Raw genomic sequence first — 44,789 nt, forward strand, 5'->3', positions numbered from 1 at the left:
CCGAGGAGTACGCCGACCTGGTGGATCTCGCGCATCAGCAGGGTGCGGTCTCACGCGCCGAACGCGACATCATCCACCGCATCCTCGCCCTCAACCGCAGGACCGCCCGGGATGCCATGCGCCCACGGGCGCAGATGGTGCTACTGCCCGACGATCTGCCGGTCGCGGACCTGGCGCGGTCCGCACGCGAACTCCGGCACCACCGGATTCCCCTCTTTGACGAGACCCCGGAAAACATCGTGGCGGTGCTGAACACCCGAACCCTGCTGCTGGCGCCGGGTGCCGACCTGGACGAGGCGCTGGAGTTCCCCTCGTTCGTCCCGGAAAGCATGAACCTGATGGCGCTGTTCCAAGCCCTGCAGCGGCAGCGCCGCGGCCTCGCGATTGTTCTCGACGAGTTCGGGGGTCCCTCGGGGCTGGTGACGCTTGAAGACGTGCTCGAAACCGTCGTGGGACCGATCCGGGGTGAAGGGGAGGCGGAAGGCTTTGTGATGGAGCGCATGGCTCCGGGGCGATGGCGCGTCAACGGGGCCATGCGGCTGGATGATTTTGCCCGGGAGTTCCCCGGGCTGGGGAGTGATCCCGACGTGGACACCCTCGGCGGCCTTGTGGTGAAGCTGGCCGAAGTCGTGCCGGCTCCAGGGGAGGTGTTCCTCCACCGCGGCGTGCGCTTCACGGTGCGGGCATCGGACGAACGACGGGTTCGAGAACTGATGGTCGAGGCCGTCGGAGGGGGGACATGAATCTCGAATTGCTCCAGGCGCCGGTGCTCGCCGCAGCCTTGGTGCTGTCGGCATTCCTCTCCGGGATGGAGGCCGCCGTCATGGCCGTGAGCCGTCTCCGCATCCGGCAATGGGTGCGCGAGGGGCGTCCGGGCGCCCGCGCCCTCCAGAGCTACCTCGCCAATCCGGAGAATTTTCTCTGGACCGTGCTGGTCGGGAACACCCTGGCGAACTTCTTCATCGTGGTCATCACCGTGTTCTGGCTGAACGAACGGGTGGGCCAATGGCCTTGGGTGCTCTGGGGGCTCATCGGGATCATCGCCTTCTGCCTGTACGTCGTGAACGACCTGCTGCCCAAGGCCCTCTTCCGCCAGTTTCCCGACCGCCTCGCGCTGTGGCTCGTCTGGCCATTCCGGCTGGTCCACGCGCTCCTCTGGCCCTTCGTCACGCTGATCGAGAGCTTCACCTCCCAGCTGCTGCGCTGGACCGGCGGACGCTCCCTCAACAGCCAGTTTTTCGCCAGCCGCGACGAAGTGCGCGACGTGGTCCTGGATCCCGCCAGCCGCCTGCATCCCACGGAACGTCAACTGATCCACCGGGTCCTCGACCTGAAGTACCGGACGGTCGGGCAAATCGCCCGTCCGCTCACCCTCGCGGACTCGGTCAACATCCGAACCCCGATTCCCGAGGTGCTGGAGCTCTACAGCCGTCGGGGGCACACCCGCTTGCCGGTCTGGGATTCGGGGCTGACCTCGGCGCGCATCGCGGGGGTGGTCAGCCTGAAGAACATCCTGTACAGCCCGGGCGCGCCGGAACGGAAGGTGGCGGGGGACTACCTGCGTCCGGCGCTCTTTCTCAGCGAGTCGTTGCCGCTGGAGGAGGCGCTGCGCCGTCTCCAGCGGAGCGGGCAGCCGCTGGCCATCGTGGTGGACAACAGCCGGCGGGAGCGGGGGTTCCTGACGCTGTCGGACGTCCTCAAGGCGGTCTTCGGGGAGGTGACGCTGTGAACCTGGAGATGCTGTGGACCCTGGCAGGGCGTCTGACAGTGGCGCTGCTGCTGGTATTGGTGAACGGGTTCTTCGTCGCCTCGGAGCTGGCGCTCGTGAAGATCCGGGAGACACAGCTCGACACCCTGGTGGCGCGGCGGCGCCGCGGCGCCCGGGACGCGCTCCGGCTCAAGCGGAACCTCAATGCCGCGATTACCGCAACCCAACTTGGGGTCACGCTCGCCGGCATGGCGCTTGGCCGGTATGTCGAGCCCATGGTGGAGGTGGTCGCAGAACCGTTGCTGCATGCCCTTGGGCTACCACCCCGACACTGGGCCTACGGGGTCCTCATCGGTGCGGGCTTCGTGATCATGTCGTTTGTCCTGATGATCCTCGGGGAGGCCCTGCCCAAGGCATTGGCGATCAACAAGACCGAGCCGGTCACGCTGATGATTGCCACACCGCTCAGCTGGTTTTTCCAGATCGCAAGACCGCTGATCCGGGTGATCAGTGGCACCGCGCTGTGGTTGGCGCAGCGCCTGGGCGTCGAGCCGCTCGACGAACATGAACGGCACAGTCCTGAAGAACTGCGGCTGATGATCCTCTCGGGGGCCAAGGACGGCGCGGGAACCGAGCTCGGACACGATATCGTGCTCAATTCCCTCGACCTGCGTCGCCGGGTGGTGCGCGAAGTGATGCGCCCGCGGCGGGAGATCACGGCGCTCAACACCGCCGCAACGCTGGAAGCCTGTCTGGAGGTCGCAGAACGCAGCCGGTACTCCCGCTTCCCGCTGTGTGAGCGCGGCGATCTGGACCGGACACCCGGGGTGGTCCATTTCAAGGACCTGGTCGCCCTTCGGAACCGCGCGTTGACCGGGGCCGACCTGCTCCCGGCCGCCCGCCCGGTCATCTACGTGCCCGAGACGGCGCGATTGGAGCGGGTCCTCCAGCTCTTCCTGGAGCGGAAACTCCACCTCGCCCTCGTGGTGGACGAATACGGCGGCACCACCGGCATGCTCACGCTGGAGAACATTCTGGAGGAACTGGTCGGGCAGATTCAGGACGAATTCGACCACGAGGGCCCCCGGATGTCCCGGAGGGGTGAGGACGGCTGGGAGCTCGCGGGCTCGCTGCCCCTCTTCGAGCTGTCGGAGCTGACGGGTACGGCGTTGGAGACCGACGGGGTGACCACCCTCAACGGCTGGGTGACCCAGCGGCTCGGACGCTTCCCCCGCCGTGGGGATCGCATTGCGATCGGCGGCTTCGATCTGATGGTGGAGGATCTCGAGGGATTGCGGGTGGGGCGGGTGTTGCTGAAGCGCCTCTCAGCCGCCGAGTCTTCCGAAACGACCGACGTGGAGGAGCAGGCGGGAACCGGCGGGGAATCGCCCGGATAGGGCCTGCACTCACTGTGGCGGCAGCAGGGGCTGCACGACGTTGGAGATCTCCCGTTCGGTGAGGGTTCCGAGATAGCGGGCCACAACCTGGCCGTTGGTTGCGATGACGAGGGTCGTGGGCAACGAGGCGATGGCGAGGGACTCCAGGAGGTTGGTGTCGGCAATCAGGACCGGGTATTGAATTCGATGGCGCCTGGCAAATGGGCCCACCACGGCGGCCCCCCGTTCATCCGTGGCGGCTCCGAGCACCGCGACCCCTCTCTCGGACCAGGCCCGGTGAACGGCATTGAGCTCGGGGATCTCGCGGCGACAGGGAGGACACCAGGTCGCCCAGAAATTGAGCACCACCACCCGTCCGGCAAACTGCGCTGAATCCACGGGTTCCCCGGTCAGGCTGTCCATCTGCCACTCCGGCATCATCACACCCGACCCGGGAAGGCGCACAAACGACGGCCCCGTCGGCCGGCTGACCCACCAGCCTAGCAATGCGGCCAGGGCAAAGGGCACGAGCCATCGGGGGCGCTTCATGGGCGGTCCCCTCCGGTGCGTGCCCTGCGAATCGCGCGCTCAATCACCGGCGTCCAGGCCGCGTAGCCGGCAGCGTTCAGATGGAGCGCATCCGGCTCGAAATACGCCGGATCCGGCTCCCCATCCGGGTCGAGGACTACGGCAAACGTGTCCGCGAATTCAATATTCGGATGCTGCCGCGCGAAACCCGCCATCCGGGCATTGAGATCCCGCTGGGCCTCCATCAATGACCGCCGGCTGGGACTTGCCTTGACCCCAAGCAGGATGACCGGAGTCCCGGGCAATTGGCGCTCCACCCGATTGAGAAACTCCAGCACATCCGACGCCACGGCGTCGGCCGGCGCGCCCCGCGCCAGGTCGTTGTCCCCCTCGTACACCACAATCATCCGCGGGCGATACGGCGTCACCACCCGATCAAAGTGCAGCAGCAGGTCCCGCATCGTGGAGCCGCCAAACCCGCGGTTGAGAACGGGTTCCCCCGGGAATACCGCAGGCAGATTGGTCCAAAGCCGGATGCTGGAACTGCCGACAAAAAGGACCGGACCACGCGGCGGCGGGGTTTGGCGGTCCGCCAGCTCGAACTGCCGGATTTCCGGCTCGAAGGGGACGGCCTCCGAATCCCGAGCGACAGCATGCGCCTGAACGCCAGCCCCGGCCAAAAGCACGGCCCAGCCGGTTCGAATCCAATGCATGGATTCGGATCATGAACCTCGAACGGAAATGTGGCCAGCCTCAACGGAGCCCCTGCTGCACCGCCTCACCGCCTCGCCGCAGGGCATTTCATCTGATTTGACCGGGCTGGGGCATGGCCGTGGGTCTCGGCCGATCAGGCCTGCTGGAAGGCGCGGCGGACGTCCACCGGCTCGAAGTGCCACCTCCCGCATAGGGACGGGTCATTGCCGGGTCGCCCCTCCGGGATCCCGACAGAGGGACAGGCGAAGGGTCCCGAACTCCCCTCGCGGTGGGGCGAGAGTCCTCGCGAGCCGTCCGCGCGTGGAGTCCCCACAGCCCAGGTACCAAGGTTGCCCGCGCGGTTCGCGGGAGCCTCACCCATCCAGCCGAAAACCTCCCCCGATCAAGACAGTCACCGGCAACGGGGCCGGCGGTCCAGACATAGGGACAGGTCAATGCTGGGTGGCCTCCCCGGGCTGGGAACGCGCGACGTTCCACCATCCAAGCACCATAACCCCGATCCCCGCTGTCACTCCACACGCTGTGCGGAAGAAATTACGGACGTGCGGGAGCGTGTCCCTACCAGCAATTGGCAGCGGCGTGTTCCATCCGCGACCCAGATTTACTCCGCCACGCCCACGGTCAAAACCGCAGGGAACGCGGGAAGACCTACCGCCCAAGAGCTACCAGCACGGGAAGGGCGCATTCATCGCCCGACTCCGGACCTCATCTCCGCGGCAGCCTCTCCGCATCGAGAACACCGCGTGTCGCATCGTCATGCGACATGACGCCGTAAGTGTTTGGGCGGCTTGGTGGGCGATGTTGACTCCGGGACCGGATCCGTCTGGCCCTCGACGCCTCACGTCGCCCCGGTAGCCTTTCTACGTGGCTCAGACATCCGTCACGCCCGCCGCGGCCCCGATCCAGGTGATCCTGGTCGAGGACGACCGCGCACTCGCGTCGGAACTCGCCGCACTGCTGCGAAACGAGGCCGATCTCAACGTCGCCGGCACCTTCGGCACGGCCGAGGCGGCCGAACGGGACCTGATCGCCGGCATGGCCGACGTGGTGGTCACCGACATCCAGCTTCCCGGCCGCAGCGGGATTGACCTGATTCGGGCTCACAAACCGAACCTGCCGTCCACCCAGTTCCTGGTGCTCAGCATGTTTGACGACGACGACGTCGTCTTCGCAGCACTCCGCGCCGGCGCCAGCGGGTACATCCTCAAACGGAATCTCCGGGGCCAGCTCGCCGGAATGATCCGAGACCTGCATTCGGGCGGGGCCCCGATGAGCAGCAGCATCGCGCGCAAGCTGGTCCACGAATTCCAGGGACGGAGCCCCGATGCCGAGGCCGTGGCCGTGGCCGGGCTGGCGCCCCGCGAATCGGAGCTTCTCGACCTGCTCGCCCGCGGACGCAGCTACAAGGAATGCGCCGAGGCCATGTCACTGAAGCTGGACACCGTCCGCACCTACATCCGGCGCCTGTACGAAAAGCTGCACGTCCACAGCCGCCACGAGGCCGTGGCCAAGGCCAGGAAAGGAGGCGACCCCCAGTCGTGATCCCGGCCTCCGTTGTTGCATTGCATCATTCGAGTGCGGGTCGCCGGAAACCCACAGATTCCGTCTCAAGGCAGTGGCGCTACCATCCGTACACAGGTCCCCTGCCCCGGCGCGCTGGTAATGTCCATCCGCCCCCCGAGCTGACGGGCGCGGTCCCGCAGACTGCCGAGACCGTTGCCACCGCGGCCGTTGGCGGGCTCCGCCGCCGCCACAGCTCCGGCTCCCACTTCTGGAGGGATGGCCGGCATCCGAAACCCGCAGCCATTGTCCTGGATCACGACCTCCACCGCCCGCCCGCCAGCATCAATGCGGAAGGTGAAGTGAACGTGCGTGGCCCGGGAATGCCGCAGCACGTTGCAGCAGGATTCCTTGACCCACCGCAGCAGGTGATGCCGCCAGTCGCCCGGAACGAGGATTTTGGGGATTTCCGAGGGAAGGTCGAAGACCGCCGTCATCGGGGAGCCGGTGAAGAAATCCTCCATCCAGGCCTCCAGGTAGCCGACCACGCTCTCGAGGGAATCCTTGGATGGATTCACCACCCAGACCGTTTCGTCCAGGGCCCGCAGAACGCTTCGGGGATCGGCCCCGGGTCCCAAGGCCCCCGGGGACACGCCGGACGACACCCCTCCATTTCCTCCCAGGCGGAGCGTCATCCGGGTGAGCTCGGCCCCCAGCTCGTCGTGCATGTCCTGTGCGATCTTGCGCCGCTGGTCGGTCAACCGGAGTTCCTGCTCAATCCGGGAGGCGCGGCGGGCGCTGCGCAACCGCAGGGACACCAACCCGACCACCGCACCGGCCACCGAAGCCATCGAGAGCCCCCGAAACCAGACCGTTTCAAAATACCGCGGCAGAATTTCGAATTCCAGCCGGGCCGGTGGGTTGCTGACGAGGCCGCTTCCGCCGCGGGCCCGCACCGCCACGCGATAGGTTCCGGGCCGGAGATGGGTCAGGACCGCGTGGGGCTGGGAGGTTTCGCGATGGATCTGTGTGTTTGGCCCAATGATTTCATAACTGTAGGTCACCCGCTCCGGGGTGGTGAAGCTCACGCTGTCGAACAGGACCTCCACGCCCCGGCCTCCGCCCGGCGGCAGGACCATTCGTTCGGCAACGGCAGGAAAGGGTCGCTCGTTCGAGAGGATCGCCGCAATCGCCACGGGAGGAGGCCGAAGCGTCTCCAACACCTCGCGCGGATCGAAGCCGGCGAGTCCTCCCGAGGTCGCCACCCAGATGCTGCCATCGGCACAGCGAGCCATGGCCGGCTGGAAATTAAGGCGGGCTTCCCCCGGGGGAAACCCGTCGGATCGTGCGAGACTCAGCGGGTTTACCCGCGGGATCCGGCCTGCGAAGAAATCCTCCAATTCCTGACGCCGCACCGCATGGACGCCCCGTTTTCCGGCGAACCAGACGTGACCCTCCGCCTCTTCCATATCGCACACGACGGACTCCGAAAGTCCGTCGGCAGGTCGAATCCATCGAAAGGCCCCATCCCTCCAGATGCCGAGGCCATTTTCACTGCCCAGCCACAGGGTGCCATCCGGCGAAAATCCCAAGGGAACGCACATGCTTTCGGGAGGAGAATGGGTATCCGGGAACCAGGCCACCTGCTCGCCTTCAATACGGAACAGGCCGTGATTGCCGGTACCCACCCAAAGTCGGCCCGAAGCATCCTCCGCGATTCCGATCAGATGGACCCGCGGGTCCGGATGGAGCGTCCACACCCGGAAGTCGGGCCCTTCATTACAAAATATTAGTCCAGATGGTTGCCCATCGGGAAGCCTCCGGATCTGAACCAACTCACGTTCACGAACGAGCCAGGGGGTGCCATCCCGGGCCACGTGGACTTGGGAAACTTCGGCAAGATTCGGGCTTGACCCATTCGAACGGATCAAATGGAGGTGCCAACTGGCTCGTTCGCGGGTCACCTCGGGACCACCCTCAAGATTTGGAGCAGCGGAGATCAGGCGTCCATCCTGGAAAAGCGCGCAGAGTCCCAATCCGGGTCGAAATGATGGCAGCGGCGCCGCCTTCATCGTCCCGGGATCGAGGATTGCGATGCCAGACCCGTGGACACCCACAAGGAGTCGTCCGTCAGGAGAGGCCGTGACCGAATGAGTATTCTTTCCCGCCAACCCATCAGGCGCCCCCGGAACGCGGATCAGGGGCGCTTGAACCAGGGCAACCCCTTGGGTCCTTGTTCCCACCCAAACGCCTCCCTCGTGATTCGGGATGACCGCAGTGATGCTGGAGTCCTCAATGCCGGCGCCGATCGGCACATGGGTCCAAGCGCTGCCGTCATACTCAAGAAGGCCGCGAGAGGTCGCGAACCAACCCTTCATTCCGCGACCCGAAACCTCTGCGACCGGAGTGGCAGTAGCCCCTGCGAACTCCCAAGTGCCGCCGGCGTGACGCCGCCAATGGAAGCCCTGCTTTCCCGAGTCAACGCGCACCTCCGACCACTGGGCTCCGTCGAGTGATTCCATCCAGAGTCGCGCGTGGACGCCGCCATCCGGCCTGGAATCGGCCACTCTCACGCATGGCGGTACCCAATCCGGCCGGGAGTCCGGATCTCCATCGTCGTCCTCAAACTGGGCCATCATCACCAGGGCACCGGTCGCGAGGTCCCGTCGCCAAAGCGCGTCCGGTTCCTCGGTGGCGATCCAGAGGGCATCCCTTCCCTGCCACAATTGCTGCACCTGCCCGGGAAGCGCAGTCACCCACTCGACTCGTTCCTCGATCCCGTGAATGCGCCAAAGTTGGGCCAGACCCCGGGGCTCCTCATCCCGATAACTGGCCACCCAAAGGTCGTGATCGCCCGACGGGGCCATGGCGCGCACGTACGAGGCCGGGCTCAACTGGCTGAAGACCTTCGGCGGCACCCCGGGCTTCAGGCGCAACAGTCCGCGAAACAGGCCGAGCCAGACCGTCCCGGTTGGATGCTCCGTCATGCAGATCACGTCGGGGGATGTCCGGGCAAGTTCGTTTTCCACGCCGTCCAAAAGCTCGAAGCGCCGCCCGTTGAATTGGAACGGCCCGTGTTCCAATCCAAGCCATAGCGCTCCGTTGCCCCGCTGAAGCAGGGTTTGGACATGTGCGGTGGGCAGCCCGTGATCGGTGGTCCAGTGGGCAACCCGATAGGCCATCGGACCCGCGACATGGACCGCCACGTGTTCCGGAACGATCGCAGGTCCGCCGGTCGGCAGGGCCCGAGGCTCGGGCCGCGGTTGCCCGCTCAGTTCACGGATCGCGACGTCGGTGAGGGCGCGGCCATAGATGCGGAGATCCCTGATGTCCCCATCCCAAGGGTCATTTCCCAGAGCTCTGTTTCCCACACAAAGCGTGGTTGCAGGACCTACGGCTGGAATTGGCACAACACCCCTGACGGACCAGCGGTCATCCAGCAGAATCTCCACCCCGGATGAAGCCACCCGAATTGCCAGAAAATGCCAATCGTCACCCAAGACCACCCAAGGCGTCTGGCCGGCCGGGGCGCCGGCGGACCAACTGGCAACTGCACAACAGTTCGAACACCCATAGCCTTGGAGGCCCCACCAGTCCTGGAGTCCCGAATCCAGCACAAGGATCCCACCGTTCGCCCCGCCGCCATCGGGCAAGACCCGCCGGATCCAGCATGTGATCGTGAACGTGGTGTTGGTGATGCCCGGCCCCAACTCCATCCAGCCGGCCAAACCCCCAAATCGCGCCCGAGGATCCGAGGCCTGGGGGCCGAGACCCCGGCGAACGCCTTTGCGTCCGGTGACCTCATCCATGCCCTCGGCAGGATCAGGCCACCAGTGGAGCAGGCCTTCGGCGGGAATCACCGGTGGCGTCTGTGCGGCCGCACTCGCGTCCGGAACCATCAGGCACCATAACAAGGCCAACATCCGAACGGACCGCCCGATCCCGCACGAAATCCGGTCGGCATGCCCCCGCCATTCCTCCCTGCTTCCCTGTGCCGGCCTGCACCGATAGGCTCCGCCCCCTGAGCCCGTCCTGCAGCGCTCCCAAAACGCATGACTTTCCGCCGTCCACTGCGCACCGCCCGCCGTTTTTCCGCGTTCCTCTGGTTTCACGTGACCAGCGTCCGGGATTTCCGCCGGCAGGTGGCACCCCGGGAGCATGACGGTCGGGACTTCAAGGTGCGGGCCGCCTGGACCCAACGGCACGCCCGGCGGCTGTGCCGGATCCTGGACTGGAGCTTTGAAACCGCGGGCACGCCGCCCGACGCCACGCTCTACGGGGCCAATCATCTCGGGTATGCGGACATCGTCATGCTGGCCGCCGCCACCCCGGTGGTGTTTGTCTCCAAGTCGGAGGTCCGAAGCTGGCCGATCCTGGGCACCCTGGCCTCGTGCGCGGGAACCCTCTTCCTGAACCGCCAGCGCAAGGAGGACCTGGTGACAGTGGCCCGCCAGTTCGAGCCCGTGACGGCCGCGGGCATTCCCGTCGTGGTGTTCCTCGAGGGGACCAGCAGCGACGGCAGCCAGGTGCTGCCGTTCCGCGCGTCCCTGCTGGCGCCGGCCGTCGCCGCGGGCTGGAACGTGGCACCCGTCGCGCTCGACTACAGTGTCCGCCCGGGATCGGTCGCCCGGGACGTCGCCTGGTGGGGGGACCAGGGATTCATGCCCCATTTTCTCAACCTGCTCGCGCGCGACGCCGTGCATGCCCGCATTGCCTTTGGCGGGGCGCTGCCCGCCGGACCCGACCGCAAGGCACTGGCCCGGACGCTGCATGCGGCAGTGGTCGGGTTGCGGGTCCACGGCGGGACGATTCCGGAGAGCCCGGCAAAATTCGAGCCCGAACTGGCCTCGAAAAACTCCCGCGGATAGGATGCCCCCGGTGCCCGCGCAGATCACCATCGTCGTTCCGTTGTTCGAGGAGGCCGCGAATGTCGCCCCGCTGGTGACCGAGCTCATCCGGGTCTTCGCCGGGGAATCACGGCCATGGGAACTGGTGCTGGTGGACGACGGGAGCCGCGACGGCACCTGGACCGAGGTGCTGGCGGCGCAGGCGACGGATCCCCGGGTTCGCGGCATCCGCCACCGGGAGAACCGCGGGCAAAGTGCCGCCGTATGGACCGGGATCATCCGCTCCGATGCGCCCCTGCTCTGCACCCTGGACGGCGACCTTCAAAACGACCCCTCCGAGCTGCCGCGGATGTTGTCGCTCCTCGATTCGGTGGATTTTGTCTGCGGCCATCGGGTTCACCGGAGAGACTCGCGGGTGCGGCGGGTGTCCTCGCGGGTGGCGCGGGTCGCCCGAAGACTGGCGCTGGGGGCCGATTTCGCCGACACCGGCTGTGCGCTTCGTGCCTTCCGCCGGGAATGCCTTGCCGGGGTGTTCCTCTTCAACGGACTGCACCGGTTCCTTCCGATCCTCGTGGCCGGCGGCGGCTTTCGATGCCGGGAGGTCCCGGTGATGCACCGGGCCCGGACGGCCGGCGTCTCCAAGTACGGTGTCTGGAACCGCCTTGGCCGGGGGCTGTTCGATCTGCTCGGCGTGGCCTGGTATCAACGCCGTCGGGTGGCTCCGGTGGTTCTTGAAGATTCGCGGCGACCGACGGATGCTGCCGGAGCAACGATTCCCGTTTCCCGGTGTTGACCTCCGTCACCGAAATCAGATTTTCCATCCATGAAGCTTGAATCCATCCCCCCCCGCCGCCGGCGCTCACTGGCGCGCGCCGGGTTCACCCTGATCGAGATCATGATCGTGGTGATGATCATCGGTCTGCTGGCAATGATCGCGATTCCCAACATCAACGGCTCGCTCGCCACCAGCCGCTACAACGCGATCATCAACAACCTCAGGGTCATTGATAATCAGAAACAGCTCTGGGCCGCCGAGCAGAAGAAGGGCGACAACGACACGCCCAGCGAAGCGGATCTCGCCCCCTATTTCGGCAGCGGACGCTTCCCGACCTCGGTGATGGGCGAGACCTACAACATCAACAACGTGGGCACCCAGCCCACCGCCACCGTTCCCTCACGCCTCAAGATGCCCCGGCAGACCATCGAGGCGGGTGGCATGGTGGCCCTGCCCGATCGCTGATCCCGCGGTGTCCGCCTCCGTCGTCGAGCGTCCGACCCGTTGGGTGACGCGGGTGCCGCTCCTGGAACGCGCACTGCTCGTCGCCCTTGCCGGCGCCGCCTTGATGGCTCCACCGGCCGGCTCGCGACTGGCCGCGGCCGATGCCAAGGCGGCCACGGTCCGCCCCGCCGCGAAGGCATCCCGGGACCATCCGTTCACCAACACGCTCGGCATGCGGTTCGTCCCGGTGCCGGGCGTCGCCGTGCTGTTCAGCGTGTGGGAGACGCGCGTCCGGGATTTCCGGGCCTTTGTGGACGCCACCGGATACGACGCGACGGGGAAGATGTACGCGATCGGTCCCGAAGGCTGGCGCATCCGCGACCGGACCTGGATGGAGCCCGGCTTCCCGCAGACCGCGAATCACCCGGTCTGCGGCGTGAGCTTTGTGGACGCCACCCGCTTCTGCGAATGGCTCACCGCCCGGGAACGGGCGGCGGGATCGGTGGGCCCCAACGATCGCTTCCGCCTGCCCACGGACGCCGAATGGTCCGCCGCCGTCGGGGAAACGCGCTATCCTTGGGGCGACGACTGGCCGCCGCCGCCCATGGCGGGAAACTATGGCGACGCCGAATCCGACCTGAGCCCGAAGATCCTGACCTATCGGGACGGCTACAGCCGCACCGCACCGGTCGGCGTGTTCAGCGCCAATCGCCATGGCATCCATGACCTGGGCGGCAATGTCTGGGAATGGTGCGACACGTTCTACCGCCGGGAGATGAATTCCACGGAGACGCTCCAACAGTTTCCCGGGCTGGAGGAGGACGGCGGCGGCACGCGCTACCGCGTGCTTCGGGGGGGTTCGTGGGACCGGGTCACTCCCGCATTTCTCGAATCCGCGTGCCGCAACAACGATGAGCCCGACGGGCGCGGCGACTTTCTGGGCTTCCGCGTGGTTTTCGAGCCTGCAGGCAAAACCGGCGGCCGCTGATCCGGGACGCCACCGTCGGTCGTTGCGCCGCACAGCGGGCTGTTGGCCAACCCGCCCCCCGGAGAGGCCGGGGTCCTCCGCGTAAGGTTTTCGGGAATGCCGCGACTCCATCGGCATCTGTTCAGGATGAACAATTTCCCGAAGCGGTGCGCCGGAGTTCTCGCAGTCGTTGCCGTCCCGCTGGCGGGCTGTGCCGGACCGGGCATTGCCGCCCAGCGCCTGGTGAGCCAGCCGGACATGACATTCTCCACGTCCGCGATCTGGAATTTTGACCAACCCCTTGCCCTTCAGACCGAGACCGGCCGGGCTTTCGCCGGCGCCGGTTCCGCCGCCGGTTGCACCAGCTGCAAATGAGCTTCCGGGGCCATCCACTTCCGGTGCTCGCAGCGGCCGCGACGCTCACCCTGCGGGCCGCCACAATTCCGGCCGTCGAGGTGGGCACCGAAGTCCAGTTCTCCCCGGATATCACCCTCACGCAGACCACGGCGTCCTGGTTCGAGCAGGCGGGACCCCTCCAATCCCCGTGAACTCCCCTCGCACACCGACCCTGCTTCTCGCCCTCGCGATGGCGTCCGCATTGAACGCCGCGTCCGTTCTCCGCCCCGGCGACATCGTCACCGAAATCACAAATCTTGTGGACCGCGCGACCGGTCAGGTGGTCTCCCCGGAACAACTGCAGGGCAAGGTGCTGTTCCTCGATTTCTTCGCCCACTGGTGCCCGGTCTGCCGGGCGGCGGCGCCTCAGATTCAGCAGGGCATCGGCGACCGGTACTCCCAACAGGACGGAAATGCCGAGGGGCTCCCGGTGCTGCACATCGGCGTCAACCTCCAGGCCGACAACAACGACGCCAACCGCAACGCGACAACCACCTTTGCGCAGATCTATCGGATCCCCCTGGTGGTCCAGGATTCCTCACGCCGGTTTCAGGGCCTGTTCGGCCCGACCTCCGGACAGCCAACGTTCGCCATCATCAACGGAGTCACGAACTCGCCCTCCCACCGGCTTTGGGAGCTGATTTATGCCCGGTTCAGTTATCAGGACAGCACCGCGACGCGCCCCATCGAGGCGTTTCAGACCGCGATTGATTCCGTGCAGGCCCCGCCACCGCAACTGGAGGCGTTCCGCATCCGGCCCGATGGCCACTGGGAATTCTCGATCACCGGCCCCGGCCGGGCGCCGGTCCTTCTGGAATGGAGCGAGGACCTCGGCGGCTGGCAGTCCACGGGAATGAACTTTCCAACCGCCGAACCGGCCCCGTATCACCTGCCGGCACCCACGACCACCCCCGGGGGATACCTGCGCCTTCGCCGCCTGCGATGACAACTTTCTTCATGGCCGGGCACCGCCAGCCGCCGATGAAGACCGTGAGCAACCGGAGAGCTGCCGTGCCCTTGAATGACGTCACTGGCCTGCAGCCATGCAGGACAACAGCGAACCCGTTTGCCTCGGTGAATTCGCGCCGTCGGGCCGTTGGTCCCCACCTTCGGGTCAACGCCCTAATGATTTCGCTCCTGCTGACCCTGGCCGGTCCGCTTTGGGCCCACGGTTTCGACGCCGACCACGAACGGTTCGCGCGCGTGCTGGCCGCAACCGTGACCACCCATGGAGTCAACTACGCGGCGCTCAAGGCCTCACCCGCGGCACTGGATGCCTATCTTGACGAACTCGCCGCGCTGCCCGCCGCGGAGTTTGCCGGGTGGCCGCGGATGGAGCGCCTCGCGCTCCTTATCAATCTCTACAATGCCACCACGCTGCGGGTCATCCGCGACCGGTATCCCATCCGGAGCATCCGCAGCATCGGCCTCCTGCCCGGCGCCGCATGGCGGGAGCTCGACGTCCGTTTCGGCGGCCAGATGATGTCGCTCAGTCATCTCGAAAACCGGGTTCTGCGCCCTGAGTACGGGGAGCCGCGCATCCATTTCGCCCTGGTCTGCGCGGCGCGCGGCTGCCCGCCGCTGCGGACTGAACCTTTCCGAGGGAACGATCTGGAGGATCAACTCGACGACCAGGCCCGGACCTTCCTGGCGATCCCGTTCAAGAACCGCTTCGACGCCCGGGACAACACCCTCTGGCTGTCACCCATCTTCAAGTGGTACAAGACCGACTTCACGGCGGAGGGCGGATCCCTCGCGGACTACGTCCGTCGTTACCTTCCGGCAGATCAGGCGGAGGCCCTGGGACGGGCCTCCAAGGTCCGCGTGCGCCATACCGACTATGACTGGACGCTCAATGATGCGGGACACTGAGCGGACGGAGTGAACCGCCCATCCGCCGCGGAGCGGAAAACGCCGGCCTCGGAACGCTCACGATCCCGGGGGGTCGCCCATGCTGCGGCGCCCACGGGGAGATGGGACACCGGGGCATGACCCCGGCGGTTGCGCGGCGCCGTCGGGCGTTGGGAGCCCATTGAAGTCCGGAAAAGGATTGTCCCGACCTGCCGACCGCGGCAGCGTTGCCGACTTCGTATGCAGCGGGTCCAGGTGGGTCTGATCGGGGCGGGAACCGTGGGTGGGGGGGTGTGGAATGCCCTCGCACGCAACGGCCCCCTCATGGCGTCGCGCCTCGGCATCCGGCTCGACGTCGCCGCGGTCGCCGTGCGGGATCCCGCGCGCTCCCGTGCGGCCCGCATTCCCGGCAAACTGTTCAGGATCGACTGGCGTCAGGTGGTCCTCCATCCGGATGTCCAGGTGGTCGTCGAGTTGATGGGCGGCACAACGACGGCACGCGACGCCGTGGTCACGGCCCTGCGGGCGGGCAAACCTGTGGTGACCGCCAACAAGGCCCTTGTCTCCGCTCACGGGGAGGAACTGTTCACTGAAGCGGCACGGCACGGTGTCAACCTGTACTACGAAGCCTCCGTGGCCGGCGGCATCCCCATCATCAAGATGCTGCGGGAATCGCTCGTCGGTAACCGCGTGACCCGCATCGCCGGCATCGTCAACGGCACCTGCAACTACATCCTGACCCGCATGCAGCGCGAGGGTGTGGCGTTTGCCGACGTGCTCGTGGACGCCCAGCGTCTGGGATATGCGGAGGCGGAGCCGTCCCTGGATGTGGACGGCCATGATGCGGCGCACAAGACCGCCATCCTCGCCTCACTCGCACATGGCTTCTGGGTGAACCCGGCCTCCGTCCATACCGAGGGCATCCAGGATTTGTCCCCGCTGGACATCGAATTTGCGGGGCGCCTCGGCTACACCATCAAGCTGCTGGGAATCGTGAAGTGCCTCACGCAGGACCGGCGCCCCCGGTCGCGCCGGTCCGGTCCGCCTCCGTCCTGCGCCATCCAGGCGTCGGTGTACCCGGCGCTCGTCCCCAAGACCCACGTGCTGGCCTCCGTGGGGGACGCCTTCAACGCGGTGGCGGTGCGGGGGGACATCGTGGGCGATGCCCTTTTCTACGGTCGCGGGGCGGGCGCCGAGGCCACGGCGAGCTCGGTGCTGAGCGACCTGGCCGACGCGGTGCTCGACTTGAAGCACGGTTCGCATCGCCGGGTGCCGCCATTTGTGGCCCATGAGGTTCACGGCCGCGTGATACCCCTCGCCGAGGTCGTGTCCCGCTACTACGTGCGTCTGGCCGTTGTGGACCGCCCCGGGGTCTTCGCGAGGATTTCCGGCGTCCTGGCCCGCGCCCGCGTCGGAATCTCCTCGATCATCCAACCCGAAGGCCACGCCGGCGACACCGTGCCGGTGATCCTCATGATCCACGACGCCCCCAATGCCACCCTCCAGCGGGTGCTCCGACAGATTGCGGCGCTCCCGGTGGTGCGCACCGCGCCGGTCATGATCCGCGTCGAAGACCTCGAATAGCCACTGCCATGAATCCCGTCCTCTCCTGGCCCGGTGTGATCCGCCGCTATGCGGAGTTCCTTCCCGTCACCGAGGACACCCCCGTGGTCACACTGCTGGAGGGCAACACCCCCCTGATTCCGGTGCCTGCATTCGTGGCGGCAATCGGTGGGCAGTTTGACCTTCGCCTGAAATACGAGGCCATGAACCCGACCTGTTCCTTCAAGGACCGGGGCATGACCATGGCCATCACCCGGGCGAAGGAGCGGGGTGCGCGGGTCGTCGTGTGCGCCAGCACCGGCAACACCAGCGCCAGCGCCGCCGCCTATGCCGCGCGCGCCGGAATGCGCTGCGTGGTGGTCCTGCCCCGGGGCAAGATCGCCATGGGCAAGCTCTCACAGGCCCTGCTCTACGGCGCAACCACCGTCAGCATCGAGGGCAACTTCGACGACGCCCTCCGCATCGTCCGCGAACTGGGTGAGACGGGGGCCGTGGAAGTCGTGAACTCGGTCAATCCGGTGCGCATCGAAGGGCAAAAGACCGCCGCCTTCGAGATCTGCGATGCCCTGGGGGACGCCCCCGACTTTCACTTCCTGCCCGTGGGCAACGCCGGCAACATCACGGCGTACTGGAAGGGGTTCCAGGAGTATGCGGCCGCGGGAAGGACCGTCACGCGGCCGCGCATGATGGGCTGGCAGGCCGACGGGGCCGCCCCGATTGTCCTCGGCCATCCAGTGGCCAACCCGGAGACGGTGGCCACCGCGATCCGCATCGGCAACCCCGCGAGCTGGCAGGGCGCGGTCGCCGCCGCGCGGGAGTCGGGCGGGGCCATCCGCAGCGTCTCCGACGACGAAATCCTCCACGCCTACCGGCTTCTCGCGCGCACCGAGGGCATCATGGTGGAGCCCGCATGTGCCGCACCGCTCGCCGGACTCATCCGGTGCATTGCCACCGGCGGGATTCCGAAGGATGCCCGGGTGACGGCCACGATGACCGGCCACGGCCTGAAGGATCCCGACACCGCCATCCGCGTGGCCGGCGGCGAACCCGTCGTCGCCGCCGCCACGGCCGAAGCCGTCCGCGCCGTGATCGGGCTGTGATTCCGGCCCGGCTCAGCGCTGCTTGAAGACAAACAGGCCCCGCTTGTTGCCCACGATCAGGTCCGGACGCCCGTCCCCGTTGAGATCCCGCGCCACCACCTGGGTCCCCACCCCGGAGTTGTCGTCCACCAGGTGCGGCACCCAGTCCACCGACCGGTCCGGACGCCGCACAAGCTTCCACCAGTAAAGCACCGGCGGCGCCCCCGGCTCGGGATCCCCTGCGGGGCCGTGAGCCCAGAATCGCTTCCCGGTGATGATGTCCTTCAGCCCGTCCCCATCCACGTCCACCAGATCCACGGCATGCAGCTGCGAAAACCGGACCCCGTGGGGATTCTCGGAGGACTCCTTGTTCATGAGGACGTGCTCTCGGAACGTGATCTTGCCGCCCTCCCGCACCTGCTCAAACCAGGCGAGGCCGTAACCGTGTGCCGCAAGGCTGGTGATGATGTCGTTCAGTCCGTCGCCATTGACGTCATAGGCATACATCTGTGCACCGCCAACCCCAAAGGTCCACGGGTGGAACGTCCAGACAGGATCCCCGGCCAGCGAGGCCGGCTGTTCCCACCAGCCGTCCTTCTCCAGCAGGTCGCCACGCCCGTCGCCGTTCACATCGCCGACCCCGAGGCCGTGGGTGAACCGATGATAGTTGTTGTTCGGGGAGATCGCATGCCACGTCCAAGGGCGGGTGGGATCCTTCGGGTCGGGCACCGCATAGCCGTAGGTGCCGCGGGAGGCGCACACGATTTCAGGCCGTCCGTCGCCGGTGAGATCCACAAACGTTGGGGACTCATTGTCCGTGACCTCCAGCGCGGTGTGCTCCTTCCAATGGCCGGGCTGGCCCTTTGGATTCTCGAACCATGAGGATTTTTCCCCGGGGAATCCCAGAATGAGAATATCGTCCCAGCCATCCCCGTTCACGTCGTGCGCATAGGCCACGAAGTTCTTCGAATAGGTGTTGTTCTTTCCCAGCGCCCCTTCGAATCCTGGAATCACCTCCTCGGTGCCGTCAGCCCGCTTCAGCACGAACGTCTCATTGGCGGGGGCATAGACGTGACGACGGGTAAATTCCGGACCCTCCCACCAAAACGGGCCATAAACGATGTCGAGGACACCGTCCTTGTTGAAGTCCCCGGCGTTCGCCCCCTCCGCCCAGAACTGGTCGGACAACTGCTGGCGATCAAAGGCCGGCGGTGCTGCAAAAACCAGGTGAAGGGAGGCACAACCCAGCACCCACGCCGTGGCGGCGCCGCGTCCGCAAATGGAGTTCATGCACCCAGCTTCGCGGACGCCCTCCAATCGGGTCAAGGGATGGATGCCCTTGATGCGCTCCCAATGGCGGGGATCCGCCCACTCCCAGTGGTGGGGCGAAGGTCCTCCTGAGCCGCGTGCGGAGTCCCCACAAGCCTGCCTTGCCGTTGCACGCGCAGCTCGGGGAGCCTCACTCCACCAGGCGGGAGCCTCAGCCCACCCGTATCCCCACCGGCCCCACGCTGCGTCCTGCGTCTTGTCGCCGACACCTGACCGGGGCTAGCCTGCGGCATGCCGTCGGGATCGCCCCGCCCTCAACGTCTCCTCCGTGGCCTTGGAATGCTCCTGCTGTGTCTCGGCAACCTCCGCGCCGACGACGGCGCGAGGCTCCGGATCCTTGCCCCCCTCGTTCAGGATCCCTCCCCCAAGGTGCGCGTGGAGGCTCTGCGGGCGCTGGCGCGGATTCAGTCCCCGGAGGCAGCGGCCCTGGCCCTGACGGTGCTCGACCAGCCCATGGACCCCACGCTCGACTACGCGCTATGGCTCACGATCAACGATCTGGCGGGGCCGTGGATCCGATCGGTGCAGGACGAATCTTGGAAGCCGGAAGGCCGCGAACGCCAGCTCGAGTTCGCACTCAGGGCGCTCCCGCCGGCGCAGACCAGTCGCGTGCTCGGACAACTCCTCGGGGACCCGCCGCTGCCCGCCGAGGGTTCCGGTCCGTGGATCGAACTCCTGGGGGCCGCGGGGACACCGGCGGAGTTGCGCCGCCTCTTTGATCAGGTGGTTTCCGGAGGGTTCTCCGACCCGGCCGCCGCCCGGGCACTGGACGCTCTCGCCGCCGCCCAGCGGCAGCGCAAGGCGCGCCCGGATGGGGACCTCATGCCGCTGGTCCGGCTGTTCGACGCACCGTCGCCAGCGGTGCGCATCGCCGCACTCGGGCTCGCCGGTGACTGGAAGCTCTCCGAAAACCTGGGGCCCCGCATTGCCGGACTGGCCGGCGAGGCCTCCACCCCGCCCGAAGTCCGGGCCGCCGCCATCGCCGCCCTGCGTGCGATCGGGGGTTCCGGCGCCATCGAGGCACTGGGCGGCCTGTCCGCCGCGCCCGACCCGGCGCTCCGTCGGCAGGCGGCTGTCGCGAGGGTGGCGCTCGACCCATCCGGAGCCGCGCCGGAGATCACGAAGTTGATTCGCGAGCCGATGGATGAGGCGGACGCCGTCGCGTTCTGGCGCGGAGTGCTGGCCTCGAAGGGGGCGGCCCGCGCGCTGGCTGAAACGCTTCCCGACGCGGGACTCGACCCGGGCGTGGCCCGTGCCGGCATGCGGGTGGCCCGCGAGGGTGGGCGGACCGAACTGGATCTCGTCGTGGCCCTGGCCCGCGGAGCCGGCCTTTCGGCGGATCCTTCGACGGTCAGCAATGAGTTGATCCGCGAATTGGCGGCCCGGGCGCTCGCCGAGGGCGATCCGGCCCGTGGCGAATGGATTTACCGGCGGAACGACCAGGCCTGCGTCAGCTGCCACGGCATCGGAGGCGCCGGGGGCCAGGTGGGGCCCGACCTCACCAGCATCGGGGCCAGCGCGCCGGCCGATTACCTCGTCGAGTCCCTGCTCCTGCCCAATGCGAAAATCAAGGAGGGCTATCACAGCCTCGTGGTCGCCACATCCGATGGCACCGAGTACACCGGCACCCTGGCCCGGGAAAGCCCCGACACCCTCGTTCTGCGAAACGCGGCGGGCGCCGAAGTCCCGCTGCCCAAAAACGACATCGTCCGCCGCGAACAGGGCACTCTCTCCCTGATGCCCTCCGGCCTGCTCGATCCGCTCGACGAACAGCAGCAGCTCGACCTGATCGCCTTCCTCACCCGGCTCGGGAAGCCCGGCGATTTCGACGCCGCCCGCGGCGGAGTCGCCCGCCGCTGGCGCATCGCCCAGACGGTCCACACCGATGCGCAGGCCGGACAGGAACTGTGGCCGCTGACCGCGGCGTGGGAGGACCGGCGATGGAACCCCACCTACGCCCTCGCCAACGGCACGATGCCGCGTCCGTTGATTGAGGAGCTCACCGCCGCCCAGTCCTGGACGGCACGGCTCGGGGTCTTCGCCGCCACGGAGGTCCGGACCGCATCCGCAGGCCCGGTGCGGTTCGATCTGACGGCAACCGACGGTGCCGAACTGTGGGTGGACGGCCGGAAGGTGGGGGGCAACGGCACCTCCGAGGTGCGTCTGGACCCCGGAATTCATCGCGTGCTGGTGCGGTTGGACCCGCGACGTCTTCCCCAGACGCTCCGGCTGGAATCGCCCGATGCCGCGTTTGTGCTGAACTGAAACCGGCACCCCGACGGCCCAAGCCCGGGAACCTGTATGCCCACCGCCGCCCCATCGCTGGGACACACCTTGAACGCCGTTGAGGGCTGGTTGGGGCTGGGACTCCCCCGGGAGGCACGGTCCGAACTGGATGCACTCCCCCACGACGTTCAGGAACGTTCCGATTGCCTCGATGCCCGATTCGCCATCGAGGCGCATTGCCGCGACTGGCAGGCGGCATTCGAGGTGGCGTCGCGGCATGTGGAACGGTTTCCGGGCCATGCCGGCGCGTGGATCCACCGGGCCTACGCCGCTCGACGCCGCGTCGGCGGCGGCGGCATCCCGGAGGCGCTGGCGCTGCTGCGCCCGGCCGTGGAACGATTTCCCGCGGAACCGCTCATCCCCTACAACCTGTCCTGCTACCACGCCCAACAGGCCGACCTCGACCAGGCCTGGCGCTGGCTGATGGCGGCCATGGCGGTCGCCGGTCGGGAACCCATCCGACGCCTGGCCCTGGCCGATGACGACCTGCGTCCCCTCTGGACGCGGATCGCCGCGTTGACCTGAGCCCTCGATTTCCGGACCCGGCCGGGACCCCACTACCCTCACGCCTCACGCCGCCCGGGACGTCCGGACGCCAGGCGAAGCGGATCCGCCGCGGGTGTCGGACGGCAGCAACGCCACCACGGCCCGCTGCAGCACCACCGCCTCGTCCAGTCCCGAAGCCACCAGCGCTATGTTGGCCTCGAGCAGCACATCCATCGCGCCCACCAGTTCCGGAAGCTCCCACTTCTCACACTGCCGGAGCGCCTGAAACGCCGGGTACGGGGAGCCCGCAATCGGATTGTAACGGCGGTCCTGGGGAAGGCGCGAATCCGAAAGCGCCGCCACCTGGGCCCGGAAGGCGCGGAAATCCCGCGAGGGCCGCACGACGCCCAGCCGGCGCAGTTCTTTCATGAGCAACAGCAGGCGCACCTTGCTGATCAACCCGTACACCAGTCCGATCTCGCTCTTCCGCTTGTCGAGTCCGGACCGCAGCGTCCACAACTCCTCATCCAGCATCCGCAATGCCCGCGGGAGGTCTCGATCGCCGACGGCATCCGCAAGCGCAAACCCGGCCGCCAGTTTCTGCACAGGCACCAGCAACTCCACATCCGCAAGACTCACCGACGCGCGATCCCCGGCATGCAAGGCAAGCTTCTCCACCTCGTTGGCCAGCGCCCGGAGATTGGGGCCGACCCGGCCCACCAGCGCCGTCAGGGCGTCGTCCGCCACAGTCTTTCCGGCAGCCTTGAACTGGCGCAATGCCTCGGCCTCGACGCGGTCCGCCCAATCCCGATCGTCGGACAGCGCCGCGAACTCCTCAACGGTGCCCAGCTTGGCGAGGGTCTTGAAGAAGCTCCGGCGCTTGTCGGCCTTCCCTGCCGAGATCAGCAAGCGCACTCCGTCCCAGGAAAAGGCCTTCAATTCCTCCGCAAGATCGCCGAGGGCCGCCGTGACCGCCGCGGCCTGGCTGGTGCGATCCTCGCCCAGAAAGGTGCAGTCGCGGAACCAGACGAGCTTGGGGCCACCAAAAAACGGAAGAGTCTGCAGCGCCTCGCGGAGCTTGCCGAGTCGCTTGAGGGCCTCGTCCACGGTGCCCGCCGACGCGTCCAAAATCTCCTGGTCCATGCCGCTGGCACCGGCACACCAGCAGTCCCAAACGGCGCGAGCCCGCTGCCGCACCGGGAACTCATCCTCCCCGCAGACCAGCACCAGCGGGCCCGCATCGCCGGATGCCCTCGCCATCAGTCCGGGTCCTCGGAGGCGCCATCCTCACCAATGCGCGTCAACACCTCGCTCATGTCCTCCGCCTCCTCGAAGAGCTGGGAGGTCACGTAGATCGGACGCTTCTGGGCGGCGGCCAGTGCCAGGCAGTCGCTCGGGCGCGCATCCAACTCCACCAGTTTGGTGCCCAGTTCGTTGTCCTGACGGAGGATGATGCGGGCGAAATAGGTCGCGTTTCGCAGTTCGGTGATGACCACCCGCTCCACCGCGATCCCGAATCCCTGGAAGATGTGCCCGATCAGGTCGTGGGTCAGCGGACGCTCATGGTGCGCGCCGCGGAGCGCCATGCCGATCACCGCGCCGATGTTCTGTTCCACCTGGATGACAAACACCTTTTCGTCATTCCCGATGAAGAGGGCCACCCCCTGGTTTGCGGGGAGGAGACCTCGGATTTGCACCGGCAGGACGTCCTTCTTCATGGGTGGAGTGTGCGAACGGAACGGAAGAAAGGCAAGGAAGGGGCCGCGTCCTTCCCCCTTTCATCACCGCGCTCCGGTGTCTAGTCTTGGCCATGCGCTGGCTGTGGATGTTGCTCCTCATGTCCGGACCGTGGGGAACGGTCCGGGGCGGCCTCCCGCCAGAGGATCTTCGAACGGTCCGGACACGCGACGCAGGAACACCGCGTTTCTTCGAGCCGCCGGCCGATCCGGTGGCATGCCGGGACCTGATCGCATCCGCCCGCGCCCGCATCCTGACCAGCGCCGGCCTGGATCCCCTGCCCCGGCGAACGCCCTTGGAGGCGCGACGGTTCAGCCGGTTCGATGGCGACGGCTACACCGTGGAGACGGTGCTGCTGCAGCCATGGCCGGGGGTGTTCCTCGGCGGCAACCTCTACCGCCCCCGGTCCGGCCTGGCACCCTTCCCGGCCGTGTTGCTGACCCATGATCATCTGGATGATGGACGGCTCGCCGCGTCGGCGGATGCCGGGATTCCCGGTGTGTGCATCGCCCTCGCACGCTCGGGATGCGTCGTGTTCGCCCAGGACCTGATCGGCTACGGCGATACCGTGCAATTCTCCGGCGGGTCGGAGCCTGGAGCCCCGTCCGGCGAACGCCATCGGAAGGCGTTCCGTGATCCCGCGTACGTCCTTTGGAACCTGAACCTGCTGGGACAGCAACTTTGGAACAGCCTCTGCGCCGTGGATTTTGTCGCCGGGCTCGACGACGTGGATCCGGAGCGGATCGGCGCCGCCGGCATCGGCACCGGCGGCCTCCAGACCATCCTCCTGGCGGCGGTGGATGACCGGATCCGGGTGACCGTGCCGCTGGCGACCGTCTCCCACCTGCACCAGGGCTCCTGTGAATGCGAACAGGCCCCGGGCCTGCGACTGGCATACGACAATGCCGCCTTGGCCGCCGCCACCGCGCCGCGCCCCCAGCTCCTTGCCGGTTCCATTGCGGGTCTGACCCTGAACACCCCGACCATCGAGGGGCCCTCCATCGCCCGGGTGTACCACGCCCTCGGCACCACCAACCGCTTTCGGACCGCACTCGTCAACTCCCCGCCCTCCGGGCTGCAGGCCGGCTGGGAGGTTGTCGTTCCCTGGATGTTCCGCTGGCTTCACGGGCGGTCGCTGTCGCCGTCGCCGGTGCCGGTCACTCCCGCCATCCCCCCGGTCACCATGTTGCGCGGGTTTCCCGACAACCGTCCGCGACCCGGCGCCTTGTCGGAATCCGACTTCGCGGCCTCATGGATCGCAGAACGTCAGCGGCTGCTGGCCGAATTGATTCCGACCGACGCCGCCACGCTGGACCCTTACCTTGAGACCCTCATGCCGCTGCGGGAGCGCCTGCTGGGCGCCGCCGAGGCGCATCCGGCGCCCCTCCTGATTGAGGGCGCGTTTGGACGCGAGGGCCGGGGCGACCGGGTCGAGCGGCTCCTCCTGATGCCCGGGCAGGGCCCCTTCGACACCGCGGTGGTGTTGGTGCATCCCACCGGCCGGGCCGCCATCCGACCCGGTGGCGACCGGGAGGGATTCGCCATCCAGCTTCTGGAAGCCGGGATCCCGGTGCTCGCATTCGACCTGTTCCAAACCCGCGATCCCGACGCCACCCTGGCGCATCACAGCCCGCTGGTTGGAAATTTCACCACCGACAATCGCACCCTCGCCCAGGAGCGCGTTCACGACATCCTCGCAGCCATCGCCTACATGCGGGAAGTGGTTCAGCCGCGACGAATCGTGCTGGTCGGTGACGGCATGGCCGGATGGTGGACCCTGCTGGCCGCGCCGGCGGCGGATGCGGTGGTGGCCGATGCGGAAGGGCGGGATTGGGAGGACGACGCGGTCCTGCTGGCCGCGGACCGGTTGGTGCCCGGCATCCGTCTGATCGGGGGTGCGGACGGCGCCGCATCCCTCACCGTTCCCAGACCGCTTTGGATTCACCACACAGCGGGCCGGTTCCCGGCGGCGGCAACCCGGGCAGCCTATGGAGCTGCCGATGCGGAAGACCGCCTGACCCTCGCCCCGGAGCCCGCGGGTGAACGCGCCCTGTTGCGCTGGATTTTGAAACGCGCCACCTCGTCGAAATGAAGTGCCCTGAGCTTGTTCCCGTTGCTGTCCCTCCCCGGCCCTCCCCACCGGGGCCGACCGCCTTGCACCTCCCCGGTTTGCGGCGAGGATGGCTCATGCGTCAGGCCGGCGCCCTCATCCTGCTTTGCCTTTCGATGCTGACCGGCGGCCCGGCACTTCCGGAGGCACAAGCCCAGCGGATCGTCCGCACGCCCCCGCTGATCCCGATCGAACCCCCGGCAACGGAATTCGTGCTGGTGGACGCCTTTCCGGAGGTTGAATTCCCGTTTCGGACGGATCGAATCGTCGGACTGGCGGTCCCGCCGGGTGCGACCAACGAATTGTTCATCACAGGGCAATCCGGCCGCGTCCTGGTCATCACCAATCTGCTGGCTCCGACCCGTACCGTCTTCCTCGATCTCAGTGCCGACACCTATTCCGAGGGGGAATCCGGGCTGCTTGGGCTCGCCTTTCACCCAAACTACCGGGTCAACCGGCAGTTCTACGTCTACTACACGCGGACCAACCGGGAGATCAGCCGGACGTTCATCACCCTGTCCCGCTTTGTTAGCGACCCCGCAAACCCCCACCGGGCCCTTCCCGATTCCGAGCAGGTGCTGTTCGCCCAGGCCGACCGTGATCCGATCCATCAGGCCGGGGACATCCACTTTGGTCCGGATGGCTATCTCTACGTGCCCATCGGCGACGAGGGGGCGCAGAACGATCCCTACCGCACCTCCCAGCGGATTGACGGCGGTCTATTCTCCGGGATTCTCCGGCTGGATGTGGATGGCCGGGCCGGCAGCCTGGCACCGAATCCGCATCCGTCCGTCGGGACGGGGTACTGGATTCCGCCGGACAATCCGTTCATTGGAGCCACCACCTTTCTCGGCCGGGCGGTGCGCCCCGAGGAGGTGCGGACCGAGTTCTGGGCCGTGGGCCTGCGCAACCCCCACCGGATCCACTTTGATCGCCAGACCGGGGAATTGTACGCCGGAGACGTGGGCGGGACGCGGCGCGAGGAGGTGAACCGGATCGTCCGGGGCGGCAACTACGGCTGGGTGCATTTTGAGGGGTCCCTCACGAATGAGGTCTCACCCTACGGCCCTCCGCCCGCGGGAATGGTCCACATCCCGCCGCTGTACGAATACACCCGCAGCGGTGGCGACCCCAACCTTCAGGGGCAGGCCGTGATCGGTGGCGTGGTGGTTCGCGGCACCAACTACCCCTCGCTTACGGGAAAATACGTGTTTGGTGACTACGTGTCCGCACACCTCTGGTCCATGACCTTCCAGGGCGCCGCCCGGCCGGTGGTCACCAAACTGCTCACCGCCGACTACGGACCCACCGGGTTTGGTTTCCACCCCGGCACCGGCGAGGTCCTGGTGGTGCAGCGCAATGGTGGACGCATCTCGCGCCTGATCCGGGCCACCGGCGAAGGCACCACCCTGCCTCCGACCCTCAGCGAAACCGGGGTCTTCGCCAGCCTCGCCGGACTCGTCCCCCGGGCTGGGATGGAACCGTACGACGTCGCGTCCCCCTTCTGGTCCGACCACGCCATCAAACGCCGCTGGTTCTTCTTCCAGGACGCCACCTCCACAATCCGCCGCGACGGCGCCGATCAGTGGACCTTCCCGGCCGGAACCGTCTGGGTGAAGCACTTCGACATCGAGCAGATCCGGGGCAATCCCACCACCCGGCGTCGCCTCGAGACGCGCTTCCTGGTGAAGTCCGGCCAGGCCGCCCACGGTTTCACCTACCGGTGGCGGGAGGACAATTCCGACGCCGATCTCGTGCCCGACGAGGGGTTGAACGAGGAACTCTACATTGAGGACGCTGGCGCCGTGCGGACGCAGATCTGGCGGTACCCGGGACGCTCCGAATGTCTGATCTGCCACAATGGCGCCGCCGGCTACGCCCTCGGCTTCAGCACCCGGCAGCTGAATCTTGCCTCGACCCGCAACGGCACCCCCGTCAACCAGTTGATCCACCTGAGCCAGCTGGGAGCGCTGCAACCCCCGGTGACGGATCCCGCCTCAATGCCCCGGCTGGTCGCGCTCGAGGACTCCACGGCGGACCTTGAGCACCGGTTCCGATCCTACCTCGATGCGAACTGCGCCTACTGCCACCGGGATGGCGGCGTGGGCCGCGGCAACTGGGATGCCCGTTATGAAATCCCGTTCGGCAGCTCGGGCATCATCAACGGGCCCGTCACCGAAGACCTGGGGATTGACGGAGCGCGCATGATCCGTCCCGGCGACTTTCGCCGGTCCATCCTGTGGCAGCGCATCGCCCAGTCGGGGGCGGTCCGCATGCCCCCGCTGGCCACCGACCTCATCCACAACGACGCGGTGGATCTCCTCCAGCAGTTCATCACGGGCTCCACCTACATCGTCGCCCGACACCTTTTCTACAACGCATCGGCCTTCGACGGCGACGATCCCTCGCCCAACGCTGCCGACGACCGGGCGATCGCCATCAACAAGGAGGTCCTGTTCGCCGGCCGCCCGTCCACACTCGGCAACATCTCCAGCTATCCACGCGGGATCAACGGCCTGATGCTCGACATTTGGCGGCTTCCCGCCCTGCCGCTGGCTTCCGACATCCGGGTACGGGTCGGCAATGACGACCGGCCGGCCGGCTGGGCTGCGGGACCGGCCCCCTCCAGCATCACCCTGCGCCGGGCTGCCGGTGTTGCCGGATCCGACCGCGTGACGCTCCTCTGGCCGGACGGATCCATCAGCGACCGCTGGGTGGAGGTCAGCCTCCTCCCCTCGCCGCGCACGGGCATCCAGTCCGCCGACACGTTTTACATCGGCAGTTCGCCCGGCGACACCCTGGACGACTTCGCCAGCCCCGGGGTCACATCGAACGACCTGATCCGGGTGCGGATGAATCCCCGCAGCGCGTTGAACCCGGCCCCCATCACCTCGCCCTTCGACATCAACCGCGACCGCCGGGTGGACTCCCTGGATCAGGCTGCCATCCGGATGTTTGAGACCCGCGGCCCGACGCTTCGACTGATTGATCTGAGTCCCGTGCCCTGAATCCATCGCCCCCATCGCCGGTGTTCATCCCCACACTCGTCCTGACGCTGCTCGGTGCGGCGATGCCACTGGTCGCCCTGGTTGGCGGACACGGCCCGGAGGACCCGTGGCGCGGCACGGGACTGCTCCTGGGAGTCTGGGGGTTGTCGCCATTTGTCCTCTTCCCGATCGCCGCGCGTGCCGCCCGGCGCCGCTGGGTGGGCCGCATGGTGCTGGCGCTCACCCTCATCGCCGCCGTTTTTGGCGCCGTGGGATACCTCGGGTTGCTGCCACGACGGCCCGGCAACGCCGGCTTGCTCCTCGCCGCATTCCTTCCGGTCTGGCAGTGGCCCATGGCCCTGCTGGCCGGAATCCTAGCCGTGTTCGTCCCCTCGGAGGAACAGGAACGCGCCATGGATGAAACCGCCGGGGAATGAATACGGGCCGCCCGCCGCCCTTCTCCGGACACGGCGCCGACAGCGGACGACTCAGCCTGCAGGTTCACGGCAAGCCGGAGGCGACCGCACTGATTTACCTGCCCGGACTGCACGGGGACTGGACGCTCCTGGGCGAATTTCGTAACGCCGTCCATCAACGGGTTCGCCTCGTGGAGTTCGAATACCCGCGCACCAGCATCTGGACTCTCGCGGATCACGCACGGGCGGTTCAGGCGGCGCTCAATTCCGCAGGCATCGTGGAAGGATACCTGCTCGCAGAATCCTTTGGATCCCTAGTGGCCTGGGCTCTTCTGGAGTTGCCGAACACTCCCACCAACTTCCGGATCCGTGGAATCATCCTAGCCGGAGGATTTGTCCGGTACCCCATCCCGCGGCTTGCGCGGCTGGCCCGAGTCCTTGGCCTCAGACTGCCCGACGGCCTGTTGCGCCGGTTGCTTTCCGGTTACGCCCGGGTCGCAGGCCTCTTGCATCGCCGATCTCCGGAAGCCCGCGCCGGCATCCAGGAGTTTGTGAGGAGGCGTCTGGAACCGGGGGATCGGGATGCCGTCATGCACCGGTTGCAACTGCTTGCCGCCGCGGATCCGCGTCCGGTGGCTGCAACCTGCACGATACCGGTCTGGAGTCTGACCGGCTTTGGGGATCCGGTGGTCCCCTGGCCGTTGGTCTCTCCGTGGCTGCGGCGCCGGGTCCCCGGGTGGGTTGGACACCGCATAATCTGGGCGTCCGACCACACGGTGCTCGCCACGCGCCCGGCAGCCGCCGCACGTATCGTCCTCGAATGGATCCGAACCGATGACCCCCAGTCCGATCCTGATCCGGATCACGGCGTGGCTACAGCACCCGGGGAGAACGGGCCACATTGCGCCTCATGACGCAGCGCATGGTCCACCAGCACCAGCGCGGTCATGGCCTCCACCATGGGGACGGCCCTCGGCAGCACGCAGGGATCGTGGCGTCCACGACCCTTGAGGGTGGTGTCCTGAAGCTGGACGTCCACGGTGTCCTGTTCGTGCATCACCGTGGCCACCGGCTTGAAGGCCACCCGAAAATAGAGGAGCTCCCCGTTGGAGATGCCGCCCTGGACGCCGCCACTCCGGTTGGTGCGGGTCCGCACCCGGCCGGCGACGTTGTGGAAGGCATCGTTGTGCTGGCGGCCCGTCAGCGACACGCCGCCAAACCCGCTGCCAATCTCGAACCCCTTGGTTGCCGGCAGCGACAACATCGCCTTGCCCAGGTCGGCTTCGAGCCGGTCGAACACTGGAGAACCCCATCCCGGCGGCACTCCCCGGGCAATGCCGGTGATCAGGCCGCCGACGCTGTCCCCCTCCGCCCGCACTGCCTCAATGCGCGCGATCATCTCGTCCGCAACCGCCAGGTCCGGACAGCGCACCATGGTGGCCTCCACCTGCTCCCGGGTGACCGTCGCGTGGTCCACGGTCGCCTCCAGATCCTGCACCCGCGAAACCCACGCCAGCACGTCCACCCCCCAGCGTTCGCGCAACAGCTTGCGCGCAATCGCGCCGGCGGCGACCCGACCGATGGTCTCGCGTGCGCTGCTGCGACCGCCCCCGGGCCAGGCACGAATTCCGTACTTGGACTGGTAGGTGTAGTCCGCGTGCGACGGCCGGAACTTGGTCGCCATCTCCGAATACGCCTCGGGACGCTGGTCCTCGTTCGGCACCCACATCGAGATCGGCGTGCCAAGGGTCCGTCCCTCAAATGTCCCGCTCAGGATGCGGATGGTGTCGGACTCCTTGCGGGGCGTCGTGATCCGGGATTGTCCAGGCCGGCGGCGATCCAGTTCGGGCTGAATATCCTCCTCGGTCAGGGCCAACCGGGGAGGACAGCCATCCACAACCACCCCGACACCACCCCCATGGGACTCCCCCCAGGTGGTGATCCGGAACAACTGACCGAAAATGTTGCCCATGCCGCCCGCGCAGCATGCCGCAAGGCAGACCGCACACAAAGCGGGATTGCGGCGGGTGAATGGTTGCGTGCGGTTCCATGACGCCGGGTTAATCCGGGAACCGCCCCGGCTCCACCCCGCGTCATCCCCCAACCGACGCCGCGCGCCCTGACCCCGCGCAGACGCCCCGGCGGCTGGACTCGACGAAGCGAAGCAGTTCGTCCACGAGCGGATGCCCCCCGAGCGATTCGCGGACCGCGGCCAGCGCGACGACGCGGCGGTCGCGCGAGCGGAACAGCCGGTGATACGCCCGGCGCAGGATCAGGCGGTCCTCGGCGGAGACACCGGCCCGGCGGAGACCGACCGCATTCAGCCCGCCCAACCGGTTCTCACCCCAGGCCACGCAGAACGGCGGAAGGTCGAGGCTGATCGCCGAGCCACCCTGCATCAGGGCGAGCCGGCCGATCCGGCAGAATTGATGCACCAAGCAATTGCCCGAAACAAACGCCCGGTCCCCGACCTCCACATGCCCCGCCAGAAGTGCGCCATTGGCCAGAACCGCGCCGTTGCCCACCCGCGCATTGTGCCCGACGTGACTTCCCACCATCAGCAGGTTTCCGTCCCCGATCACCGTATCCTCGGTCTCCTGGTTGGAGCGATGGATCGTGGCGTGCTCGCGAACCGTGTTGTCGTGCCCGATGCGCAGACGGGTCGGACCGCCGGCGTACTTGGCATCCTGCGGCGCATCCCCGACCACGCAGCCGGCGTGGAAACGGTTGCGGTCGCCGATTTCCGTGTGACCGGTCAGGTAGACCCCTGGACCGATGTGGTTGTCCGCCCCCAGCACCACCTGCGCGTCCACAACCGCATGAGGGCCGATCTCGCAGCGGAGGCCGAGCCGGGCGGCGGGATGGACGCAGGCGGTGGGATGGATCATGCGGCGGCGCGACGAACGCCTTACGAGTAGAACTGCCCGAGTTCCTTCAGCGAACAAAAATCCCGCGACCGGTCCGCACCCGGCCGTCCGATGATGATATGGTCCAGCACTTCGATCCGGAGCAACTGGCCGGCCCGGATCAGGTCCCGCGTCGTCCGGAGGTCGGCCTCGCTCGGGGTCGGATCCCCGGTGGGATGGTTGTGCGCCACGATCACGGCATGTGCGCCGCCAATGATGGCGGGCCGGAACACTTCGCGGGGATGGACCAGCACGCTGTCCAGCAGCCCCCGGCCAACCTCCTCGATGCGCATCAGGTGCCGGCGCGTGTCCACCAGCAACACCACAAACCGTTCGGTGTCGAGGAGCGACAATTCGTCCCGCAACAACCCCGCCACGGCATCGGGGTGGTCGAGGACCGGACTCGCGCGCCGCTTCTCATCCGACAACCGGGCCGCCAGCTCGAATGCCGCCTTGAGCACCACCGCCTTGTCGCGCCCGATGCCCCGCACCGCGACCAGCTGGTCCACAGGCGCCCGCGCAATTCCTCCAAGCGCCCCAAACTGCTGCATCAGCCGCTGCCCCACCTCCACCGCCGAGGCACCGGAAACCCCGGTCCGCAACAGGATGGCCAGCAGTTCCGGACTGTTCAGCGCCCTTGCCCCGCGCTCCAGCAGGCGCTCCCGGGGACGTTCCGAAACGGTCATTTCGTGGATCCGAAGCGCAGACGTCATGGCGGTCCCCACCCTGAGGGGGCCCCGTCCTCCAGGCGAACCGCAATGGATCCCCAGATTTTGCGACACGATCTCCATGACCTGTCCCGCCGGAGCGATCGGATGCGGGTCCGAGAATCCATGATCCGCCGCACCCGGGTGAATTCCATCTGGCCTCCCTGCGGGTCCGGGCCAGACTCGCCTCAATGGCGGTGATCGAAGTGGAGGGATTGACCAAGGCCTTCCGGACGGCGCGGAAGGCCCCAGGGCTCGGCGGGGCCATCCGCGGACTGTTTCGTCGCGATTATGAAACCGTTCACGCCGTCAAGGAGGTCAGCTTCCGCGTCGAGGAGGGCGAGTTCGTGGGCTTCCTCGGGCCCAACGGTGCCGGCAAGACGACCACGCTGAAGATGCTGTCGGGTCTGCTGTATCCCACCTCCGGCGCGGCACGGGTCCTCGGATTCACCCCATGGGAACGCAAGGACGGCTACCGGCGTCAGTTCGCACTGCTGCTGGGGCAGAAGAACCAGCTCTGGTGGGACCTGCCGGCCCGGGAGTCGCTGCACCTCAACGCGCGGATCTACGGCCTGCCTCGGGCGGATGCGGAACGGACCGTGGAGGAAATGAGCACCCTGCTCAACGTGCGCGAGCAGCTCACGACACCCGTCCGGGAGCTGTCGCTCGGGGAGCGCATGAAGTGCGAGCTGATCGCCGCCCTGCTGCATCAACCCAGGGTGTTGTTCCTCGACGAGCCCACCATCGGTCTGGACGTGGTCTCCTCCCAGGTCGTCCGCGAGTTCCTGCGCAACCACAATCGGACCCGACGCACGACGATCCTGCTGACCAGCCACTACATGGCGGACATCCGCGAACTGTGCGAGCGGGTGATCATCGTGGATCACGGCACGGTCTTTTTCGACGGCCGTCTCGACGCCATTCTCGACCGCTTTGCCCGGTACAAGATCGTGACCGTGCGGTGGGATCCGGCCGGGGCCGCCACGATGCCTGCGGTCCCGCCCGGCGCGGGCGAGGTGCTCGAACGTCTGCCCGACGGGGTCCGGCTGAAGGTGGCCCGAGACCGCGTCATCCCCGCCGTGAAGCTGCTGCTCGACGGCCTTCCCGTGAGCGATTTCAGCGTCGAGGAGGTGCCGATCGAAAACGTGATCCGCCAACTGTTCCAGCGCGAGGCCGCCGCTGCCGCCACGCCCTGAGCCCAACTCCGTGGGGCAAGGCTCCCGCCGCGCCGTACGCAGCAAACAAAGGGACAGCGCAACAGGGATGCCCGCTTCAGTAGAAGCTTGTCCAGTTGCCGAAGTGCCGCCACACGATCCGCGGGCGCCGCGCCAGGTCGGCGTGACCATCGGCAAATCCACGGCTGATGGACTCGGCCTCTCCGCCCTGGATCTGAAAGCCGGAATCCACCCGTCGCGTCGGGTGGCCGCCCCACGCCTGGGAGAGATTTGTGATGAAGCCGTCGCGGTAAAGCGTGTCGGTGATGATGGGACTGACCGAGGCGCCGGGGTCTTCCAACCGCGCGGGCCATCCCTCATCGAACGCGTTGGTGTTGACCCGCGTTGTGTTGGCCGTGATGCGAAACCCGGCGCGACCACTGCGGGGCACCCACCAACTGTGCTGCATGATGGCGAATCCAAACGGCCAGCGCTGATCGTAGTAGAAGCGCAGGTCCTCGTTGCTCGCGAGGGCACGCCGGCGATTCCGCTGCAGCCAGGTCCGCGCCTCGGTGAGCTCGCCCGGCCGTGCCGGGCAGAAAAACATCGGCACCGTCAGGCCATACTGCTGCATCCCCGATACCAGGGAATGGGCGACGTCCCACGGGTTGTTGCCAATCTCGCCGTAGCTGGGCAGACGGCCCCGTCCGTCGTCATTGGCGTAGAGATTGGCCGCCAGAGCCCATTGGCGGAAATGGGAGAGGCAGTTGGCCTCGAGCGCGCGGCGACGCGCCTTGGTCAAAGCCGGCAACAGCATGCCGGCGAGGATCGCAATGATCGCGATGACCACCAGCAACTCAATCAGCGTGAAGCCCGGCAGAAACCTCCGGCGAGGGCCCGGAACCCCTCCCGGAACCGCAGGACAGAACAACCTTTTCATGGGGAACCACTCCACCTTTCGCCTCATCTACCGACGGTCAATGCAATTCTCCCCGGACACCCGGACCAGTGCGCATCGGACAGAGGGACAGGTCAACCGCTCAGCCCGCTCCGGTGGGTCGGCCCGCTTCGGTGGGGCAAGGCTCCCGCCGCGCCGTACGCAGAACCACGAGTTCACCTGGCGGAGACTCCTGACGCGAATCGGGCGATTGCCCGAGCGCCTCAAGTCCTCTTGGGGCTCACGGCCAGAGGGACAGGTCAATAAGGGTGCCCGCACGGACAGAGGGACAGGTCAACCGGTCGGCCCGCTCCGGTGGGGCAAGGCTCCCGCCGCGCCGTACGCAGAACCACGAGCTCACCTGGCGGAGACTCCTGACGCGAATCGGGCGATTGCCCGAGCGCCTCAAGTCCTTTTGGGCCGGGCGACTCACGACCAGGGGACCGGACAGAGGGACAGGTCAACCGCTCAGCCCGCTCCGGTGGGGCAAGGCTCCCGCCGCGCCGTACGCAGAACCACGAGCTCACCTGGCGGAGACTCCTGACGCGAATCGGGGCGATTGCCCGCGGCCAGAGGGACAGGTCAATAAGGGTGCCCGCACGGACAAAGGGACAGGTCAACCGGTCGGCCCGCTCCGGTGGGGCAAGGCTCCCGCCGCGCCGTACGCAAAACGACAGGCTCGCCTGGTGGAGACTCCTGACGCGAATCGGGGCGATTGCCCGAGCGCCTCAAGTCCTCTTGGGGCTCACGGCCAGGGGCACAGGTCAATAAGGGTGCCCGCACGGCCAGAGGGACAGGTCAACCGGTCGGCCCGCTTCGGTGGGTCGGCCCGCTCCGGTGGGGCAAGGCTCCCGCCGCGCCGTACGCAGAACCACGAGCTCGCCTGGTGGAGACTCCTGACGCGAATCGGGGCGATTGCCCGAGCGCCTCAGGTCCTGATGGAGCGGGTGGGATCATGCAATGCTCCACGAACCCTTCCGCATCCCGGCAAAAATGCAGCGCCGCCCCACCCGTGGGCTGGTATGTCTTCACTCCGGCTGCGACCATCCGCCCCGTCCTGAAGACACATTGGCAACCCGGAGTCGGGACACCCCCGGAAGTTCGGCGCGGGCTCCTGACGGCAGCCGTGCTGTGGTCCATCGCCTGCGTCGGGGGCCTGCTTGCGCGACCGCTGCTTCCCCTGGATGAGACCCGCTATACGGCAGTGGCCTGGGAGATGTTTCGGGACGGCCAATGGCTCGTGCCGCACCTCAATGGGGTTCCCTATCATCACAAGCCACCCCTCCTCTTCTGGCTGATGGGCGCTGGCTGGAGCGTCCTGGGCGTCCATGAGCACTGGGCAAGGCTCGTGGCGCCCCTCCTGGGACTCGCCGCCCTCCCCCTGACCGCCCGGATCGGGCTCCGCCTTTGGCCCGACCGACCGTCGGTTGCCGCCCTGGCTCCCGTCCTCCTCGCGGGCACCGCGCTCTTCGCACTGTTCTCCAGCCTCATCTTTTTTGACCTGCCCCTCACCATGGCGGTGCTGCTCGCCTGGCTGGGAGTGCTGCGGGCCGCGGACGGCCAGGCGATCTCGGGATGGGGCCTGGCCGGCCTTGGCATCGGGCTCGGCATCCTTTTCAAGGGACCCGTCGCCTTGCTCCATGCCGGGCTCCCGGTGGTCCTGGCCCCCATCTGGTTGCCGGCCGGACCCCGGTCATGGGCCCGATGGTATGGCGGCGGACTGCTGGCCCTGGTGACCGGCGGAGCCATCGCCCTCGCCTGGGCAATCCCCGCCGCCCGAGCTGGCGGACCGGAGTTCTCCCGGATGCTGTTCTTCGGTCAGCATGCCGGCCGCGTGGTGGGATCGTTTCAGCACGCCAAACCCATCTGGTGGTACCTGGTGATGCTGCCCGTCATTCTTTTTCCCTGGACCCTTTGGGGCGGCACATGGGAGGCGGCGAGGGGAGTCCGCCAGCTCGTCAGGGAACCGGGAGTCCGGTTCATCGCCAGCGTCGGGGTCGCCGCGCTTGTGATCTTCTCCCTCATCAGCGGCAAGCAACCTCAATACCTCCTGCCCCTGTTCCCAATGGTGGCGCTTCTGCTCGCGCGCGGCCTCGACGCGGTGCCGTTCCAGGACGCGCGACCGGCCCGGGGAATCCTCGGAGGCCTCGCGATCGCCGCGGGTTTTGGGATGCTGATCGCCCGGCCGGCGGCAGCAGGCCTGGACGGACGCGGCATCACCTCCATGTCGCTCGCCAATGCCCTCGGCGATTGGAACCCCGCCTGGGGCCTCCCGGTGGCCATTTTGGGAGTTCTGTTCCTCGCGGACCGGCCGCGCCTGCTGCACTTCCGGGTCGCCACCGTGGCGGGACTGTCCGTGTGCCTGCTGGGACTCGGTCAGGCGGCGTTCTTTGGCGCCCAGCATGATCGGTATGACCAGGGCCCCACCGCGCAACGGGTGGCGGCAGCGCAGGCTGCCGGACGCGCAGTCGGCGTTCTGGGCGGCTACGAGGGGCAGTTCACCTTTGGCGGCCGCCTCAATCGCGCGGTGGACGCCCTGACCGAGACCGGGGCACAGGCCTGGGCCGAGCGGCATCCGGACGGCTTGATTGTTGCGATCCACCGCCGCCGGCCTGATCCCGCCCTGCCGGTCCAGCCCGAGTTCATCTTTCCCCACCGCGGACGCCTCTGTTACGGCTGGCGGGCATCGGATCTGGTCGCCCTTGGAGACGCGTACCTCCGCGATGTACCGCGACAGGCAGTGGAGGATCGTTAGTGCATGAGGGGGCCGGGCCGAGGCTCCTGACGTAACGCTCGATCCCGTTTCTGGAATGCACGCGACAACTTCCGGGACGTGGACCGCCGCACCGTCGTCTGGATTCAGGACCGGGACCCTGGCGCCCAGATACGGACCCGCCTGCCTCCGGCGAGAGGCCTGCGGCCAACGAATCCACCGTCGCGCTCAACTGCGAAAGCAGCGGATGGCGGCGAGATTGGCGGCCGCGCCGAAACCGAACAGCACCAGCAACGGCTGCCGGATGCCCGACCATCCGCTGCCAAACGTGATCAACTGGTGCAGGGCGTCCATGGCCCACCCGGTCGGCAGGGCGTGCGCCACCTGCTGCAGCGCGGGGGGCACCAGCTCAATGGGCCACCAGCAACCTCCCAGCGCGGCCATCACCAGACTGACGAGCACACACAGCCCCACCACCTTGTCCTCCGCACGAACCAGGGATCCGATCAGGACGCCCAGCGACGCCGCCACCCAGGCGTAGGTCATCAGCACCAACAGGAGGGCCACCGGGGCTCCCCCCATCGGGACGTGGAACAGATAGCGCCCCGCCAGAAGCAACACCCCCACCTGCACGATGGCCAGCAACATCAGGCCATGGATCTTCCCCAAGACCAGGGCGCCGCGACCCACCGGCAGGGTCCCGATGCGGCGGAGCACCCCGCTCCTGCGCTCGCCCGAAACCGTCGTGCCGCCGAAAACCAGCAGGTTCATCATCAGGTACATCACCATCACTCCGGGCAGCGAAAATCCGAAGCCGCTGGGTGCCGGCCTTCGCCCGGCGAACGCGGACTCCAGACGCACGACGGGTGGACGCTCCCGCAGGGCGCGCAACGCCCCGGCGTCGGCTGGCTCTCCCGGGTGGGCCGCCGCCAGTTCCACCAGGTCCGAGTTCATCGCAATCAAAGCCCGCGCCACACGCAGCGCGACCAGGGCCGATGCCGGGTCCTCCTCGATCCCCTTCACCGTGAAGGTCTCCACCAAACCCTGGCGCCCCGCACGGATGGTCCGGCTGAAATCGGCAGGCACCCGGATCCCGCGGCGCGCGCCGGCGGCATCGGAGGGCGGCAGGACGTCCAGACCCTGAGCCCCCAAACCCTCAAGGAACACCGACCCCAGGGGACCCTCATCCAGGTTTTCCACGAGCACGGAAGGCCGGGGCGCCGACGGCGCACCGGGACCCCGGTTCGCGAATCCCATAAAGAACACAAACGCGACCGGCATCACGAACAACCACACGACCAGCGCCCGATTGCGCAGGAACATCCGCAGGTCGTTGTGGCCGATCAGCAGCATCGCCCGCAGCATCCGCCGGCACGTTGCGAGGCGACGCTCCGGGGCGCCGCGGTCGTGGGGTGAGGATGGCATCACAACCCGGAAGTTACAGGGTTCCGCGACGCAACCGCCGACGGAAACCCCATGCGGCAACGGCGCCCAGCAACAGTCCGGTCGCCGCGAGCTTCGCCGAGGCCGCCAGACAGGTGACGGCGCCCGCGTCGTCAAACTGCACGCTCCGAACCGCACCGACGAACCATGCCGGCGGCATGAGCGGTGTCACCTGCTCCCGAAGCCATGCCGGGAGAGACTGGGCGGGAAAGGCGCATCCGGACAACAATCCCAGCAGCATGAGCACCACGCCGTTGAAGACCTCAACGCGGCGACCGGATCCCAGCATCGCGGCCAGAAACGCCAGCAGGCCGGCACAGAACAGGGAAAGGGTCAGGGTGAGCACGGTCATCGCCCCCGGTGAACGCCAGGCGATACCAAACAGGAGGGTGCCGCCGCCGAGCAGGATCACGGCGCCCAGCACGACCGCCACGAAGGTGAACAGGAACTTTGACGCCACGAACACCGCCGGTCCGGGCGGCAGGGTGCAAAAGCGCTGGAACGTACCCTGCTGGATTTCGCGCGTCAGATCCCGCATGGCGACGTCCGCAAGGAACAAGAGAAACATCGCCGCCAGGCCAGGGAGCAGGAACGCAAACAGATTGAACGGCGGCGCGGACGCCGTCGCGGAGTCCGTGGAGGCCGCGGATTCCTCCCGATACCAGACCGGAAGCGAACCCAGCCGCTCACCGAAACTGCCCAGGCGTCTCGCCGATGCCTCCACGGCGCTGGCGACCTCCGTCCAGCCCGGCTTGCGGTTGGACGAGAAGAGCCCGTTCCAGAGGGCGAGGTCGTCCTGGAAGTTGCGCTGCACCGCGTCGAGCAGCGTGGTGCCGGTGGCGAGCAATTCCTCAACAACGGCCGGATGAATGGACTGCGCGGGGTTCTTGACCAGGGTCAATGCGACCGCGCGTCCCGCCAGGTAGTCGCGGGTAAAGCCGTCCGGGATGACGAGCGCGGCGCTCGCCCGGTTGTCCGTGACCCGCCTCAGGGCCTCGTCCCGGGGCAACACTTCGACGTCGAGGTGTCGGCCGGCCGACCCCTGGCCCCCCGCGCCCCGCACGAGCCGGCCGAGGAGCGAGTCCTCCTCGTCCACCAGCGCAACGCGGATGCGTCCAAGGCCGCCTTCACCGGGGTTGGAGCCACCAAACACGGCGCCCAGCAGTGCCGTCATGAGCAGGGGCACCCCCAGTTGGACGAGGTACGGCACCGGATTCCGCATGGCGCGACGCAGGTCCTTCGCGATGAGCGTGGGCAACATGGTCGTGTCACTCCCGGAGGTCCCGTCCGGTGAGCTGCAGGAACACCTCGTTCAGGCTGGGCTGCTTGAGTGTGAGGTTTTCGATCCGGATCGGGAGCGCGAGGAGGCGGCGCAGATCCCCGGCCGGATCGCGCGCTGCGGTGGGTGCCACGGTCAACTGGCGATCGGTCTTCCGCAGCACCCGAAACTCTGAGGCGAACCCGGGCCAGGTGGAGGGATCCTCATTGGCCCATGAGCCATCGAGCACAAAGACGCGCTCCCCGCCCAGGCGCTGCCGCAATTCCTCCAGCGTGCCCTCGGCGAACACCCGTCCCTTGTCCATGATGCCAATGCGGTGGCACAGGTCCTCGGCCTCCTCCAGATAGTGGGTCGTGTAAAGAATCGCGGTTCCTCCCGCCGCCAGCTGACGGATGAACCCAAGAATTCCGGCACGGGCCTGGGGATCAATGCCCACCGTGGGCTCGTCGAGGAGGAGCAGTCGGGGCTGGTGCAGCAGGGCGCATCCGATGTTGATCCGGCGCTTCATGCCGCCGGAGTACCGGCGCACGGGATCCGCGCCGCGATCCGTCAGGTGCAGCGCAACGAGCAGTTCCGCGGCACGGGCCCGGGACGCAGGGGCGGACAACCCGGCCAGCCGCCCCCAGAATTCCAGATTGTCGCGCCCGGAGAGTTCCTCATAGAGCGCCACCTCCTGCGGCACCACGCCCATGATCCGCTGGGCACGCGGTGGGTCCGCCCAGAACGGCTGCCCGTCCACCTCAATCTCCCCGGACTCGGGCTTCAGCAGTCCGGCGATGAGGGAAAGCGTGGTCGTCTTGCCGGCACCGTTGGGGCCGAGGAGTCCGTAGATTTCCCCGGCCCGCACCTCAAACGAAACCCCATCCACCGCACGCACGGCACCGAAGGAGCGGACAAGCGTCCGAACACTCAGGAGTGGATGCACCCGGCGAGCCTTTCCGCAATCTCCCCAGCTGGCAAGCAGCGGGACCCGTGGACTCCGGGATGCGGAATGCGTGCTGATTGTATGCGGACTGCGGAGAAACTTAGCGCGCGCGGAGCCGTTCGCTGCCCCAAATTGTTCAGCTCGCTGGAATGCGCCGTCGCTGGAACCAGCAAGGACGGCGAACCTTCAGCGCGGACAAGTGCTGAAAACCTCGAGCGCGCCGGACGGGGCCTCTGTCGAGAGCGGTCGAGACCCGCCCCCGGACGCGCTCCACCGCGCTTCCGCCATGCTCCGGGATGCACGATCCGGAGCCAAAGGTTATGGGCCGCCGCTGGAAGGAGTGACCGGCCCGGCAAGAATGCCCGCGGCGGCGGGACATCTTGCCGGGGAAGATGAAAGAAGCTACTGCCGACGGCGGCGCAGGACGAAGCCGGCGGCGGCGAGACCCCCGAAGATCACGGTCCACTGCTCGGGTTCCGGAACCGCGATGTGGGCGGTGTAGAGATTCGCATGACTCAGCTCGGGACCCGGATTCCGGTTGCCCTTCTGGATTCCCAAAGTGTCAAAATTGAGCGACTCGATGCCGTCCGCACCCCCATTGAACAAATACCAACTGTACGAGTTCCCCCCTTTGAGCCCCAACACAAAGAGCCCGGTTTGAGGCGTTGCAAACGTCAAGATTCCTTGAGTTGTCTCGGGATTACCGGTGAAAGGACCGAAATCGAGATCATCTGATTTGCCTTGGTACACCCATGGTTCCTGGGAGTAGGCGCCGAACACCTCGCTGAGCGCGGTCAACTCCCAGGAACTGCCATTGATGTTTCCGAGAAAGCTGCCCGCCGCAGCCAGGTATCCCGGATTGGCCAGGGTTGCAACGGAGTCAGTGGCTGCGACGGTGGCAAGGTTGGGGTAATCCGCCGAGGCTGGCACCGCGATGGCAACCGCCAACAACACGGCCGGGGTCAACGATCGAATCGAGTTGGAGCGTGAATTGTACATTAGGGATTTCAAATCAATTACAGTCTTAATCAGTTTTTGAGTCTCGGGAGCGGCATTTGCGCCCCGAAACGGCGCGGGAAAGTGTCGGATAAATTTCAATTCGCAATCCAAATCTTCCGGAGTGCCGCAACGTGGCGGGATCCGACGTGCGTGAGCAACCGCCGGACATCAACCGGGGATGGCGACCGCCTCGCCCATCATCCGCGCGGCCATCCGGACTCCGCCCCCCCTCAGCGGGGCCATCCCGCGGCGACCTCCCGGGCGAAGTAGGTCACCAGGACATCCGCACCCGCGCGCTTGATGGCGAGGAGCGATTCGTCGCGCGTGCGCTCCAGGTCGAGCCAGCCCAGACGGGCCGCCGCATGGATCTGGGAGTACTCTCCGCTGACCTGGTAGGCCACCAGGGGCAGCCGGGTTTCACGCCGCAATTCGGCAATCACGTCAAGGTACGGCCCGGCGGGCTTGATCATCAGCATGTCCGCTCCCTCGGCTTCATCCAGCAGCGCGTCGAGGATCGCCTCGCGGCGGTTGGCGGGATTGATCTGATAGGTCCGCTTGTCCAGGGAAGACGTCCCGGCAGCCGCCGCGCTGCCCACGGCGTCGCGGAAGGGTCCGTAATAGCTCGAGGCGAATTTCGCGGCGTACGCAAGGATCCCGGCATGCACGTTCCCCGAGTCATCGAGCGCCCGCCGAATGGCCCCCACCCGGCCGTCCATCATGTCGCTCGGCGCCACAAAGTCCGCACCCGCCCCCGCATGCAGCACCGCCATGGCCGCCAGCAAGGTTACCGTGGCGTCGTTGTCCACATCCCGCCCATCGGCCGTCAATACACCATCATGACCGTGGCGGGTGTAGGGATCCAGGGCGACGTCGGTAAACACCAGCAGATCGGGTGCGGCGGACTTGATTGCACGGACGGCGCGCGGGATCAGGCCCTCCGGATCCAATGCCGCGGATCCCCGGTCATCCTTCAACCCGGCCTCCGTCACGGGAAACAGGATCACGCCGGGAATGCCCAATGCCGCAATTGCGACGGCCTGCGCACCAAGATCGGCCAGCGGCCAGCGAACCACGCCGGGCATGGAGTCCACGGGATCCGGCCCCGGTCCACCGTCCTTGACGAACAGGGGGGCAATCAGGTCGGTGGTTTCCAGCCGGGTTTCCTCAACCAGCGCACGCAGGGCCGGATGCCTCCGCAAGCGGCGGGAACGACGGGCGGGAAACGACGAATGCATCGGGTGCGAGGGTATGCGGCGTCCCCATGACGGCAACGGAGTTTGTGTCGTCCGGCAGGCCGGGGGGGCGGCGTCCGCCAAGTTGGCATTGGAATCACCACGCTCCGCGGCCTAGCCTCGGGACATGGGTCCTCGACGCCCGTCCCTGATGCCCGCCCTCGCCGCCGTCCAGCTCATGCTGGCGGTGGTGCTGGCGGCACTGGCGGCGCTCCACATCTACCTCACGGTGCTGCACAATCGGCAGGCCCGCCGGCTGAAGCAATGCGAGGTCAACCGGCAGGCCTTCAACGGGCTGGTGCGCGAAACCTTCGCCTACGCCAGCCGCGTCAACCCCGCCCTGCTTCCCGATCTCGCCGCCGCCGGCTTGCGACTCTCGCCGACGACCAACGATCCGGCCGGGGTCCCGGTGACCCCGAGCCGCCCATGAAGGATCCGATGGAAACGTCGCCTTCCACCCCGGAGATCCCCGCCGAGCTCGACTCGCTGAGGCTGCAGGTCGCCGAGCTTCGCGGGACCGTACGGCTGGTGTTGCTGGGGCTCATCCTCACGACCGGCGGCCTGTGCCTGTTCCTCTACCGCCAGACCAAGCTGCTGCGCCACCAGGTGCTCGTGCAACAGGCCGCCGTGGTGCGCACCGAAGCGGCCATTGCTCCGGCACTCGGCCTGATTCCGAAGTTTCAACAGGTGGCCTGGAAGCATCCCGACTATGCGAGCAACGTCCTCGCGAACTTCGGGCTTCGGGCCCTCGCGCCGGACGGCCCGGCATCGGACACCGCCCCCACCTTGACACCCTGACGCGACGCCATGGGGCGACAGCAGGTGGGGTGAGGCGCTGCCGTACGCGCGGGCACCGGTGTGACGCCGCCCCACGACGGCTTCAGCCCACGAATCCCGTTCAGGTCCGCGGGCCGGACTCCTCGGGCAGCCTCCGGCCGCATTCCATGCAGAACCGGGCCTGCGGGGGATTCACCCGCGAACAGGCGGCACACGTCATGTGCGCCTTGAGGTGCCGGCGGTGAATCACCAGATTTCTGAGGTACGGGATCCAGTTGAACGCATTTGCGAAGATGAACACGGAGTTCCGGGCCGAGAAGATTGCGTAGGAAAGCAGCAGCCACGATCCCACCAGACTGAGCCACCAGAAGGCGGCCGGCACCACGACCTCCTTGCGCTTCTCCGTCGCATACCACTGGACCAGGAAGCGGGACATGAACGCCACGTTGCCCGTCCACCCCACGACCTTCCACCAGTGCCATTCGATGCCGAACAGCTTGCCGTCATGCCAGATCAGGGATTGAAGGGAGTCCATGGCAGGGCGACCTTCGGCGGGTCCGGACGGATTCGTCGAGTCCTGACTCCCGGCGGTTGACGCGGACCCAATGAACGAATGCT

The 44,789-nt window shown here is 67.3% G+C and carries 40 protein-coding genes (1 of these 40 only partly in view); 24 read left to right on the top strand and 16 right to left on the bottom strand.

The features are described from left to right. The 3 genes in view from KF791_12725 to KF791_12735 are tightly spaced (at most 8 nt apart) and all read left to right on the top strand, a layout consistent with a single transcriptional unit that may run on beyond the window. Positions 1-743: the 3' portion of an HlyC/CorC family transporter gene (locus KF791_12725; protein ID MBX3733446.1), read on the top strand. The gene continues 466 nt to the left of window position 1, outside the view; the window shows 743 of its 1,209 coding nt (coding positions 467-1,209); its start codon lies off the left edge, out of view; the stop codon is at positions 741-743. Further along, positions 740-1,729 carry a DUF21 domain-containing protein gene (locus tag KF791_12730; GenBank protein ID MBX3733447.1) on the top strand — a complete coding sequence of 330 codons (990 nt, stop codon included), beginning with the start codon at positions 740-742 and terminating at the stop codon, positions 1,727-1,729. Before KF791_12725 ends, KF791_12730 begins: the two co-directional genes overlap by 4 nt. Before the next feature lie 8 nt (positions 1,730-1,737). Next, positions 1,738-3,105 carry an HlyC/CorC family transporter gene (locus KF791_12735; GenBank protein ID MBX3733448.1) on the top strand — a complete coding sequence of 456 codons (1,368 nt, stop codon included), beginning with the start codon at positions 1,738-1,740 and terminating at the stop codon, positions 3,103-3,105. A 9-nt stretch (positions 3,106-3,114) separates the two neighbouring features. Here the strand turns inward: KF791_12735 and KF791_12740 are convergent, their stop codons facing one another. Further along, positions 3,115-3,633, bottom strand: a complete 519-nt coding sequence (locus tag KF791_12740; GenBank protein MBX3733449.1) for a TlpA family protein disulfide reductase — start codon at positions 3,631-3,633, stop codon at positions 3,115-3,117. Beyond that, positions 3,630-4,325 (bottom strand): hypothetical protein, encoded by a 696-nt coding sequence (locus tag KF791_12745; GenBank protein MBX3733450.1) that lies wholly within the window; start codon positions 4,323-4,325, stop codon positions 3,630-3,632. The genes KF791_12740 and KF791_12745 overlap by 4 nt, the downstream gene beginning before the upstream one ends. An 865-nt stretch (positions 4,326-5,190) precedes the next feature. On the opposite strand from KF791_12745, the gene KF791_12750 reads away from it, so the two are divergent. Then, entirely contained in the window at positions 5,191-5,868 is a 678-nt protein-coding gene (locus KF791_12750; GenBank protein ID MBX3733451.1) for a response regulator transcription factor, read from the top strand. A gap of 65 nt (positions 5,869-5,933) precedes the next feature. On the opposite strand, the gene KF791_12755 is transcribed toward KF791_12750, so the two are convergent. Continuing rightward, positions 5,934-9,749, bottom strand: a complete 3,816-nt coding sequence (locus tag KF791_12755) for a hypothetical protein (GenBank protein ID MBX3733452.1) — start codon at positions 9,747-9,749, stop codon at positions 5,934-5,936. Between the two features lie 129 nt (positions 9,750-9,878). Here KF791_12755 and KF791_12760 point away from each other — a divergent pair, with 129 nt between their 5' ends. The 10 genes from KF791_12760 (at position 9,879) to KF791_12805 (ending at position 17,769) form a co-directional block, all read left to right on the top strand. Then, positions 9,879-10,694: a 1-acyl-sn-glycerol-3-phosphate acyltransferase gene (locus KF791_12760; GenBank protein MBX3733453.1), complete on the top strand. Its 816-nt coding sequence runs from the start codon at positions 9,879-9,881 to the stop codon at positions 10,692-10,694. Position 10,695: 1 nt separating this feature from the next. After that, positions 10,696-11,466 carry a glycosyltransferase family 2 protein gene (locus KF791_12765; protein ID MBX3733454.1) on the top strand — a complete coding sequence of 257 codons (771 nt, stop codon included), beginning with the start codon at positions 10,696-10,698 and terminating at the stop codon, positions 11,464-11,466. Positions 11,467-11,496: 30 nt separating this feature from the next. Continuing rightward, a complete protein-coding gene (locus KF791_12770) occupies positions 11,497-11,913 on the top strand; it encodes a prepilin-type N-terminal cleavage/methylation domain-containing protein (protein MBX3733455.1) in 417 nt (138 codons plus the stop codon). A 7-nt stretch (positions 11,914-11,920) separates the two neighbouring features. Next, on the top strand, positions 11,921-12,880 hold the full coding sequence (locus tag KF791_12775; GenBank protein ID MBX3733456.1) for an SUMF1/EgtB/PvdO family nonheme iron enzyme: 960 nt from the start codon (positions 11,921-11,923) through the stop codon (positions 12,878-12,880). Positions 12,881-13,006: 126 nt separating this feature from the next. Further along, positions 13,007-13,234, top strand: a complete 228-nt coding sequence (locus KF791_12780; protein ID MBX3733457.1) for a hypothetical protein — start codon at positions 13,007-13,009, stop codon at positions 13,232-13,234. Beyond that, on the top strand, positions 13,231-13,407 hold the full coding sequence (locus KF791_12785; GenBank protein MBX3733458.1) for a hypothetical protein: 177 nt from the start codon (positions 13,231-13,233) through the stop codon (positions 13,405-13,407). The genes KF791_12780 and KF791_12785 overlap by 4 nt, the downstream gene beginning before the upstream one ends. Beyond that, positions 13,404-14,201 (top strand): TlpA family protein disulfide reductase, encoded by a 798-nt coding sequence (locus KF791_12790; GenBank protein MBX3733459.1) that lies wholly within the window; start codon positions 13,404-13,406, stop codon positions 14,199-14,201. Before KF791_12785 ends, KF791_12790 begins: the two co-directional genes overlap by 4 nt. A gap of 179 nt (positions 14,202-14,380) precedes the next feature. Next, positions 14,381-15,127: a DUF547 domain-containing protein gene (locus KF791_12795; protein MBX3733460.1), complete on the top strand. Its 747-nt coding sequence runs from the start codon at positions 14,381-14,383 to the stop codon at positions 15,125-15,127. Positions 15,128-15,346: 219 nt separating this feature from the next. Continuing rightward, positions 15,347-16,690, top strand: coding sequence for a homoserine dehydrogenase (locus tag KF791_12800; GenBank protein ID MBX3733461.1), 1,344 nt, complete (start codon positions 15,347-15,349; stop codon positions 16,688-16,690). Positions 16,691-16,698: 8 nt separating this feature from the next. Then, a complete protein-coding gene (locus KF791_12805; GenBank protein ID MBX3733462.1) occupies positions 16,699-17,769 on the top strand; it encodes a threonine synthase in 1,071 nt (356 codons plus the stop codon). A gap of 12 nt (positions 17,770-17,781) precedes the next feature. Here the strand turns inward: KF791_12805 and KF791_12810 are convergent, their stop codons facing one another. Then, the gene (locus KF791_12810) at positions 17,782-19,038 is read right to left on the bottom strand and encodes a VCBS repeat-containing protein (GenBank protein ID MBX3733463.1); all 1,257 of its coding nucleotides are present in this window, start codon (positions 19,036-19,038) and stop codon (positions 17,782-17,784) included. Between the two features lie 318 nt (positions 19,039-19,356). Here KF791_12810 and KF791_12815 point away from each other — a divergent pair, with 318 nt between their 5' ends. Continuing rightward, positions 19,357-21,342, top strand: a complete 1,986-nt coding sequence (locus KF791_12815; GenBank protein MBX3733464.1) for a HEAT repeat domain-containing protein — start codon at positions 19,357-19,359, stop codon at positions 21,340-21,342. 36 nt (positions 21,343-21,378) lie between these two features. Then, entirely contained in the window at positions 21,379-21,888 is a 510-nt protein-coding gene (locus KF791_12820; protein ID MBX3733465.1) for a hypothetical protein, read from the top strand. 45 nt (positions 21,889-21,933) lie between these two features. Here the strand turns inward: KF791_12820 and KF791_12825 are convergent, their stop codons facing one another. Continuing rightward, positions 21,934-23,109 carry a DNA polymerase III subunit delta gene (locus KF791_12825; protein MBX3733466.1) on the bottom strand — a complete coding sequence of 392 codons (1,176 nt, stop codon included), beginning with the start codon at positions 23,107-23,109 and terminating at the stop codon, positions 21,934-21,936. Continuing rightward, positions 23,109-23,567, bottom strand: coding sequence for a bifunctional nuclease family protein (locus tag KF791_12830; protein ID MBX3733467.1), 459 nt, complete (start codon positions 23,565-23,567; stop codon positions 23,109-23,111). The genes KF791_12825 and KF791_12830 overlap by 1 nt, the downstream gene beginning before the upstream one ends. Positions 23,568-23,659: 92 nt before the next feature. Between KF791_12830 and KF791_12835 the strand changes: the two genes are divergently transcribed. The 4 genes from KF791_12835 (at position 23,660) to KF791_12850 (ending at position 30,013) form a co-directional block, all read left to right on the top strand. Further along, entirely contained in the window at positions 23,660-25,678 is a 2,019-nt protein-coding gene (locus KF791_12835; GenBank protein MBX3733468.1) for a hypothetical protein, read from the top strand. Between the two features lie 95 nt (positions 25,679-25,773). After that, positions 25,774-28,704, top strand: a complete 2,931-nt coding sequence (locus tag KF791_12840; GenBank protein ID MBX3733469.1) for a PQQ-dependent sugar dehydrogenase — start codon at positions 25,774-25,776, stop codon at positions 28,702-28,704. A 20-nt stretch (positions 28,705-28,724) separates the two neighbouring features. Beyond that, positions 28,725-29,120 carry a hypothetical protein gene (locus tag KF791_12845; GenBank protein MBX3733470.1) on the top strand — a complete coding sequence of 132 codons (396 nt, stop codon included), beginning with the start codon at positions 28,725-28,727 and terminating at the stop codon, positions 29,118-29,120. Then, positions 29,117-30,013 carry an alpha/beta hydrolase gene (locus KF791_12850; GenBank protein MBX3733471.1) on the top strand — a complete coding sequence of 299 codons (897 nt, stop codon included), beginning with the start codon at positions 29,117-29,119 and terminating at the stop codon, positions 30,011-30,013. Before KF791_12845 ends, KF791_12850 begins: the two co-directional genes overlap by 4 nt. Here the strand turns inward: KF791_12850 and aroC are convergent. The 3 genes from aroC to radC form a co-directional block, all read right to left on the bottom strand. After that, positions 29,962-31,071: a chorismate synthase gene (aroC, locus tag KF791_12855; GenBank protein MBX3733472.1), complete on the bottom strand. Its 1,110-nt coding sequence runs from the start codon at positions 31,069-31,071 to the stop codon at positions 29,962-29,964. The two genes, KF791_12850 and aroC, sit on opposite strands and share 52 nt — an antisense overlap. 121 nt (positions 31,072-31,192) lie before the next feature. Continuing rightward, positions 31,193-31,987, bottom strand: a complete 795-nt coding sequence (gene lpxA, locus KF791_12860; GenBank protein ID MBX3733473.1) for an acyl-ACP--UDP-N-acetylglucosamine O-acyltransferase — start codon at positions 31,985-31,987, stop codon at positions 31,193-31,195. A 20-nt stretch (positions 31,988-32,007) separates the two neighbouring features. Next, positions 32,008-32,718 carry a DNA repair protein RadC gene (gene radC / locus KF791_12865; GenBank protein ID MBX3733474.1) on the bottom strand — a complete coding sequence of 237 codons (711 nt, stop codon included), beginning with the start codon at positions 32,716-32,718 and terminating at the stop codon, positions 32,008-32,010. A 185-nt stretch (positions 32,719-32,903) separates the two neighbouring features. Here radC and KF791_12870 point away from each other — a divergent pair, with 185 nt between their 5' ends. Next, a complete protein-coding gene (locus KF791_12870) occupies positions 32,904-33,908 on the top strand; it encodes an ATP-binding cassette domain-containing protein (GenBank protein MBX3733475.1) in 1,005 nt (334 codons plus the stop codon). Between the two features lie 76 nt (positions 33,909-33,984). Here the strand turns inward: KF791_12870 and KF791_12875 are convergent, their stop codons facing one another. Then, the gene (locus KF791_12875; GenBank protein ID MBX3733476.1) at positions 33,985-34,833 is read right to left on the bottom strand and encodes a type II secretion system protein; all 849 of its coding nucleotides are present in this window, start codon (positions 34,831-34,833) and stop codon (positions 33,985-33,987) included. Positions 34,834-35,758: 925 nt separating this feature from the next. Here KF791_12875 and KF791_12880 point away from each other — a divergent pair. Then, the gene (locus KF791_12880) at positions 35,759-37,558 is read left to right on the top strand and encodes a glycosyltransferase family 39 protein (GenBank protein MBX3733477.1); all 1,800 of its coding nucleotides are present in this window, start codon (positions 35,759-35,761) and stop codon (positions 37,556-37,558) included. A gap of 186 nt (positions 37,559-37,744) precedes the next feature. Here KF791_12880 and KF791_12885 read toward each other — a convergent pair whose 3' ends face one another. The 5 genes from KF791_12885 to hemB form a co-directional block, all read right to left on the bottom strand. Further along, positions 37,745-38,941: an ABC transporter permease gene (locus KF791_12885; GenBank protein MBX3733478.1), complete on the bottom strand. Its 1,197-nt coding sequence runs from the start codon at positions 38,939-38,941 to the stop codon at positions 37,745-37,747. 13 nt (positions 38,942-38,954) lie between these two features. Beyond that, positions 38,955-40,220, bottom strand: a complete 1,266-nt coding sequence (locus KF791_12890; protein MBX3733479.1) for an ABC transporter permease — start codon at positions 40,218-40,220, stop codon at positions 38,955-38,957. A gap of 7 nt (positions 40,221-40,227) precedes the next feature. Then, positions 40,228-41,163, bottom strand: a complete 936-nt coding sequence (locus tag KF791_12895; protein ID MBX3733480.1) for an ABC transporter ATP-binding protein — start codon at positions 41,161-41,163, stop codon at positions 40,228-40,230. A 402-nt stretch (positions 41,164-41,565) separates the two neighbouring features. After that, positions 41,566-42,162, bottom strand: a complete 597-nt coding sequence (locus tag KF791_12900) for a hypothetical protein (GenBank protein ID MBX3733481.1) — start codon at positions 42,160-42,162, stop codon at positions 41,566-41,568. Positions 42,163-42,392: 230 nt separating this feature from the next. Then, positions 42,393-43,397, bottom strand: coding sequence for a porphobilinogen synthase (gene hemB / locus KF791_12905; protein ID MBX3733482.1), 1,005 nt, complete (start codon positions 43,395-43,397; stop codon positions 42,393-42,395). Between the two features lie 124 nt (positions 43,398-43,521). On the opposite strand from hemB, the gene KF791_12910 reads away from it, so the two are divergent. Continuing rightward, positions 43,522-43,824 carry a hypothetical protein gene (locus KF791_12910; GenBank protein MBX3733483.1) on the top strand — a complete coding sequence of 101 codons (303 nt, stop codon included), beginning with the start codon at positions 43,522-43,524 and terminating at the stop codon, positions 43,822-43,824. Then, positions 43,821-44,192, top strand: coding sequence for a hypothetical protein (locus tag KF791_12915; protein MBX3733484.1), 372 nt, complete (start codon positions 43,821-43,823; stop codon positions 44,190-44,192). The genes KF791_12910 and KF791_12915 overlap by 4 nt, the downstream gene beginning before the upstream one ends. A gap of 100 nt (positions 44,193-44,292) precedes the next feature. Here KF791_12915 and KF791_12920 read toward each other — a convergent pair whose 3' ends face one another. Continuing rightward, on the bottom strand, positions 44,293-44,706 hold the full coding sequence (locus KF791_12920; protein MBX3733485.1) for a lipid-A-disaccharide synthase N-terminal domain-containing protein: 414 nt from the start codon (positions 44,704-44,706) through the stop codon (positions 44,293-44,295). Between the last annotated feature and the right edge of the window lie 83 nt (positions 44,707-44,789).

This window comes from Verrucomicrobiia bacterium, assembly GCA_019634635.1.
In the GTDB taxonomy this organism is placed as follows: Bacteria; Verrucomicrobiota; Verrucomicrobiia; order Limisphaerales; family UBA9464; genus UBA9464.

Bases quoted from the DNA above. Each gene is read 5' to 3' on its own strand.
- KF791_12870 (MBX3733475.1), top strand. From the start codon at position 32,904: ATGGCGGTGATCGAAGTGGAGGGATTGACCAAGGCCTTCCGGACGGCG.
- KF791_12915 (MBX3733484.1), top strand. From the start codon at position 43,821: ATGAAGGATCCGATGGAAACGTCGCCTTCCACCCCGGAGATCCCCGCC.
- hemB (MBX3733482.1), bottom strand. From the start codon at position 43,397: ATGCATTCGTCGTTTCCCGCCCGTCGTTCCCGCCGCTTGCGGAGGCAT.
- radC (MBX3733474.1), bottom strand. From the start codon at position 32,718: ATGACGTCTGCGCTTCGGATCCACGAAATGACCGTTTCGGAACGTCCC.
- KF791_12840 (MBX3733469.1), top strand. From the start codon at position 25,774: ATGCGTCAGGCCGGCGCCCTCATCCTGCTTTGCCTTTCGATGCTGACC.
- KF791_12805 (MBX3733462.1), top strand. From the start codon at position 16,699: ATGAATCCCGTCCTCTCCTGGCCCGGTGTGATCCGCCGCTATGCGGAG.
- KF791_12850 (MBX3733471.1), top strand. From the start codon at position 29,117: ATGAATACGGGCCGCCCGCCGCCCTTCTCCGGACACGGCGCCGACAGC.
- KF791_12765 (MBX3733454.1), top strand. From the start codon at position 10,696: ATGCCCCCGGTGCCCGCGCAGATCACCATCGTCGTTCCGTTGTTCGAG.
- KF791_12815 (MBX3733464.1), top strand. From the start codon at position 19,357: ATGCTCCTGCTGTGTCTCGGCAACCTCCGCGCCGACGACGGCGCGAGG.
- KF791_12800 (MBX3733461.1), top strand. From the start codon at position 15,347: ATGCAGCGGGTCCAGGTGGGTCTGATCGGGGCGGGAACCGTGGGTGGG.
- KF791_12785 (MBX3733458.1), top strand. From the start codon at position 13,231: ATGAGCTTCCGGGGCCATCCACTTCCGGTGCTCGCAGCGGCCGCGACG.
- KF791_12830 (MBX3733467.1), bottom strand. From the start codon at position 23,567: ATGAAGAAGGACGTCCTGCCGGTGCAAATCCGAGGTCTCCTCCCCGCA.
- KF791_12770 (MBX3733455.1), top strand. From the start codon at position 11,497: ATGAAGCTTGAATCCATCCCCCCCCGCCGCCGGCGCTCACTGGCGCGC.
- KF791_12820 (MBX3733465.1), top strand. From the start codon at position 21,379: ATGCCCACCGCCGCCCCATCGCTGGGACACACCTTGAACGCCGTTGAG.
- KF791_12730 (MBX3733447.1), top strand. From the start codon at position 740: ATGAATCTCGAATTGCTCCAGGCGCCGGTGCTCGCCGCAGCCTTGGTG.
- KF791_12755 (MBX3733452.1), bottom strand. From the start codon at position 9,749: ATGTTGGCCTTGTTATGGTGCCTGATGGTTCCGGACGCGAGTGCGGCC.
- aroC (MBX3733472.1), bottom strand. From the start codon at position 31,071: ATGGGCAACATTTTCGGTCAGTTGTTCCGGATCACCACCTGGGGGGAG.
- KF791_12835 (MBX3733468.1), top strand. From the start codon at position 23,660: ATGCGCTGGCTGTGGATGTTGCTCCTCATGTCCGGACCGTGGGGAACG.
- KF791_12735 (MBX3733448.1), top strand. From the start codon at position 1,738: ATGCTGTGGACCCTGGCAGGGCGTCTGACAGTGGCGCTGCTGCTGGTA.
- lpxA (MBX3733473.1), bottom strand. From the start codon at position 31,987: ATGATCCATCCCACCGCCTGCGTCCATCCCGCCGCCCGGCTCGGCCTC.
- KF791_12795 (MBX3733460.1), top strand. From the start codon at position 14,381: ATGATTTCGCTCCTGCTGACCCTGGCCGGTCCGCTTTGGGCCCACGGT.
- KF791_12780 (MBX3733457.1), top strand. From the start codon at position 13,007: ATGAACAATTTCCCGAAGCGGTGCGCCGGAGTTCTCGCAGTCGTTGCC.
- KF791_12885 (MBX3733478.1), bottom strand. From the start codon at position 38,941: ATGCCATCCTCACCCCACGACCGCGGCGCCCCGGAGCGTCGCCTCGCA.
- KF791_12890 (MBX3733479.1), bottom strand. From the start codon at position 40,220: ATGTTGCCCACGCTCATCGCGAAGGACCTGCGTCGCGCCATGCGGAAT.
- KF791_12745 (MBX3733450.1), bottom strand. From the start codon at position 4,325: ATGCATTGGATTCGAACCGGCTGGGCCGTGCTTTTGGCCGGGGCTGGC.
- KF791_12900 (MBX3733481.1), bottom strand. From the start codon at position 42,162: ATGTACAATTCACGCTCCAACTCGATTCGATCGTTGACCCCGGCCGTG.
- KF791_12825 (MBX3733466.1), bottom strand. From the start codon at position 23,109: ATGGCGAGGGCATCCGGCGATGCGGGCCCGCTGGTGCTGGTCTGCGGG.
- KF791_12760 (MBX3733453.1), top strand. From the start codon at position 9,879: ATGACTTTCCGCCGTCCACTGCGCACCGCCCGCCGTTTTTCCGCGTTC.
- KF791_12740 (MBX3733449.1), bottom strand. From the start codon at position 3,633: ATGAAGCGCCCCCGATGGCTCGTGCCCTTTGCCCTGGCCGCATTGCTA.
- KF791_12875 (MBX3733476.1), bottom strand. From the start codon at position 34,833: ATGAGGCGAAAGGTGGAGTGGTTCCCCATGAAAAGGTTGTTCTGTCCT.
- KF791_12920 (MBX3733485.1), bottom strand. From the start codon at position 44,706: ATGGACTCCCTTCAATCCCTGATCTGGCATGACGGCAAGCTGTTCGGC.
- KF791_12880 (MBX3733477.1), top strand. From the start codon at position 35,759: ATGCAATGCTCCACGAACCCTTCCGCATCCCGGCAAAAATGCAGCGCC.
- KF791_12810 (MBX3733463.1), bottom strand. From the start codon at position 19,038: ATGAACTCCATTTGCGGACGCGGCGCCGCCACGGCGTGGGTGCTGGGT.
- KF791_12910 (MBX3733483.1), top strand. From the start codon at position 43,522: ATGGGTCCTCGACGCCCGTCCCTGATGCCCGCCCTCGCCGCCGTCCAG.